57 protein-coding genes and 1 pseudogene (2 of these 58 running past the window's edge) are annotated in these 57,671 nt (G+C 41.7%); 28 read left to right on the forward strand and 30 right to left on the reverse strand.

Annotated elements, in window-relative coordinates; genetic code table 11:
* On the forward strand, positions 1-1,643 hold the 3' portion of the coding sequence (locus tag V7K60_RS11025) for an ATP-binding protein (protein ID WP_334925382.1). 163 nt of this gene lie to the left of the window's left edge; 1,643 of the gene's 1,806 nt are visible here — the last part of the coding sequence; the start codon falls outside the window, past its left edge; the stop codon is at positions 1,641-1,643.
* Here the strand turns inward: V7K60_RS11025 and glsA are convergent.
* Complete coding sequence (gene glsA, locus V7K60_RS11030) at positions 1,620-2,534, reverse strand: glutaminase A (RefSeq protein WP_334925384.1); 915 nt, start codon at positions 2,532-2,534, stop codon at positions 1,620-1,622. The genes V7K60_RS11025 and glsA overlap by 24 nt on opposite strands.
* A gap of 111 nt (positions 2,535-2,645) precedes the next feature.
* On the opposite strand from glsA, the gene V7K60_RS11035 reads away from it, so the two are divergent.
* Positions 2,646-3,233: an RICIN domain-containing protein gene (locus V7K60_RS11035; protein WP_334925385.1), complete on the forward strand. Its 588-nt coding sequence runs from the start codon at positions 2,646-2,648 to the stop codon at positions 3,231-3,233.
* Between the two features lie 270 nt (positions 3,234-3,503).
* Here V7K60_RS11035 and V7K60_RS11040 read toward each other — a convergent pair whose 3' ends face one another.
* Positions 3,504-3,692, reverse strand: a complete 189-nt coding sequence (locus V7K60_RS11040; protein ID WP_334925387.1) for a hypothetical protein — start codon at positions 3,690-3,692, stop codon at positions 3,504-3,506.
* Positions 3,693-3,694: 2 nt separating this feature from the next.
* Positions 3,695-3,823: a hypothetical protein gene (locus V7K60_RS11045; protein WP_334925389.1), complete on the reverse strand. Its 129-nt coding sequence runs from the start codon at positions 3,821-3,823 to the stop codon at positions 3,695-3,697.
* A 219-nt stretch (positions 3,824-4,042) separates the two neighbouring features.
* Between V7K60_RS11045 and V7K60_RS11050 the strand changes: the two genes are divergently transcribed.
* From V7K60_RS11050 to V7K60_RS11070, 5 genes and pseudogenes are all read left to right on the forward strand, one after another.
* Positions 4,043-5,560, forward strand: a complete 1,518-nt coding sequence (locus V7K60_RS11050) for a thioredoxin-like domain-containing protein (protein WP_334925391.1) — start codon at positions 4,043-4,045, stop codon at positions 5,558-5,560.
* Between the two features lie 287 nt (positions 5,561-5,847).
* Positions 5,848-6,291 (forward strand): KGK domain-containing protein, encoded by a 444-nt coding sequence (locus V7K60_RS11055; protein WP_334925393.1) that lies wholly within the window; start codon positions 5,848-5,850, stop codon positions 6,289-6,291.
* Positions 6,292-6,473: 182 nt separating this feature from the next.
* Positions 6,474-7,040, forward strand: a pseudogene (locus tag V7K60_RS11060) (HAD family hydrolase); the annotation flags it as partial.
* Between the two features lie 123 nt (positions 7,041-7,163).
* On the forward strand, positions 7,164-7,514 hold the full coding sequence (locus tag V7K60_RS11065) for a DUF952 domain-containing protein (RefSeq protein ID WP_334925541.1): 351 nt from the start codon (positions 7,164-7,166) through the stop codon (positions 7,512-7,514).
* Positions 7,515-7,768: 254 nt separating this feature from the next.
* Complete coding sequence (locus V7K60_RS11070) at positions 7,769-8,686, forward strand: RluA family pseudouridine synthase (protein ID WP_334925542.1); 918 nt, start codon at positions 7,769-7,771, stop codon at positions 8,684-8,686.
* Positions 8,687-8,957: 271 nt separating this feature from the next.
* Here V7K60_RS11070 and V7K60_RS11075 read toward each other — a convergent pair whose 3' ends face one another.
* The 3 genes from V7K60_RS11075 to V7K60_RS11085 form a co-directional block, all read right to left on the reverse strand.
* Positions 8,958-9,725 carry a phycobilisome rod-core linker polypeptide gene (locus V7K60_RS11075; protein ID WP_334925394.1) on the reverse strand — a complete coding sequence of 256 codons (768 nt, stop codon included), beginning with the start codon at positions 9,723-9,725 and terminating at the stop codon, positions 8,958-8,960.
* 396 nt (positions 9,726-10,121) lie between these two features.
* Positions 10,122-10,667, reverse strand: coding sequence for a hypothetical protein (locus tag V7K60_RS11080; protein ID WP_334925395.1), 546 nt, complete (start codon positions 10,665-10,667; stop codon positions 10,122-10,124).
* Positions 10,664-11,281, reverse strand: coding sequence for a phycobiliprotein lyase (locus tag V7K60_RS11085; protein ID WP_334925544.1), 618 nt, complete (start codon positions 11,279-11,281; stop codon positions 10,664-10,666). Before V7K60_RS11085 ends, V7K60_RS11080 begins: the two co-directional genes overlap by 4 nt.
* A 293-nt stretch (positions 11,282-11,574) precedes the next feature.
* On the opposite strand from V7K60_RS11085, the gene V7K60_RS11090 reads away from it, so the two are divergent.
* The 4 genes from V7K60_RS11090 to V7K60_RS11105 all read left to right on the forward strand — a co-directional run bounded on the left by V7K60_RS11090 (position 11,575) and on the right by V7K60_RS11105 (position 14,336).
* The gene (locus tag V7K60_RS11090) at positions 11,575-11,745 is read left to right on the forward strand and encodes an NblA/ycf18 family protein (protein WP_012410163.1); all 171 of its coding nucleotides are present in this window, start codon (positions 11,575-11,577) and stop codon (positions 11,743-11,745) included.
* A gap of 472 nt (positions 11,746-12,217) precedes the next feature.
* Entirely contained in the window at positions 12,218-12,775 is a 558-nt protein-coding gene (locus V7K60_RS11095; RefSeq protein WP_334925397.1) for a bleomycin hydrolase, read from the forward strand.
* A gap of 78 nt (positions 12,776-12,853) precedes the next feature.
* Positions 12,854-13,348: a bleomycin hydrolase gene (locus V7K60_RS11100; RefSeq protein ID WP_334925399.1), complete on the forward strand. Its 495-nt coding sequence runs from the start codon at positions 12,854-12,856 to the stop codon at positions 13,346-13,348.
* A gap of 379 nt (positions 13,349-13,727) precedes the next feature.
* On the forward strand, positions 13,728-14,336 hold the full coding sequence (locus V7K60_RS11105; RefSeq protein ID WP_334925400.1) for a HEAT repeat domain-containing protein: 609 nt from the start codon (positions 13,728-13,730) through the stop codon (positions 14,334-14,336).
* Between the two features lie 279 nt (positions 14,337-14,615).
* On the opposite strand, the gene V7K60_RS11110 is transcribed toward V7K60_RS11105, so the two are convergent.
* The 4 genes from V7K60_RS11110 to V7K60_RS11125 all read right to left on the reverse strand — a co-directional run bounded on the left by V7K60_RS11110 (position 14,616) and on the right by V7K60_RS11125 (position 16,855).
* Entirely contained in the window at positions 14,616-15,524 is a 909-nt protein-coding gene (locus V7K60_RS11110; protein WP_334925401.1) for a HEAT repeat domain-containing protein, read from the reverse strand.
* A 32-nt stretch (positions 15,525-15,556) separates the two neighbouring features.
* Positions 15,557-15,796, reverse strand: a complete 240-nt coding sequence (locus V7K60_RS11115) for a hypothetical protein (RefSeq protein ID WP_334925402.1) — start codon at positions 15,794-15,796, stop codon at positions 15,557-15,559.
* 403 nt (positions 15,797-16,199) lie between these two features.
* Complete coding sequence (locus V7K60_RS11120; protein ID WP_334925405.1) at positions 16,200-16,463, reverse strand: DUF1838 family protein; 264 nt, start codon at positions 16,461-16,463, stop codon at positions 16,200-16,202.
* A gap of 89 nt (positions 16,464-16,552) precedes the next feature.
* On the reverse strand, positions 16,553-16,855 hold the full coding sequence (locus tag V7K60_RS11125; protein WP_334925407.1) for a hypothetical protein: 303 nt from the start codon (positions 16,853-16,855) through the stop codon (positions 16,553-16,555).
* A 337-nt stretch (positions 16,856-17,192) separates the two neighbouring features.
* Between V7K60_RS11125 and V7K60_RS11130 the strand changes: the two genes are divergently transcribed.
* Positions 17,193-18,464 carry a HEAT repeat domain-containing protein gene (locus tag V7K60_RS11130; protein WP_334925409.1) on the forward strand — a complete coding sequence of 424 codons (1,272 nt, stop codon included), beginning with the start codon at positions 17,193-17,195 and terminating at the stop codon, positions 18,462-18,464.
* A 32-nt stretch (positions 18,465-18,496) separates the two neighbouring features.
* Here the strand turns inward: V7K60_RS11130 and V7K60_RS11135 are convergent, their stop codons facing one another.
* The 4 genes from V7K60_RS11135 to hemC form a co-directional block, all read right to left on the reverse strand.
* Positions 18,497-18,616 (reverse strand): hypothetical protein, encoded by a 120-nt coding sequence (locus tag V7K60_RS11135; protein ID WP_334925411.1) that lies wholly within the window; start codon positions 18,614-18,616, stop codon positions 18,497-18,499.
* Positions 18,613-19,053, reverse strand: coding sequence for a sugar O-acetyltransferase (locus V7K60_RS11140; protein ID WP_334925413.1), 441 nt, complete (start codon positions 19,051-19,053; stop codon positions 18,613-18,615). Before V7K60_RS11140 ends, V7K60_RS11135 begins: the two co-directional genes overlap by 4 nt.
* Before the next feature lie 246 nt (positions 19,054-19,299).
* Complete coding sequence (gene glgA / locus V7K60_RS11145; RefSeq protein ID WP_334925415.1) at positions 19,300-20,739, reverse strand: glycogen synthase GlgA; 1,440 nt, start codon at positions 20,737-20,739, stop codon at positions 19,300-19,302.
* A gap of 134 nt (positions 20,740-20,873) precedes the next feature.
* On the reverse strand, positions 20,874-21,845 hold the full coding sequence (hemC, locus tag V7K60_RS11150) for a hydroxymethylbilane synthase (RefSeq protein WP_334925417.1): 972 nt from the start codon (positions 21,843-21,845) through the stop codon (positions 20,874-20,876).
* A 512-nt stretch (positions 21,846-22,357) separates the two neighbouring features.
* Here hemC and V7K60_RS11155 point away from each other — a divergent pair.
* The 3 genes from V7K60_RS11155 to V7K60_RS11165 all read left to right on the forward strand — a co-directional run bounded on the left by V7K60_RS11155 (position 22,358) and on the right by V7K60_RS11165 (position 25,565).
* On the forward strand, positions 22,358-23,329 hold the full coding sequence (locus V7K60_RS11155; protein WP_334925418.1) for a YegS/Rv2252/BmrU family lipid kinase: 972 nt from the start codon (positions 22,358-22,360) through the stop codon (positions 23,327-23,329).
* A 220-nt stretch (positions 23,330-23,549) separates the two neighbouring features.
* Positions 23,550-25,112: a metallophosphoesterase family protein gene (locus V7K60_RS11160; protein WP_334925420.1), complete on the forward strand. Its 1,563-nt coding sequence runs from the start codon at positions 23,550-23,552 to the stop codon at positions 25,110-25,112.
* 69 nt (positions 25,113-25,181) lie between these two features.
* Positions 25,182-25,565 carry a pentapeptide repeat-containing protein gene (locus V7K60_RS11165; RefSeq protein ID WP_334925422.1) on the forward strand — a complete coding sequence of 128 codons (384 nt, stop codon included), beginning with the start codon at positions 25,182-25,184 and terminating at the stop codon, positions 25,563-25,565.
* Positions 25,566-25,649: 84 nt separating this feature from the next.
* On the opposite strand, the gene V7K60_RS11170 is transcribed toward V7K60_RS11165, so the two are convergent.
* The 4 genes from V7K60_RS11170 to V7K60_RS11185 all read right to left on the reverse strand — a co-directional run bounded on the left by V7K60_RS11170 (position 25,650) and on the right by V7K60_RS11185 (position 28,873).
* Complete coding sequence (locus V7K60_RS11170; protein ID WP_334925424.1) at positions 25,650-26,057, reverse strand: hypothetical protein; 408 nt, start codon at positions 26,055-26,057, stop codon at positions 25,650-25,652.
* A 346-nt stretch (positions 26,058-26,403) separates the two neighbouring features.
* Positions 26,404-26,838, reverse strand: a complete 435-nt coding sequence (locus tag V7K60_RS11175) for a CAAD domain-containing protein (protein ID WP_334925426.1) — start codon at positions 26,836-26,838, stop codon at positions 26,404-26,406.
* A gap of 150 nt (positions 26,839-26,988) precedes the next feature.
* Entirely contained in the window at positions 26,989-27,450 is a 462-nt protein-coding gene (locus V7K60_RS11180; RefSeq protein WP_334925428.1) for a BON domain-containing protein, read from the reverse strand.
* 142 nt (positions 27,451-27,592) lie between these two features.
* Entirely contained in the window at positions 27,593-28,873 is a 1,281-nt protein-coding gene (locus V7K60_RS11185; protein ID WP_334925430.1) for a histidine kinase, read from the reverse strand.
* A gap of 533 nt (positions 28,874-29,406) precedes the next feature.
* On the opposite strand from V7K60_RS11185, the gene V7K60_RS11190 reads away from it, so the two are divergent.
* From V7K60_RS11190 to V7K60_RS11225, 7 genes are all read left to right on the forward strand, one after another.
* Complete coding sequence (locus V7K60_RS11190) at positions 29,407-32,529, forward strand: MFS transporter (RefSeq protein WP_334925432.1); 3,123 nt, start codon at positions 29,407-29,409, stop codon at positions 32,527-32,529.
* Positions 32,530-33,173: 644 nt separating this feature from the next.
* Complete coding sequence (locus V7K60_RS11200; RefSeq protein WP_334925434.1) at positions 33,174-33,437, forward strand: hypothetical protein; 264 nt, start codon at positions 33,174-33,176, stop codon at positions 33,435-33,437.
* 862 nt (positions 33,438-34,299) lie between these two features.
* Positions 34,300-34,479 (forward strand): hypothetical protein, encoded by a 180-nt coding sequence (locus V7K60_RS11205; RefSeq protein ID WP_334925436.1) that lies wholly within the window; start codon positions 34,300-34,302, stop codon positions 34,477-34,479.
* Between the two features lie 849 nt (positions 34,480-35,328).
* On the forward strand, positions 35,329-35,991 hold the full coding sequence (locus tag V7K60_RS11210) for a calcium-binding protein (protein WP_334925438.1): 663 nt from the start codon (positions 35,329-35,331) through the stop codon (positions 35,989-35,991).
* A gap of 497 nt (positions 35,992-36,488) precedes the next feature.
* On the forward strand, positions 36,489-38,174 hold the full coding sequence (gene ilvD, locus V7K60_RS11215) for a dihydroxy-acid dehydratase (protein WP_334925440.1): 1,686 nt from the start codon (positions 36,489-36,491) through the stop codon (positions 38,172-38,174).
* A gap of 213 nt (positions 38,175-38,387) precedes the next feature.
* Complete coding sequence (locus V7K60_RS11220; RefSeq protein ID WP_334925442.1) at positions 38,388-38,765, forward strand: hypothetical protein; 378 nt, start codon at positions 38,388-38,390, stop codon at positions 38,763-38,765.
* 30 nt (positions 38,766-38,795) lie between these two features.
* Positions 38,796-41,294 (forward strand): caspase, EACC1-associated type, encoded by a 2,499-nt coding sequence (locus tag V7K60_RS11225; protein ID WP_334925444.1) that lies wholly within the window; start codon positions 38,796-38,798, stop codon positions 41,292-41,294.
* Between the two features lie 182 nt (positions 41,295-41,476).
* Here V7K60_RS11225 and V7K60_RS35205 read toward each other — a convergent pair whose 3' ends face one another.
* The 4 genes from V7K60_RS35205 to V7K60_RS11235 all read right to left on the reverse strand — a co-directional run bounded on the left by V7K60_RS35205 (position 41,477) and on the right by V7K60_RS11235 (position 43,008).
* Positions 41,477-41,797: a hypothetical protein gene (locus V7K60_RS35205; protein WP_442944370.1), complete on the reverse strand. Its 321-nt coding sequence runs from the start codon at positions 41,795-41,797 to the stop codon at positions 41,477-41,479.
* A gap of 12 nt (positions 41,798-41,809) precedes the next feature.
* Positions 41,810-42,031, reverse strand: coding sequence for a Uma2 family endonuclease (locus tag V7K60_RS35210; RefSeq protein ID WP_442944376.1), 222 nt, complete (start codon positions 42,029-42,031; stop codon positions 41,810-41,812).
* Positions 42,032-42,073: 42 nt separating this feature from the next.
* The gene (locus V7K60_RS35215) at positions 42,074-42,283 is read right to left on the reverse strand and encodes a hypothetical protein (protein WP_442944371.1); all 210 of its coding nucleotides are present in this window, start codon (positions 42,281-42,283) and stop codon (positions 42,074-42,076) included.
* 86 nt (positions 42,284-42,369) lie between these two features.
* On the reverse strand, positions 42,370-43,008 hold the full coding sequence (locus V7K60_RS11235; protein WP_334925446.1) for a Uma2 family endonuclease: 639 nt from the start codon (positions 43,006-43,008) through the stop codon (positions 42,370-42,372).
* Positions 43,009-43,230: 222 nt separating this feature from the next.
* Between V7K60_RS11235 and V7K60_RS11240 the strand changes: the two genes are divergently transcribed.
* Positions 43,231-43,557 (forward strand): hypothetical protein, encoded by a 327-nt coding sequence (locus tag V7K60_RS11240; protein ID WP_334925447.1) that lies wholly within the window; start codon positions 43,231-43,233, stop codon positions 43,555-43,557.
* Here V7K60_RS11240 and V7K60_RS11245 read toward each other — a convergent pair.
* From V7K60_RS11245 to V7K60_RS11265, 5 genes are all read right to left on the reverse strand, one after another.
* A complete protein-coding gene (locus V7K60_RS11245; protein ID WP_334925450.1) occupies positions 43,501-44,025 on the reverse strand; it encodes a sensor histidine kinase in 525 nt (174 codons plus the stop codon). The two genes, V7K60_RS11240 and V7K60_RS11245, sit on opposite strands and share 57 nt — an antisense overlap.
* Positions 43,994-44,380 (reverse strand): hypothetical protein, encoded by a 387-nt coding sequence (locus V7K60_RS11250; RefSeq protein WP_334925452.1) that lies wholly within the window; start codon positions 44,378-44,380, stop codon positions 43,994-43,996. The genes V7K60_RS11245 and V7K60_RS11250 overlap by 32 nt, the downstream gene beginning before the upstream one ends.
* A 16-nt stretch (positions 44,381-44,396) precedes the next feature.
* Entirely contained in the window at positions 44,397-44,675 is a 279-nt protein-coding gene (locus V7K60_RS11255; RefSeq protein ID WP_334925454.1) for a hypothetical protein, read from the reverse strand.
* A gap of 6 nt (positions 44,676-44,681) precedes the next feature.
* Positions 44,682-44,894 (reverse strand): hypothetical protein, encoded by a 213-nt coding sequence (locus V7K60_RS11260; RefSeq protein WP_334925456.1) that lies wholly within the window; start codon positions 44,892-44,894, stop codon positions 44,682-44,684.
* Positions 44,895-45,104: 210 nt separating this feature from the next.
* On the reverse strand, positions 45,105-51,014 hold the full coding sequence (locus tag V7K60_RS11265) for an AAA family ATPase (protein ID WP_334925457.1): 5,910 nt from the start codon (positions 51,012-51,014) through the stop codon (positions 45,105-45,107).
* 255 nt (positions 51,015-51,269) lie between these two features.
* Here V7K60_RS11265 and V7K60_RS11270 point away from each other — a divergent pair, with 255 nt between their 5' ends.
* From V7K60_RS11270 to V7K60_RS11285, 4 genes are all read left to right on the forward strand, one after another.
* Complete coding sequence (locus V7K60_RS11270) at positions 51,270-51,995, forward strand: pyridoxine 5'-phosphate synthase (RefSeq protein WP_334925459.1); 726 nt, start codon at positions 51,270-51,272, stop codon at positions 51,993-51,995.
* Positions 51,996-52,141: 146 nt separating this feature from the next.
* On the forward strand, positions 52,142-52,861 hold the full coding sequence (locus tag V7K60_RS11275; protein ID WP_334925461.1) for a SnoaL-like polyketide cyclase: 720 nt from the start codon (positions 52,142-52,144) through the stop codon (positions 52,859-52,861).
* Between the two features lie 61 nt (positions 52,862-52,922).
* A complete protein-coding gene (locus tag V7K60_RS11280; RefSeq protein WP_334925463.1) occupies positions 52,923-53,252 on the forward strand; it encodes an MgPME-cyclase complex family protein in 330 nt (109 codons plus the stop codon).
* A 243-nt stretch (positions 53,253-53,495) separates the two neighbouring features.
* Positions 53,496-54,149 carry a hypothetical protein gene (locus V7K60_RS11285; RefSeq protein WP_292873921.1) on the forward strand — a complete coding sequence of 218 codons (654 nt, stop codon included), beginning with the start codon at positions 53,496-53,498 and terminating at the stop codon, positions 54,147-54,149.
* 291 nt (positions 54,150-54,440) lie between these two features.
* Here V7K60_RS11285 and V7K60_RS11290 read toward each other — a convergent pair whose 3' ends face one another.
* The 3 genes from V7K60_RS11290 to folD all read right to left on the reverse strand — a co-directional run bounded on the left by V7K60_RS11290 (position 54,441) and on the right by folD (position 57,172).
* Positions 54,441-54,896: a divergent PAP2 family protein gene (locus V7K60_RS11290; RefSeq protein ID WP_334925466.1), complete on the reverse strand. Its 456-nt coding sequence runs from the start codon at positions 54,894-54,896 to the stop codon at positions 54,441-54,443.
* Positions 54,897-55,212: 316 nt separating this feature from the next.
* Positions 55,213-56,145, reverse strand: coding sequence for a geranylgeranyl diphosphate synthase CrtE (gene crtE, locus V7K60_RS11295; RefSeq protein ID WP_334925468.1), 933 nt, complete (start codon positions 56,143-56,145; stop codon positions 55,213-55,215).
* Between the two features lie 139 nt (positions 56,146-56,284).
* Positions 56,285-57,172, reverse strand: a complete 888-nt coding sequence (gene folD / locus V7K60_RS11300) for a bifunctional methylenetetrahydrofolate dehydrogenase/methenyltetrahydrofolate cyclohydrolase FolD (protein ID WP_334925470.1) — start codon at positions 57,170-57,172, stop codon at positions 56,285-56,287.
* A gap of 364 nt (positions 57,173-57,536) precedes the next feature.
* Here folD and V7K60_RS11305 point away from each other — a divergent pair, with 364 nt between their 5' ends.
* On the forward strand, positions 57,537-57,671 hold the beginning of the coding sequence (locus tag V7K60_RS11305; RefSeq protein WP_442944377.1) for a hypothetical protein. 312 nt of this gene lie beyond the right edge of the window; the window shows 135 of its 447 coding nt (coding positions 1-135); its start codon is at positions 57,537-57,539; its stop codon lies beyond the right edge, outside the window.

A 57,671-nucleotide genomic window follows, 5' to 3' on the forward strand; every position in this document is an offset into this window, starting at 1 on the left:
GAACCACAATTGGGTTGGTCTTAGGAGACCACTATCAGCAACAAGCGCTGCAGCAACAACAAAATGTCTTTAAGGAACTCAATTTGCTCTATCGCCTCCAGACAAGTATCCTGCAAACCCGGACGCACCAGCAGCAACTCATTCCCTTAGTGGCAAATCTAAAGCTGTACAAAGAGGAATATGCCCACATTACTAATACACATGCACCTGAAATTAAGCAGGTTTGGTTGGAACTCCAAACATATATAAAAACTGTCGATTATACGAGCCAAAAACACACTGAGAATATTCCCCTGCTTCTAAAAACTTATGAAGGTGTAACACAAACTTATATCCAGCAACTTGAAGAACTATCTCAACAACTTGATTTATCTGCTCTAACTGAGATTAAAATTGCGATCGCTCAACGACGACTGTTGAAGTTTACCAATAGTGAGTTAGCACTTAAGTTTGACAGGATCTCTGATGAACTGGTTACTATCATTAATACCTCTTATGAGGAATTACAAGCAGCAACGACGACGTTCAAGACAGCAGCACAAATACGGATTCAAATTATTGTTGCTAGTATTTTGTTGTCAGTAGTAATTGCTACTTTTTTAGCTTTTTTGACGAGTCGAACCATTACCCATCCAGTCGAAGTGCTGACGAATGTAGCGCAGCGAATCACCAAAGAATCTAATTTTGACCTGCAAGCACCCGTTATAACCACAGATGAAATTGGCATACTTGCTACTGCATTTAACCAAGTTTTGCACAGGGTTAAATGCTTACTGAAAGAACAGCAAGCAGCTGCCTTTCGTCAGCAGCAAATGCAAGAAGTGCAATTGCTTCAAAGTGAAAAAATGTCTAGTTTAGGACGAATGGTAGCTGGCATTGCCCACGAAATTAATAATCCGGTAAATTTTATCTACGGCAATTTAGATCCTGCTATTCAGCACGTAGACGATTTATTAGCATTGTTACAAACCTATCGTCAAGAAATACCTAATCCACCTCTGGCGGTACAAGACCACGCCACCGAAATTGATGCAGAATTTGTGGAAGAAGATTTACCTAAAGTTTTGCAGTCTATGAAGTTCGGCGCCGATCGCGTGCGCCAAATTGTTTTAAGTTTGAAAAACTTCTCTCGTCTAGATGAAGCAGAAACCCATGCAGTCGATTTGCATGAATGTATTGAGAGTACGCTACTCATTCTCAATAACCGGATCAAAAAAGGCATCACGATTGAGCGCTGCTACGGTGATATTCCCACCATTGAAGGTTTTTCTAGCTCGCTTTACCAAGTGTTCATGAACATTATCAACAATGCACTTGATGCTTTGGAGGAACAGCACAATACTCAAGACTACCCACGAATTACGATCGCTACCGAACTTCAAGACAAAAACTGGGTAGTTGTCCGTATTGCTGATAACGGTTCTGGTATTGCCTCTGATACTCAAGAGAAAATTTTTGAGATGTTCTTTACTACCAAACCAACAGGCGTTGGCACTGGTATGGGACTTTCGATTAGTCATCAGATTGTTGTCAAAAAACATGGAGGACGACTAATTTGTAAATCTGAGGTGGGTGGTGGTACAGAATTTATGATTTCTCTCCCCATTCAAAAGCAGGATTTAGCCAAAAATACTCAACTGTAACTCTTGTGCTAGAGCCTCAACAAAAATAAGTCCCGCTACCGGATTTCCTACCCTATCTAAAGCTGGACTATAACAAGCGATCGCTCCCTCACCTGGTACTATTGCTACAAGCCCACCACCAATCCCTGATTTCATTGGTAAACCAATCCTGACTGCAAACTCTGCAGAAGCTTCGTACAGTCCACAAGTTGACATTACAGCATTTACAATGCGACGGTTTTGTAGGGATAAACAGCTATTTTCACAAGCTAGCAGTTTCCCCAACAAAGCTAAATCTTCAACTCGCCCAGAAATACAGCATATTTGCTCATAAGTGTCAAGTGCTGTTTCAATATTTTTTAGATGATCGGCTTCGGTGAGATAATTAGCGATCGCTTCATTAGCTGTTGAACGGGTTAATCGCACTGAAGCCAGCATCTCCTTATCTAAGCTTAGTTGGCAACCTGCTAATTGGTTAAGCCATTGACAAAATAAAAGAGTGCGTTGATTAGCGTCCTTTCCTGGTAATTTATCAGATAGGGTAATTGCCCCACTATTAATCATGGGGTTACGAGGATGCCCGCGATCGCTAATTAATTGTTCTAAAGAATTGAAGGGTGCATCTGATGGTTCAACCCCAACCCACCCAAAAACCGTTTCTGCTCCTAGATATTCTAGCAGATAAAGTAGAGAGAACGTCTTAATAACGCTCATTAGCGGGAAGACACAAGCGGTATCCCCAAAGCTGATATTTTTCCCCGATTCACAGCAGATGTGAACTGCAAACCAACCAGGATCAGCCAAAGCTAATTGCGGAATGCGATCAATAACTTTTCCGTGTTCAGCTTTAGTTTTCGCTTGTTGTACCCAAGCTGACAAATTCGTAGTAGTTAGTTTGTCAAGTCCTTTCAAAATGTAAATTTTCTAAAAGTTCATTTATTTAGATACTAACTAACAGTATATTTTTAAGCTTACCAGGGCTTTTTAATACCGTAGAAACACGAAATTAAGGAGAAAAAATTTGTGAAACCTAATTTAAAAAAGCATACAGCGATCGCAGTTGGCTTGGTCGGGTCACTGTTATGGGGAGCAACTTGCATTCTAGAAAATCAAAATGCTATTGCACAAATAGGAGGAATGTTTATAATAAACGAATTATCAAACAAGTGCATTGATATATCTGGAGATCCTGGGACAGCTAATGGTACGCAATTGATACTTGCTAATTGCGAACTATCTGGATTTAGCGCTTCTGGTAAGATCACAGATCAGAAATGGGAATTTATTCGTGGGGGATTTATCAGAAATAAATTATCCAACAAATGCATTGATGTAGAGGGACAGCCTGGCACAGTTACTGGTGCGCGACTGATACTTTATGATTGCGAACTATCTGGATTTAGCAGTGCTTTTGGAACCACAGATCAGAGGTGGGAATACATTGGTGCAGGATTTCTCAGAAATGGATTATCCGACAAATGCATTGCTGTATCTGGAGATCCTGGCACAGCTAATGGTACGCCATTGGTACTTTCTGATTGTGAAATATCTGGATTTAGCAGTTCTGGTAAAAGCTCAGATCAAAGGTGGCGGTGGCAACCAAGTTTTTAAGAATACTGCTTGAATGAAATCGGATCAATCGTCTACAGCTAAAGTACAGGATTTCGTAAATGCGTAGCGAAAAAGTTGCTACTTATCAAATCTCTGCGTACTTATCGTTTACGTAGCCGCGACCATAGGAAAAATTCCTTTCTAAGAGGATTTAAAAGTATTTTTGGTAACATCAAAGTACAGGTAAAATCAAAAATACCCCAATCAGCGAGAACATTTTATATGTAAACTTAAAAACTGGCACTTCTCAAAGCTAGCCAGTTTTTAACTTTAAACTTGTTGGCGTTTTAACTCTTGTATCAATACTTGGCAGCGCTTGCTAGCTTCTCTTGCCTGTTGCCTAAGCTGTTTGGCTTGCTCTTGGTTAGTTAAATACATTTCAGATGCTTTTTGCCTGAGTTCAACAGCTTGTTTACTGAGTTCCTTAATACGAGTCTTTAATTCTTCAATTGTTTTCATCTTTACTCCTGTTCTGAAATCACAATTTCCAAACTTTCTGTTTCTTCATAAAGTCCATCGGCTCTACTAGCCAGCAAGCTAGGATCATCAAAATCATTGTTTGCTATTGCTCTGTCTTGAGCTTCGTACAACTTATCAATAATTTCTTGTAATTGTGCGTAAGCTTGTAATAAGACATTGCGGGTTTCTAACTTTATATTGACTGGTTAAATATCTAACTCTCCTGCAATTAAACTTAAATTTGGTTTTGTATAAGCCCCTAATAGCAACACACGGTAATATATCATTATTTTTCATCGGCCTATTTCAGAAAATTAGTATAAACATCCTCTCAGAGCAAAGGAAGTTTTATGATTCCCCGTGTTAGAGCGCCAGAATTACCGCAAAATTACTCTTGGCTCAACACCGATAAACCATTGTCTCTTAAACAAATCAAGAGTAGAGTCGTAATTTTAGACTTTTGGACATACTGTTGTATCAATTGTCTGCATATCCTGCCAAATCTGAAATATTTAGAACAAAAATATAAAGATAGTCTTACTATTATCGGCGTTCACTCTGCCAAATTTGATAACGAAAAGGAAACAGAAAATATTCGCCAAGCTATCCTGCGCTATGACATTGAACATCCTGTTGTAGTTGACAGCGGTTTTCGGATTTGGGAAGAGTATGCTGTGCGTGCTTGGCCTACGTTAATAATTATTGATCCAGAAGGTTATGTAATTGGCCAGATTTCTGGTGAAGGAAATCGTGACACTTTAGACGAGTTGATTCAAAAGTTAATTCAACAACATCAAGACAAAGGCACAATTAATTTCCAAGAAATCAGCTTAACTTTAGAAAAACAGCGCCAACCATTAATCACACCTTTAGCTTTTCCTGGTAAAGTTCTGGCTACCCAAGCAGGTTTGTTTATCGCTGACTCTGGACATCACCGCCTAGTTATGAGTAGCTTCGACGGAGAAATTCTACATTTAATTGGTACTGGAAAATCTGGCTTAACGGATGGTGCTTTTAACGAAGCGCAATTTTTTGCACCGCAAGGAATGGCTTATGATGCCGAAAATCAGGTTCTTTACATTGTTGATACAGAAAATCATGTGCTACGGCGAGTTGATTTAAAGCGCCAAGTAGTTGAGACTATTGCGGGAACTGGTGAACAAAGCCGCAATATCCATCCTCATAGCGGTGGTGGTTTAGAAACCGCACTGAATTCCCCTTGGGATTTAGTGAAAGTAAGAAATACCTTATTTATTGCAATGGCTGGGCCGCATCAAATTTGGCAAATGGACTTAGAAACTGGCATCATCAAAACTTTTGCTGGTACTGGTGCAGAAGCGTGTATTGATGGTTCACTGACTGAATCTGCCTTTGCCCAACCTAGCGGTATTACTAATAATGGGCAAGAATTATATATTGCTGACAGTGAAGTTAGTTCAATTCGTGGTGTTGGAATTGTCGAACCGTATCAAGTACGAACTGTTTGCGGTAGTGGCGGTTTATTTGATTTTGGCGATGTAGATGGACAAGATGAAGATGTCCGTTTGCAACACTGTTTAGGAGTGGAATATGCTCAGAATTTTTTGTGGGTGGCAGATACTTATAACCATAAAATTAAATTAGTAAGTCCCAGCACAGGGAATTGTAAAACAGTTTTAGGAGATGGTTCTGCTGGTTTACAAGATGGTCAAGGTAAGAATAGCCGTTTTTTTGAACCTTCGGGATTGAGTGTTTTGAGTTCATGTTTATATATTGCTGATACTAATAACCACGCCATTCGTCGCGTAGATTTGAATACTTTTGAAGTAATAACGCTTCAATTTCCTGATTTATGTGCGCCGGATGTTTGTATTCCGCCGAATTTATAAAAAGATTATCTCACGCAAAGTTGCAAAGTTTTTCTTTGTACCTTTGCGTGAGTGACCTATAACAATCCTATTTAATTTGCCAATAGCAAGAGTTTCAGATCCCCAAATTATTGAAGAAGTTAGGGATCTTTTTGTTCGTAGCTTATTTAGGATTGCTAAACTATCTTTAGAGGTTTTAATACCAGTATTATCACTGAAGTTATGTTAACAATTGCCCATTAAAATAGTTGATTGCTTTAGACTATCATGTTGACAATTCCTAATTTACATTGATTACTAGAATTAATATGAACAAAATATATCAACTATTAGACTTTGATGCTGATGTTTTATTATTTAATAAAGATACATATATCGTTAGCAGATTCAAAGAATTGATATCTGAAAATTTTAACCAGAAATTTCGTACACCATTAAGAGAACATCATGGTGATTTTTCAGTTTCAGGACTTTTTAAAAGACTGTGCATAAACGAAGTGAATTTTCAAGTTGAAGATATCACATGGCAATCTTCTACCGAAGGCATAAACTGTCAAGTTTTCAGAGTTGGCTCTACAGGTTGGCAATCAGGAAAACTCAGAATAAAAGCATATACAGAAATTATTTCTCCATCAATGCAGAGGGAACATGGCAACCTGAATATTACTGTAGTGTTAGAATTTTATCCTGATAATCCTAATGAACCTGAATCGCCGTTAGATGATATTCATAAAATGATCCAAGCAACATGAATACTATCCTCAACATTGCCAAATCCTAACAATAGGAGTAAACAAAAATAATTGGAAGCGATCGCACTGATTAACTTGATTACAAGAGACAATTTATAAAGTAAATATTAAGTAAATTGTGTTACGGATTTAGGGTTTGGGTATAAAATTTTTAAGAATAATATTCTTGAGCGATCGCTTGTATGAAATTAGTCGTTTTTGATATTGATGGTACACTAACCAATACCTACAAAATTGATGAAAATTGTTTTGTACGTGCTTTTGCATTGGAATTTGGAATTTTTGGTATAAATACAAATTGGATTGAATACACATACACCACAGATTCTGGCATTACCCAGCAAATTTTCAAAGAAAAATTAGAACGTCTTCCTTCAGATGAAGAGTTAGTCAGACTTAAAGCACGTTTTATTGGTCTACTCCAGGAAGCATTTATTAATAACCAAGATTTATTCAGCGAAATTCCTGGTTCTGCAAACGTATTAGCTAAATTACAGCTAAACCCTGATTGGTGTGTTGCGATCGCAACTGGTGGTTGGCATGAGTCTGCTAAATTAAAACTTCAAAAAGCTAATTTACAAATAGAAGGCATTCCGTTAGCTTCAGCTAATGATGCATTTTCACGAGAAGATATTATTAAAATAGCTATTATCAAAGCGAAGAATGTTTATCAAGTTGGAAAATTTCAGAAAGTTGTTTTTGTAGGTGATGGTATTTGGGATGTAAAAGCAGCTTATCGTTTGAGTATTGCTTTTCTTGGGATAGGTGATACTAAATTAACAAATGTAGGTGCTACCAAAGTAATTAAAGACTTTACAAATGTAGAAGATTTCCTGAAAATATTAAAATCGGCAGTAATTCCCAAATTTTTTATGAACACTATTCTTCACATTACCAAACGTCAACAATGGGAACAAGCAAAAAATCTTGGTAAATATCGCGCTGATTCGTTAGACAGTGAAGGTTTTATACATTGTTCAAAATCAACGCAAATACTCAAGGTTGCAAAGAGATTTTTTGATAATCAAAAAGAATTGGTACTACTTTTTATTGATTCTGAAAAAGTCCAAGCTGAAATTCGCTATGAACCTGCTGAAATCGGGGAACTATTTCCTCATATTTATGGTGAGTTAAATATTGCTGCTGTGTATCAGGTGATTGATTTTGAAGCTGGGGAAGATGGTTTATTTGAGTTGCCGCAAGAAGTCATAGATTTAGAATAATGAATCGCCTTCCCTGCGAGAGGCTTGTCTGCGACACGCTGCGCGAATGCCAAGGATGCTGAAGAGAAAAGACGAGAAGCCATTTAAAGGATTGCGCGCTTTACTTAAAGAACTGGAATTAATCTAGAGCAATTGTGACCGAATTTAATTTACAAATCCAAGAAAATAGCGATGGCTACGCCAACGCCAAGGGCGAACGCTTGTCAACTCCATATGAGGATGCTACACCTAGCTTGCTTCCCCTTAAGAGTACGATACACTGCGTCAACACCAAAGGCGATCGCCTCGACCGTTACCTTTCCCAAGAATTACCAGACTTATCTCGTTCCCGCATCCAACAGTTAATCGAACAGGGTAACGTCCAACTTAACGATCAAGTTTGCACATCTAAGAAGATCAATGTCAAGGTAGGCGATCGCATCACTCTCGAAATACCAGAAGTTCAACCTTTAGAACTGCAAGCAGAAGATATCCCCTTAGATATCCTTTATGAAGATGACCAGTTACTTATTCTGAATAAACCCGCAGGCTTAGTTGTCCATCCTGCGCCCGGTCATCCAGATGGTACTTTAGTAAATGCCCTGCTGGCTCACTGTCCCAATTTACCAGGAATTGGCGGAGTCCAACGTCCAGGAATCGTCCATCGATTGGATAAGGATACTACGGGGGCGATCGCGATCGCTAAAACAGATATTGCTCATCATCATCTACAAGCACAACTCAAAGCAAAAACTGCACGACGAGAATACTTGGGCATAGTTTACGGTGCGCCAAAAACTGAAAGTGGCACTATCAACTTGCCCATTGGTCGCCATCCCCAAGACCGCAAAAAAATGGCTGTTATGCCTGTTGAACAAGGCGGACGAGTCGCCGTCACTCACTGGAAAGTATTAGAACGCCTTGGTAACTTCACCTTAATTCACTTTCAACTAGAAACTGGACGCACCCATCAAATTCGTGTCCACAGCAGCAAAATAGGTCATCCCATTGTCGGTGACCCAGTTTATAGTTCTGGTCATTCGGTGGGAGTAAATTTGCCTGGTCAAGCACTACATGCTTGGCGACTCAAATTGCAGCATCCCCTATCTGAAGAGTTGATTGAGGTGACAGCTACTCCTCCCGCCCACTTTACAAAACTTTTAGAGATGCTAAAAAGACGAACTACACTTTAAGTTTTTCCCCGCCTGAAAATACCCCCATTTTAAACACATCGAGCATTGAAAGAAACCATACCCAATGACGCCAGTCGTCTCAAGTCGGGAAACCCGCCCACAGCGCTGGCTCCCCAATGCCCAATGCCCATTAACAACTAGCGTGCATTAGACATGGGATAGAGTCTGTTTCACTTAGTTATATCTAAATAAAACTCCTACATAACCCAAGACTTATGCACGCTATAAAATTATCAAATGGATGTACTAGCCAGCCACCGACCAAAAATCGTTATTTAATTCCCGACAGTTGCCGATAAGGTACAGACTTTTCGATATCGATGTTGTATGGCGAGATCCGTTGTGGAGCATTGCCAGTTGCATTGATATTTTGTGCCATACCTAGGAATAGAGATGGATCTCCAGCCTTTACTTTTTGCTCTTGTGGGAGGAATCTGCGTACTTCGACCTGCCAAATGATTTGGGGGAAACCCAGTTTGGCACGGTGATAATCTTCGTATCGCGGAGATTTGATGTTGAATGGTAACTCACCCGCTGATTGGGATGGCAGTATCCGACGGCGCTGATAAGGCACTGTGGAGTATCCAAAATTGCTCAGGTACTCTTCGGTGTTGAGCACTTCATCAATAAAGCCTACAATACCCTTGGTAGCGACTACAATTGACCAGGCGATTTTTTCCCGCTCATTGTAGGGATCGCGTCCTAGAACCCGCTGAATTACTTGCTCAACAAAGCGATAATTATTGTTGAGGTCGTAGAAGCTTTTCTTAAAGGTATTAGAAAGCACCAAACCACGAATAAAGTCCCGTACTGTAATTTGTCCATTACGGAGTTGAGACTCTAAATATGTTTCGCGATCGGCAGCAAAAGCATAAAAGAAAATTTGACGATATGCTGCTTCGATCAAATCACCTAAATCTGACGGAGAAAGTATATTGTCGGTATTAAAAATCCTAGGCTGTTCATCACCCGGTACTTCGTATGCAGCTACACGCTGATTTTGACTTGAAGGGTCATATTCTAACAGAGGAATTGCCACTCTAAAGCCTCCATGTTCTTAATTAAAGTTAACAACTTTTAATCACATATTAAGGGAGTAGTTGTATCATAACTTCAGATTCTGATAAAATTTCACGAAACTTAACTAAGGGAATTTAAGTATTCGTAGGATAAATGATTAGCCTGCTGGATTCAACCCATAGCTAATCAATAAATAGGGAGTTGGGCTTTCAGCTTAATGACTACGTAAATGACTAAAATGACTAAAAAAACTTTATTCACATATTTTAGATTAGGAGATTCAGTTTCACCTTTTTGAACTGAAGCAATAATTTTTAACATTTAGCAAAAGAAATTAATGGGGCATTGGGCATTGGGCATTGCATTAGTTATTCTCCCTCATCTATACCCTCTGCCTCCTGCCTCCCTCAGCGACTCAGCGACCTATCCAAAATTCCAGGGGATCTATGGTTGATTTACAGTGAGGCCAGCTACGCAAAGTTGCTTCCATTTCTGCCTGCCAGTAGGGTGGTTCCAATCCCAGTCCTAAGCATAGATGAGATAGGATGCTAGCAAACTGCTCATTGTGACCAAACTCTCCTAGATGGGCATGGGCGTATTCATGGACGACTACACCAAACCAATCTCTAGGTGCAACTCGACCAACATCTACCAGAATAGTGATTGGGTTTGTGAGAATATTGCACAGCCCATCTATCCCGAAGGATTGAGCTATGGGAACTGCAAAAATTTGGATTTGGCGACGCTCTTGGGGATGAAAGCACTCATGACAAACTTCTAGATAGGCGTTGATCTGAGCGTTTACAGTGTTAATATTCTCGCCGATCCAAGTGCAAATGGGGATGCGATCGCGCAGGTTATCAAATACATCCACCATACCCGGTTCTAGGGCAAGTCCCTGTACCAGACGCAGATAATCTTGCCCACGAGTCAAAGCATCGCTCTGCTTGAGATAATTCACCAGCCCAAAACTGAATAAAACTGTCTCTTTTCCAAAACATCCGCCCCAAGTCTTTCTGTTACTTCTTCTGTGCTGGAAGCCTCACCAGAAGTTTCAATGCGGCTTTCGGTACAAAACGATGCGGTGCTAAAGCCGCCAAACCGTTTGACTGTACTGGTTCGCATTCGCATATTTGGGCTGGCGAACCAGAATCGCTCAATGGAACTCATTGTTTCATATTCGGTTGTCAACACCAGTCCATCTTCATCATCCATGTGAAAAAGACCGACTACTGGGACAATTTCGGCGTAACCTCTTTCGCGGAGTAATTTGCCTTGCCTTGGGTTATCGCCATCAGGCACGATTGCAAATATGGTTTTCCCCTGATGATTCTCCTCATCCTCTCGATCCCAAGCCATTGTCCCTAGCCAACGCACACGCGAACCACCGACTGAAAGGCTGGGATCAATCTCATGATACCGGCACAGTTCAATGATTTCTGGATGATCGGCATCGAGAGTTTCTACCTGTATATCCGATTCTCCCGTCTCTGAGCGCTTGAACGCCAGATGATGAGTTGCACGTTGCGATCGCCACTTACCAGCACTTAGCTGAAAAAATTCCATTGCGTCTATCAATCTTCTGACTCCTACTTATTGCTCCTGCGGATGATGTTTACCTTGTTCTTTGTTTTTAGAGTAGTTGGTATATAAACATTCTAAACATTACAGCGATTAGCGGACAGCTTTAATAAACTCCCTACAACGGGAGAAGTAGAGGTGTTGTTATGTAATTGTAAACTTTTATGAGAGTGATTCATTATGGCTTGACAATATAGACATTTTAATATCCAAGTGCTAAACTAGTAAAAAGTGATCGTCTTCTACTAACAACAAATACCTTTCGATTCAGTCAATCACAGGAGTGAATGATGGACTTTCCAGTCGAATTAACTTTAGAACAACAGTTTCGCTTACAAAATTTGAAAGACCAGGTAAAAAGTTTGAGTCAACAAGAGGCTCAAGAATTTTTACTAGAAGTTTTACGGCAGATGATGGTGAAAGATAATTTGGTTAAACATCTGCTCAAACAAGCTTGACCGAGTGAAAAACAAAATTTTTTCTTTAAGACTTACGCAATGGCAAAGTTCCACAAAAATGCGTAAGTCTTAATTTTTGGGCATTGGGCAGGGCATTTGCTGAACAACTGACCAGCAGATTTGTTGCGTTTGATTAGAGATTGCGGGATTTTGTCGAGCTATTTGCATGACCAAGGAACGGGAATAAGCGTTTTCAGCAATTCGGGATGCAATCGCTACTGGCGTTAGAGATTTTCTAGTTGCTTTTAGGCATGACTGGGCTAAGGTTGGAGGTTAAGTCTCTTTCGGACTCAACACAGAAGCGCCATATCCTCCATACCCAAGATAAATATTACAGATTATTACTTTGTCTCTCATAGTAAAGACTAGGGTACTATTGATCCCCTATGTTTTTCTTTGGCTACTCACAGTTAATCTGCTTGAGAACACGCCAAAAATAATATCCGCCATTTGTGAATATTAAGGAGAACTCATGGTTCTTGATGCTTTTTCCAAAGCTGTAATTACAGCAGATGCCAAAACTGCTCCTATCGGTGGTGCTGATTTAGCAGCCCTCAAGTCTTTCATTTCTGAAGGCAACAAGCGCCTTGATGCTGTAAACGCGATCGCTAGCAACTCTAGCTGTGCTGTTTCTGATGCCATTGCTGGGATTGCCTGTGAAAACCAAGGTTTGATTCAAGCTGGTGGTAACCTGTACCCAACTCGTCGCCATGCTGCTTGTCTACGTGATGCTGAAATCATCCTGCGCTACGTAACCTATGCGCTATTGGCTGGTGATTCTTCTGTATTGGATGATCGTGCTCTCAATGGGCTGAAAGAAACCTACACAGCTTTGGGCGTCCCCACCGGTTCTTCTGTACGTGCTGTACAGCTGCTGAAGGCTATCAGTGTTGCCCACATCACCAACACCAACACTGAAGGTAACGCTGGTAAAAGATTCCGCAAGCAAGAAGTAATTCAAGGCGATTGCTCTGCTCTAGCTGCTGAAGCTGCTAGCTACTTCGATCGCGTTATTTCTGCTCTGAGCTAATAGCTCATGGCTAACGGCTATTAGCCAAACGAACTGAAATTAAAACCCGATCAAATCCCATCTGGAGTATAAAAAGCAATGAAATCAGTTATCACCACAGTTATTACATCTGCTGATGCAGCAGGTCGTTTCCCCAGCACCTCTGATCTAGAATCCGTTCAAGGTAGCATTCAGCGTGCTAATGCTCGTCTAGAAGCTGCTGAAAAGCTAGCTTCTGGTATCGATAACGTAGCTAAAGAAGGTTATGATGCTGCCTTCAAGAAATATCCTTTCTTGAACCAAGAAGGTGAAGCTGGCGACACTCAAGTTAAGAAAGACAAGTGCCTGCGCGACATCAAGCACTACCTACGCTTGATCAATTACAGCTTAGTTGTGGGCGGTACTGGGCCTCTAGATGAGTGGGGTATTGCAGGTGCTCGTGAAGTGTATCGCTCTTTGAATCTGCCCACTGCTCCTTATGTAACTGCGCTGACTTACACTCGTGATCGCGCTTGTGCTCCTCGCGACTTGTCTCCTCAAGCGTTGGTTGAGTTCCGCAATCTCCTCGACTACGTAATCAACTCCCTTTCATAGTCATAGGGATTGACTAGACGTAGACGAGCGATCGTCATACTCTAAAACTCAGGGACTCTCAGTCCGTTGCTTTGCCTGTATCAGGTTGAGTAATTGACCAAGAGTCCCTCTGTTATTACTAATTCGTAATTCGTAATGACGCTCTCTACGAACGCGAGTGCGTGTCGCAGACAGACGCTAAAAGCGAACGAAGACTCGCTCTAAGCGAACGCAAGTGCGTCTCGAAGAGAAGCCATGCCGTTCGGCGTTAGCATCTCTGAAAGAGAAGGCCTTACGCTACGCTAACGTAATTTGTAATACTTCGACTTGGCTCAGTACAAGTTCGTAATTCGTAATTAATGATTGAACTTGGAGGATTTAAACAGGGAAATTTTCTTTTATGACAATAGATTCTCTATTTGAACAGTTGAAACACCCGAACCCCAATCTGCGGGAACGAGCCATGTGGGAACTGGCTGATGTTCGTGATCAAAATACCATTCCTCGGTTGATGAGTATTTTGGATGAAGAAGATGTGACCTACCGTCGAGCTGCGGTAAAGGCGCTAGGGGCTATTGGTATAGATGCAGTACCGCCACTGGTAGAGTCATTAGTAAATAGCGATAATGCGACCATTCGGGGTAGCTGCGCTAAGGCCCTGGCACAGGTTGCTGCCAACCATCCCGATGTTCCTTTCCCTGCTGAGGGCTTACAGGGATTGAAAACAGCGCTCAGTGACCCAAATGGTGTTGTTTATATTGCATCTGTGATGGCTCTGGGTGAGATTGGTTCCCCTGCCTTTGAAATTTTAACTGAAGCTCTGAAAACGACGGATAATGTTGCGGTGGCTGTGGCAATTGTGAATGCACTCGGTTCAATGGGTGATATCCGAGGAGTGGAAGTGCTGACAGCATTGACCAATGATGAATCTGTCGATCCATACGTTCGTGAGTCAGCAGTGAGTGCCTTGCCTCGATTGGATCAGGTAATTAACTATAAAAGAGTGTAGCGATCGCTCTAGCTCTGTCGAGGTGAGATGTAGCTTTAGTTTCATACTTGTTCAACTCTAAACTTCACTTGTTCTTTGAGAATTCCGAAAATTCCGAGTTCTGAACTTGAAGTTTCGAGTAATCATGCTCAAGTGCCGAGTTCTGAACTTGAAGTTTCAAGTAATCATGCTCAAGTGCCGAGTTCTAAGCTAGTAATGAGTAGAAATTGCAGTTTCCTCAAGATTCACCTTGACAGCACTAGCGATTTTTCCATTTACCTTTGTCGTATGCTGATCGCTCTATTCCCAAGCATCTTCCTCTAACTGTTTCTCAATTTGAGAAATCGCCAACTTGATCACCGCCTGAACCCCTGGTTCCCCTTCCTCAGTTAATGCGGTTTGCAGAGGTTCTAAGGCAGCACCATCGCCAATCTTCATCAATGCCAAAGCCGACGCTTTTCGAGTTTCCCAATCGGTATGATGCAGTAACTCGACAAAGTTGGGAATCGCCGGTTGATAGGCGAGGTTGCCCAAAGCAGATGCTGCTTCACACCGCACAATTTCAGATGGATCGGTGAGGGCGTTAACTAAAATATTAAATGCTCCTTCTTCAGTACCTTCTTCAGCAATTTTAGCGATCGCACCTACCACCGCAGCGCGAACCTCAGCCGAGTCTGAGTTCATCTCTTGATATAAATATTCCTTCGCCTCTGCTCCAATAAATCCCAACGCCCATACTGCATATCCTTTGGCACTTTCTGGATACTCACTTGACGCTAAGATTTTTAGTAATGCTGGCACAGCGGGCTTACCTATCTTGGCGAGCGCTCCCACCGACGAGGCTTTGACCACTGTATCTTCATCATTTAACAGAGCCTTGACCAAGGTTGGAATTGCTTGAGGGTCAGCTATGAGTGTCAGGGTTTTGGTGCTGGCTCGCCGCACAACTGGGTTTGGGTGATTTGCCACAGCTTCCATCAATAAAGGGGTCGCTGGTTTACCGATTTTACCCAATGTCTCCGCAAAACTTAACCTAACCATCCCCCGTGAGTCTCCCATACTCTCAATCATCTGCTTTAGTAGCTCTTGGTCATCAGGGTTAAAGGTGTTTAAGCCTAATTGCTCACTCACCGCTGCAAGTAAAGCATCAGTTTTTGCCTGGGACAGATTTAACAAATCCTCCCCGGATTGAGTTTCAGAGTTGAGCATGTGATTTATAGCTAAATTATCAAGATGGATTACTAGTTGCTGACACTCAGGGCAGCTTGCTGATTACGGAGTTCCTGGAGGGCAGAATCAATCTTGGCAAGCTCAGGCTCCAGTTTTGCCATAACATTTACTCTCATCAACTTAGCCCGTTTTGCTGTTTCCATAGTTTCTTGAACTAGACGTTCCCGATATTGCTCAAGTTCTGCAATAACTTCTGCTACATCTTGAGCCTTTACGTTATCGCTTGTTGTGAGTTCTGAGGTTTCATCCATAACTTTTCTTTCCTAAATGCGTGTTTATATAATAATGTGTGGTCAGTGTTCCAAAGAACGTTTGTATTTGGTTACTCGCTAAAGACCAGCACTTAGCTGTTACATAGAACTGAACAATTGGCAAGAGGCAACTAAGTAATAGCTGACAAATGCATATATTTTGATCTTCTCAGATTGAGTTACCACTGGTAAAGCTTTTTGACGTAAATCTTCAAAATTAAAGCCCAACTACAGCCTTCAATCCAAGTTCTAATAAGTCTTTTAGGCTTTTTAGATTGAAAGTGCGTCACCGATAGCCTTCGTGTAGCCTTAGCGAGTCTTGCCTACGGCACGCGCTCTCTACGAGCGTCACAGCCCGTCGTAGACATTGCGATCGCATAGTTTAGCACCGTGCAAAAACTGCTCAAGAGCTTTCCTCTAGTGGAAAAATATCTCCCCGTAAGTAGGACTCAAAGTTTTTCTTAAAGTATTGAATGCTCGTGACATTCGGCTCATCACTTTCCGTCGGCGTAAGTTCATAAATTGGTACTTTTTCCCTCACCAGCTTGACCAAGCTAGGATGAAGCTGCTCAAAAGAATCTACTTTAAATATTGTGGTTTCAAATCTTAATTTAGCTAGATGAGCATATCCTAACTTAATCTCCACCTTCAACTGTTTGCCAAACATCCCATGAATCTGATATTTGTCGAGCGCACCAATGAAGTAAACAAGAAAACGTTTAAACCTGAAATCTTTCTTTATTAAATTACACCCCATTAAGGCGGTGGCAAGGTAATTGAAGGACTAGGCGAATTGTCTTTAATAATACTTGTAACTGCTGAAAAGAAGAGAACGATGAACATTAAAGCAAAGTACAGCATAACAAAAGTACCGATTACTTTCATAATACCTCCAGCTACACCTACCGCTATGTCGCCACTTGTAATCTGTTGTTTATTCTTAATTTCTTCTTTTAATTCGCGTAATTCACACCGTAAAGCTTCTAACTCTGTAACTTCAGAATTAGCTCCTTGAGATTGTTGTTGTTCCAAATCCTGGTCATTTGGATCGTTGTTCATATTGTTATCTCCATCAATTTTAAAAATTATTCTGTTAGCGACGTTATTATGCTAATACAAAAATATTTATATTCTCATTTGAGGCGATCGCACCAGTTTCTAGGTTCTAAATCAATGGTACAAACTGCACATCAAAGTATATAGGGTGTTCAAGCTAGGGGAGAAAGAGGAAACTACAGTACGCAACCTGTTAAATTAAACTTTCATTAAACTGGTTAACTTTTCGTTACATGCTTGTAAATTTTCTTGCCACTTACTGCTATTTTCCAGTCACCACTCCCTAGTACGATAATAAAAGTGACCTCTAAGCAATTATCCAAGAGCAATTTACAGATCAATGGATAAACGTTTTTTTAAAATGTTTGGGCTAACAGAAGAAGAAGCGATCGCAATTATTGATACACCATTAGAACAACTCGAAGACGCTTCTGATAAATATATTGCTGTTTCCCATCTAATTAACTTCCCCACTGAGCAATCGATTACGGCTTTGGTACGGGCGATTGAAACCAGTAACCCTGATGAGTTAGACCACCGCATTGTCCGACGCAAAGCTGTGGAAAGTTTAGGGCGATTGCAGGCACAATCAGCTTTACCTGTAATTCGGCAGTGCCTTAAAGATGATGATATTTATACTGTCGAAAATACCGTGTGGGCAATCGGGGAAATTGGCACTAAAGAGCCAGAAATTCTCGAAGAGGTAGCACAACTGCTTGATAAACCAGGTCAAATCTATCGAGTCATTATTCACACTTTAGCTAACGCTGACTATCAGCCGTCCCTAGAACGTGTACGGAAGTTTACCCAAGTCGAGGATGAACCTACCCGTAGTGCAGCGATCGCTACAGTTTGTCGGTTCACGGGTGACTATTCCGAAATTACTGAGGTGATGGCGCTGCTGCAAAGTTCCAGTGTCAATGCACGGCGTGGTTGTATTCAAGACCTGATTGATTCCCGCTATTACAAAGCCATCCCAGAAATTGCCCGTTGTCCTGTATCTCTGGTGTTTCGGTTGCGAGGATTGCGGATGCTATTGGATGCAGGCGTTCCCAGTGGTGAAATTACCTTTACAGAAATTCAACCTTACTTAGAGCAAGTACTCTACGATCATCCCAACGACCTCGATCTAGTACATGAGTATGATGCTACCCCTGTTCTAGATTTTGTGATTAACGAACTCTACGAAACCGATTTTGGACGCTGTTATTTAGCAACAAAAACCTTACTAGATATCTATCCACAAGAAGCACCAGCAGCGCTTTTAGCAACTTATTCGGACAAGGCATATAACGATTATGGCGCTCATTATCATGTTATGAAACTTTTCGGCTGGCTGAAATATGCTCCCGCCTATGATTTATTAGTGGAAAACCTGCACAACCGCGAACCTCAGTTTCAGAAATCTCGTGCCGCGTGTGCGATCGCTCTTGGTGAATTGGGTGATTCACGAGCGATTCCTGAAATTAAAATTTCCCTGAATACGCCAATTTGGGATTTGAAATACGCTTGTTTATTGGCGCTAGACCGCTTAGGAGATTCCTCTGGTCGGGAAATTTGCACTGGCGATCGTGATTGGTTAATTAGGGCGAAAGCAACAAGTACTCAATAGTTAGAAGTTAGAATTCAGGAGTTATATTAAGCTTAGATATCCGTTAATTCCCGGATAACACGGCAGGGGTTGCCGGCAGCTAACACCCCGGCGGGAATGTCGTGGGTGACTACGCTGCCCGCGCCGATGACGCACCCCGAACCGATTGTCACACCCGGACAAATGACAGCTGCGCCGCCGACCCACCAGAGCCGATCTCTACCGACTTGCCGAACTCTTGCTGGCGGCGCAGCTTTGCGTTAAGCGGGTGGGTGGCAGTATAAATCTGCACCCCTGGGCCAAACAATGTGTAATCTCCGATTTTCACCTGGCAGATATCGAGCACAACGCAGTTGAAGTTGAAGAAGCACTTCTTCCCAAGCAGTATGTTAAACCCGTAGTCGCAGAAGAATGGTGACTGTATCCACACGTCCTCGCCTCCTGCGCCCAACATTTCTTGGAGGATGTGCTGACGCTCCTCGTGTTGGGAAAAGCGCATGGCATTGAGGTCTTGACACAAGTCCCGCGCCCGGTCGCGAGCGCGGACTAGTTCAGGGTCAAGCTTGTTATACAGCTCTCCCGCCAACATCTTCTCGCGTTCACTAAGCACAATAACGCCTCTTTACAGCAGATTGCAGGTTCATGAAGTACAATACCAGATTTCAATTTCAGTAAACCGAAAAGTTTTGCGTTAGCGTACCCTTTTGGGGAAGCAAGCTACGCAAAGCGTCTGGTAGAGAAGCTCACTGTTCGCGTAGCGTCTCGTAGAGAAAGCATCGCCCGAATCCATAACTAGCAACTTGAGTTATTCAAAGTTAGGAGTAGAAACGCACATCTGTACGCTTCTACTGGCAGTTTAGGACTTACCACTGGTGACTGCTTCGTTTAAAACTAACTTTGGTTCTGGTGTCTCTTCTTCTTCTGGCAAACCGAAAATTGATTTGTACAACTTCACGTACTGCTTGGCAGATTGATACCAACTAAAATCTTGACTCATGCCGCGTTGTTGTAGTTCTTGCCATTGCGGTTTGAAACGGAAGCCTTCCCAAGCCCGGATCATAGAGGTGAAAAGGTCTAACGGTTCATAGCGATCGAAGCAATAACCAGTACCAGCAGCATTTTCAGGGTCGTGATGGGTTACGGTGTCAACTAATCCACCTGTGCGGCGGACAATGGGTACAGAACCATAGCGCAAAGCCATCATTTGGCTAATACCGCATGGTTCAAAACGGCTGGGCATCAAGAAGGCATCAGTACCAGCGTAGATCCGGCGAGACAGGGCATCATTATACAGTAAGTAAGTTGCCATGCGTCCGGGAAAACGGGATGCTAATTGCCACATCTGAGTTTCATAGTAGCGATCGCCTGTCCCTAACAGTACAAACTGGGCATCTGTATAAGATAGGAAGCGATCAAGGATTTGCAATATCAAATCAATGCCTTTTTGTTCCACTAATCGGGTAACAATCCCAATAAAAAAGGCTTTGGAGTTGACTTCTAATCCTAATTCTTGTTGCAAAGCAATTTTATTGGCTTTGCGTTTTTCTAAAGTATCAGCAGTAAAGATTTGCTCAATGTATTTGTCATTTTCTGGATTATATACCTCAGTATCAATACCGTTGATAATCCCAGATAATTTACCGCTAATAAAAGACAGCAAACCTTCTAATGTTTCACCGTAAGTAGGTGTCTTGATTTGCTCGGCATAGGTAGGCGAAACTGTATTTACCTTGTTGGCAAATTGCACCGCTGCCGCCATGACATTGTGTCCTTGCATATACCAGGGACACCAAGTAATTTTCTCTAAATACCAACGCCACGGCCCTTGATAAGCTAGGTTATGGATGGTAAACACTGTGGTGATATCAGGATCTTGGTGCATCCACACCGGAATCATCCCTGTATGCCAATCGTGACAATGGATAACATCTGGCTTCCAGTAATTCCAGGCAAACTCAGCTGCACCATTAGCAAACAATGTGAACCGCCAATCTTCATCATCTCCAGAATAGATGCGGCGCGGCATGAAGGACGGATGTCCAAATAAGTACAAGGGAACATCAGTACCAGGCAGAACACTTTCGTATACTGCAAAGTGCTGGAACATGGCATCTCCCCACCAGATGGGTTCTTGGGGAATTTCCATTTTGTCTGGCAGGAAGCCGTAGTAAGGCAAGAATATCCGCACATCATGCCCCATTTCTCTCAGGACTTTGGGTAATGCCCCGACAACATCACCCATTCCTCCTACTTTCGCAACGGGTGCTGCCTCTGCTGCAACAAATAGAATCCGCATGGTAATTTTTGCTTCCCTGAGTCTATATTGTCAAATTAACTTTCTGAAATCCCGACCAACGCGACAAGTCGCGTCTGGCACATCAGTGCAACGACGATCAATTCTTATCTAATCACATCGGCTTGCCCAATTGCTTAAGAACCACGCTGAATCACTGCAAAAATTTCTGATAAAATTTCTTGCGCTCCCTGTTGTCGCAACAGTTCTGCTAGTTCTATGCCTAGTGCTTCGGCGTTGTTGGCAATTCCGGTGACGGTATCTTTGACGAACTTTTGACCATCTACACTGGCGACTATCCCGGTTAAGGTCAAATTCTCCCCAGATATTTCTGTATTTACACCGATAGGTACTTGACAGCCGCCCTCTAAAGAGCGAAGGAAAGATCGTTCGGCGAGACAGCGATCGCGTGTTTCGGTATGTTCAATTGCTTTGAGTAGAGATAGCACTTCACTATCATCAGCACGGCATTCTATCCCCAAAGCTCCTTGTCCAACAGCGTGGAGGGAAATTTCTTTGGGTAGGACTTGATGAATGCGATCGCCCATTCCCAATCTTTCTAATCCTGCTGCTGCCAAAATCAAAGCATCGTATTCACCTGCATCCAGTTTTGCCAACCGTGTAATTAAGTTTCCCCGCACATCCTTAAAAGTGAAGTGGGGGAAATGGTGGCGTAACTGTGCTAACCGCCGTAGAGAAGATGTACCAATTACCGCACCTTCAGGCAATGTATCGATTTGTTTATCTTTGTGCTTTTCATGCACCACTAATGCATCTGCTGGGTTTTCTCGTTCAGTAATTGCTGCTAACGTTAATCCTTCTGGTAAGTGAGTCGGCAAATCCTTAAGAGAATGAACGGCAAAGTCAATCTCTTGATTGAGCATTCCGAGTTCAAGTTCTTTAGTAAAAAGTCCTTTATCGCCAATCTTAGCTAATGCTACATCCAAGATTTTATCGCCTTGGGTAGACATGGTGTGGACTTCAAAAGTGATATCAGGAAAGCTTTTCTGGAGCTGCTCTTGTACCCAGTAGGTCTGAACCAGAGCAAGTTGGCTTTTGCGCGAACCAATCCGAATAGTGCGTGGGGGACTAGAAACAACTGAAGTCATAAAACAATATAATATCGCAGGCGATAAATTCACTCTCATCTAGACTACCGTAGTCAGTGACTCATACGAATTTTGGGTTTTGGATTTGGGATTTTGGATTACAATTCTTTACCAAAAACTTGTTTGAGGAATCTCAAATAATAGAGAAGAATGGGGAGTAGGTATGTTTTTCGCGTTGATTATAAACCTCGCGACCCAAAGCGTTGTGTACATATCTGCACAAAGCGATAGTTGTGCTTTCGGAATTAAGTCGGCGAAATGCATCAGATATTGCTAAGTATCGAATGAAATCTTAACTGTAATTTGACTGATTCTCAATATTCAACTTAATTGCCCGATAACGAGGTCAAATGCTAAAAAATCAGGAACGATACAACTCAAACTCCCACATCGCGCTCAACTTGGTCAATATATCTAAAAAACTCAGCCCCAAAAGGGAAGTTGAAAATTTACAGGAATGCTAAAAATAATTTGCTATCTTCATTAGTTATCCAAGCCTAGTTATTTACCTTATGAATCGTTCCGCCTGTCTCATCTTCAATCCTGTTGCGGGTCAGGGCGACCCAGATACAGAGCTAGCAGAAATTCGGGCAATATTAGAGCCAGATATCGATCTAGATATTTATTTTACAACTGAAGAAATCGATGCTGACCAACTGGCATATCAAGCGGTAGAGCGCGGAGTAGATGCAATCATTGCTTCCGGTGGAGATGGTACTCTCTCAATAGCGGCGGCGGCTATAGTGGGAACTGATATCCCATTTGGCATCATTTCCAGAGGAACAGCAAATGCTTTTGCCACAGCATTAGGAATTCCTGACACGATCGCAGGCGCGTGTCAGGCAATTTTGCAGGGAGCAACCACCCATGTAGACGTAGCCTATTGCAACGATCGGCCAATGGTACTCTTGGCAGGTATTGGCTTTGAAGCTGAAACTGTAGAATTGGCAGACCGAGACGCCAAGAATCGCTTTGGGATGATGGCCTATGTTTTGGCAGGAATCCAGCAATTAAGAAGCTTACATAACTTTGATGTTGAAATTGAAACTGAAGACAGGATAATTAAAACTAGTGCCTGTGCAGTAACGGTAGCAAATGCCGCACCTCCCACTTCAGTTTTGGCTCAAGGCCCAGCAGGTTTGATTTATGATGATGGGTTACTAGATTTAACGATTGTAGCTCCAGCTAACAAGGCAGGAGCGATCGCAGCCACATTTCATTTATTTCAAACGGCTTCTACAGGTAACGCTGTAGACCGTGATGATATTGGCTTCCTGCGAGCTAAACAATTTAAAATTACGACTAACCCACCACAAAAAGTTGTTCTAGATGGTGAAATAGTAGGCACAACACCTGTAGAAATTAAGTGTGTACCAGCAGGCTTAAGAATTTTTGTGCCATTAGTAGAAGAAGTTGAGCCTACCGAAAAACTAGAGGGACTTCCTAATCTGACTATTGAGATGAAAGACACAGCAGGAGAATGAGGGCAGGGAGCATGGGGGAGGCAGTGCGGTCTTGGGGTTTCCCCAAGTCGAGCAACTGCCGTCATTGGGCATGGGGGAGGCAGTGCAGTCTTGCGGTTTCCCCAAGTGGAGCAACTGCCGTCATTGGGCACAAGAGGCAGAGGTGCAAAGGGGTAAAGGGTAAAAATTTACTGCAACTACCCCTGCTCCCCTTCAATTGAAAACTCAGGAGTAGGTTGCATTGAAACTTGTATCTGATCCAACGATCGCTAACAAAATTCGTAAAATGAATCAGCGGGTACGGTGGCAAGATCCGTTAATTGTGGAACGGGATATTGACCAAACTCGGCTGGTTTTGGAAGATGGTCAAACAGACAATTCTGAGTTCTCATTTTTAGTTGTTGGTGATAGTGGTTCCGGCAGTCACCGGGGACACAATCCCCAGCGACAGGTGGCTGAACTTATGCTGCCCCATCACAACGAATCCCGTTTTATGCTGCATACGGGGGATGTGATCTATTTAGTGGGATCGAGTGAATACTACCAGCAAAACTTCATCCAGCCTTACCGAGAGTTTCTCTTAGGCACAGAGCATTGCAAACAGATTGCTTACGACCAGATGGTTTTTAAGCTGCCCATTTTACCTGTGCCGGGAAATCACGATTACTATAACTTGCCGATTTTATTGACTCTGGCATCCCTAACAACATTACCCATTCGTCACCTGTTGCGATCGCGGTTAGACCTAGATGTGGGCTTACATGGCTCAGGATGCGGTGACGCTTACGCAAAGGCATTTCTCGACTATCTTCAGGCGTTTCAGCTTCCAGGAGAGTTAGCTAGTCACTTAGATCGGCACTACACAGCCAAGACAGATACAGGTGGTTGTCTTTCTTATCAACCTGGGCACTTTACCCGCCTTCCCAATCGCTATTACACTTTTCGTTATGGCGGTATTGATTTCTTTGCTTTGGATTCTAATACATTTAACGATCCACCACCGCTACCGAAAACAAAAAAAGGTGATGCCGATCGCAAACTCTTAGAAAAACGCCGTGAGGATTTAGAGCAAGAAAAGCTGCAAATTATTGAAACTTCAGCCAAACTTCGCCCGGAAAACCCCAGTGAAGCCGATCAATTAGACGACTTCCATGCCAAGCTGTCACAAATTGAAGAAATTATTGTTGATATTGATAAGCAACTAGCTACTAATAAAACAACCCTGACTGACACTGAACAACTGGATTGGCTCAAGCAAAGATTAATTGAATCTTGGAATAATTCTGAAGTTCGGGGAAGGATAATTTATTTCCATCATCCACCCTATGTAACTGAGGCGACGAAGTGGCAACAAGCACAAACTCTAATCGTTCGCGATCGCCTGCGTAGTGTGCTGGATGCAGTAGCTAAAGAAATCGGTTCCTTAACTCAGGGTCGTCCTTTGGTCGATTTGGTATTAAACGGTCACGCACACTGCTTGGAACACCTGGAAACAATGGATACGGGACACGCTGATTCTCATATTCACTGGATTGTTTGTGGCGGTAGCGGGTTTAGTTTGCGACGCCAACGGATTGAGGGAGCAGATTTGATGGAGACTTTTGGGAATGAAAATAGATTAGTGGCGCGATCGCATCTGTTCATCGGTCGCAACGGTCAAGGTTTTCAAAAGCGACGACCTTATTCAGGTTTACGTATTGACGTTAAAGGCGATGGACAGCCCAAGTTTATTGTCCGTCCTTTAGTTACCGAATGGTATCAGCGGCAATGGCATAATCGCGAACTTGAGCCGCTGATTATTTAACGATTCACCTACCCCATCGCCACATCAATACTTAACTTACCAAAATGAATTGTATGTAGTACTTGAGTTATGGATGTTGAAGAATTGCTCCAGCGCTATGCTGCTGGTGAGCGGGATTTTAGAGGTGTTATTTTGATTGGGGTTAACTTGAGTGGTCTCGACCTGAGTGAGATTAACTTGACTAATGCCGATCTAAGCCAATCGGATTTGGTCGGGATCAAGCTCCGAAAAGCAAATTTGCGAGGGGTTAATTTCTATCAATCTGGTTTGCTTGATGCCGATCTTAGTGAAGCCGATCTTAGAGATACTATCTTGGAAAATACTGACTTCCAAGCTGCTAATCTTAGAGGAGCTATTGTGGATGATGCTATCAAGGATGCTGTCTTGGAAGATACTATTATGCCGGACGGCGAAATTGTAACTTATTCCTCTTGGGAAATGCCACCCATATAAGTAGAGACGCAATTATTGCGTCTCTAGAAACCACCTATTTAGCCTTCTTACGTGTAATTGCACCCAACAAAAAGAAGTTGTTAATTAAATTATTCCTGGACCCCTACCTCGGCTGTCCCCTTTTTCTGTCAACTTGCCTTCCTCATCCTGATTAACTTCTCCAAGTTCTTCGATACGTTGTTGCCTATCTTCTGCCGCTTGCTGGCGTGCATCACCCGGTTCTTCGTAATACATTTCCGGTTCAATTGCATAGTTATTAGACAAACCTTCATTATCCACGGTATAGCCGTCAGTGGTACGTATACTTTCTGAATCGGTTTGATCGTCAGTGGGTGCATCTGCTTCCCGTTCTTCCGTGGGACTTGTTTTGAACTTATCTCCTTCTCTTTCCATTCGAGCAGCGGTTTCAGCGGGGATAATGCCGCGATCGTAATTACTGACTTCCGCTCTATCAGATGAATCTGTATCTCTCTTAACTGCTTCATTAGCCATAATTTATGTCCTCTGTTAAAGAATGTATTAAATAACTTCAAAAACTAGATTAGACTGTTTCTGATCTCTGAGCTACTATCTTGAGAAGTGACTTAAATTTAAAAATAATGTTATGTTCTCTATCTTTTGATGTATCCAAAAGACTAAAATGGAATCCGGTTAAATACTGTTGATTTACATTTATTCGGTAGAACAAGGGTTTTAGTTGAGGTCAACTTAACATTAAAAGGGCAATTAGAAACTGCAAATATACAAGGCTTTACCCAATTCCGTAGAGACGGACGAGAGTTTGTGTAGCTGCAAGTTCTATTTGCCCGTGTAAATCCTAGTTTAATAGTGAGTAAATTTACTCGCCCACGAATTGGTTTTTCAGTAATTGAATTTCATCCACTAATTCTTGCCGAGTTGAAGCCTTCAGTAGATAACGGAAAATAAACCAACTGGTGTAACTAATTCCAACTAACTCAAAAAGTAGTGCTAGTAGTGGAATATCATGGATTGCAGCTATCACGGCTAGTACTAGCCTAGCTGTAATAATTGCCGCCAAAATTAAAGCAACAGTTATTAGAGGCTGCTTGTAGTCCTGAAAAAAGTCACTTAGATATTGGGGCAGTTGCTCTAAAAATTGAGAAATTTGTCTACTAATTTGCTGCCATTGAGATTCAGGTTCACGGGCTGGCGGTAACTTGGGCAAGTTTGCCGTATCAGTACCTTCAAGTGCTAGCGTACCTTGTGATAAGGAAGCATTGATGGATTCACGTTGCTGTTGTTCGGTTTCCATAGTTTTTATGTTTGGTAACTACAAGACTTTGTATAACTGAGCTGAGCATCAATAAATATAGTTATTAAGGTCTTCAGTTGTCAATTACTAGTGGTCAGTTAAACTTATTACTGACCACTGAAAGTTAGCAGGGATTTATTGTTAGTTGCCTTAGTTAGTTACCTTGGCAACAGTTGCTTTCACAACTACACTTTTGACACCTTTAATTTCCTTAGCTAATTTTTCAATTTTAGCCAACTCTTGCTGATTGGTGACAGTTCCAGCGACAGTAACAACACCACCGTCTGCGGCATTAACTGTTAGTTGACCTTTGGGGATATTAGCCTCCAATTTTGAGCGAACTTCACTTTCTAAGTCAGCTTTAGCTCTTTTTGTATCGCCACCAGTGGTATTATTACGCTGTTCGCGGGCGCGAATATCCTCATTTAGTTGTCTTCTACGAACTTCACTTTGCGCATCTTTTTGAGAAGCTTCTGTTGTTTGTGCAGTCGGTGTTTGGGGAGCCGCATTAGGATTATTGGGTGCAGATTCACTTGTTTTAGAAGCGTTATCACAAGCAGCAACACCAAACAATAAAAGGCAACTAATTACGAAGGGGGTTAGCTTTTTCATTGGTTTAATTCTGAATCAGAAAGTGAAATCTATTGATATTTACGGCAAAAGTGAGGAGCAAGTTTTTTTAGTCAGGAGCAAAGTTTTCAAATTATTGCTCCTACAATTTTGTCTAATTAGTGTGAGTGAAAACTACTTTAAATTAAAGTACTTCATCACGACGATCGACAATAACTACAGAAGGATCGTTTCTATTAGTCTCTGTTGAGTAATTGGGACGAATAGGATCGACTACTGCTGCATCACGATCGCTTACTCGGTTGGAGCCTGGGCGATATTCACTAATTTCAGTGGCATCATAGATTGCAAATTCTTCAATACCTCGATGTCTAAGAATCGCTTCGGCTTGGTGGATTTCAGCTTCCGTACCATCGATAATTACTAAGTAGTCACCTCTTTGAAAGCGATCGCTATATACTCGCGCCTTGTCTTCAGGAATTCCCAAGCCAGCGAGTGCGCCTACAATACTCCCAGCTGCTGCACCGATCGCACCACCAGTTAATGTTGTCGCTAAAGCTGTTGCAACTGCGCCACCTGCAATTACTGGTCCGATTCCAGGAATTGCTAGAGTTCCAAGTCCAACTAATAAGCCAGTCAAGCCGCCTAGAACACCGCCTGTAGCAGCTCCTGCTTTTGCACCATCGTCTGCTTTATTACCAGTACCAACATTTCTGTCTACATCTACACCAGCGATCCCTTGACCATCTGTGTTTTTGGCAATGATCGAGACTTGATTCAACGAAAAACCTGCATCTCGCAATTCTGTAATTGCTACTTCTGCATCTCGACGATGAGAAAATACCCCGATCGCACGTTTGGCAACACCACTATAACCCGCAGCCGGAGTTGGAGTCACATAACCAGTGGTTGCATTTGTCGCATCTGGGTGGTCGTAAATGCCAAACTCTTCCACACCCTGATTATTTAAAATTGCTTCTGCTCTAAGTATTTCTGAATCTGTACCATCAATAATGACTAAATAGTGTCCTCGTCTAACACGTTCGTCGTAAACTCTAGCTCGTTCTTCAGGAATTCCTAAACCAATTAATGCACCAAGCAAACTACCAGCCACTGCACCAATACCAGCGCCAGCCAGAGTTGTAGCTAGGGTAGTTGCTGCGGCTCCAGCCAACATAATTGGCCCGATTCCAGGAATTGCTAAAGTACCAAGACCGACTAATAAGCCAGCCAATCCGCCCAAAGCACCGCCTGTAGCTGCTCCGACTTTGGCACCTTCGTCAGATTGATCGCCAACGCGATCGCTCACACCTGCGCCAGCAATATCATCTCTGTCTCCATCTTGGGTAATGACAGAAACTCTGTCCATGTCAAAGCCAACTTTTTTTAATTCATGTAGGGCATTTTCAACATCTCGACGACGAGAAAATACACCTACAGCACGTTTATTTACACCTACTACCATTATTCTTTCTCCTCAGCAAAAATCAATTATTTACTAATTCATAGCTTATAACAACCCTTATTAATACATGTTTCTATTTATTTGTCATCAATCGCTTGGGAGAATTTTATCTCTATCATTAGACAGAGGTAGCTTTATCTAAAGTTAGTAATTAAATCTCAATTAGAAAATATATTTTATTTTCTAAAGTTTCTATAAAAATTATTCCAATTTTTTCATAAAAATTGATATTAACAAACATTATTTTATACCGTTTGCTAATATAACTCACCCGCTTGGAACCTGCTATATCGGTAGATACAGTTTGATAATATTTACTTTATAAATTTTCTTTGAGGAAATATTAAATAAATCCTAAATAATACATTACTTTCTTTGATAAGAGATAAGAGAAATGTTTGTTTTGTTAAATACAACTTTTGGTAAAATAACCTATTACCTAAGAAAGTGCCAGCTTACATAAATGATAATTAAGCTGATAAATAAGCTATTTTATAAATGGGTATTTAATTGAGTAGAAGTGAGAAAATCCTATGTTTCAAGGTGTTTTAACTATTTTGGAAGGGAATCGCCTAACTTTTGGATTAGCGCCGATAACTTTAGCTCAAGAAGTACTAACTCCAGAAGAAGCGTCAGTTGTTTTTTCTGGGCCTAAATTGTTGGTGGCACTGCTAGCTGGGGTTTTGATGGCATTTGCCTTTCAATTGTTATTGACAAACTTTTCAGTTGCTGTCGGAATTTCATCTTGGGAAATTGACTCAGATTCTGATGATGAGTCGGAAAGTTTGGGCAAGACAATTCGTAAAGGTCAAGCAAAAGTTGGTGCTTGGGCGTTAATAACTGTTAGCATCGCATTATTTATTGCTTGTTTTTTAGCAGTAAAACTCAGCCTAATCGAAAGTGCATTTTTAGGAGCAATTATTGGTGTAGTCATTTGGTCTACCTATTTTTCACTAGTAATTTGGTTGGGTTCATCGGCAGTAGGTTCTTTAATTGGTTCTATATCTAATACTGTAACTTCTGGTTTTCAAACTCTGATGGGTACAGCAACTGCTGGCATCGGTGCTAATACTGCGAAAAAACAGTTAGTTTCTACTGCTGAAGATATTACAGCCGCAGTCCGGCGGGAATTAACTTCAGGTTTTGATTCTGAAGGTATTAAAAATACCCTCCAAAGTTCTTTAGGTTCTCTACAATTACCAAAGCTGGATATTAAAGAAATTCGGAGTCAATTTGAGCAGCTTCTTAAAGATACAGATTTACAATCTGTTGCTAACAGCGACCTTTTGCAAAACATCGATCGCCAAACATTTGTTGATTTAATTAGCAGCCGTGGCGATTTATCTAAAGAAGATATCAATAGCATTACTGACCAATTTGAAGGTGCATGGCAACAAGCTTTAAATCGCAAAAATCCTACAGAACAAGTAATTAATTTACTCAAGTCTGCTACTCCTGAAGAACTTAATTCTGATCAATTGGGTGAACGGCTTCAAGAACTGGTTACAATCGGAGGCGGTAATGGCAGTGGTGTAATCAAGCAAGCTATTCGATATGGCTTAAGTGCGGCTGCACCAGCAGTTCTGGAACGGGTAAACCTTTCTAATATCGATGTGAACAAAATTACAACTCAGTTGCAAAAGCTGAAAGAAAAAGTTCAAGATGTCGATGTCGATCAAATAACAGAACAATTTCAAAAGTTTAGAGAGCAAGCAACTGAGCAAGTATCTGCAAAATTATCAATATCACTGGAAAATGCGATTAAGGCAGATGTAGAAGACTATATATTGCATTCGTTCCCTTGGCACTTCAATCGAATTACCCTAGTAGATGAATTTAAAGAAGTCATCTATGACGTAAATGCAGATCCGACAACTGTGAGACGAGAGTTGGAAGAAATCAATCAAGAATATTTCACCAACTTACTAAAGCAGCGGGGTGATATTAGCGAAGCTAGGGTGAAAGAAATTTCCGAACAAATGGAAAGCGATCGCCTGGAAGTTTTAGAAACTGTCAAACAGGCTCAAGCACGAGAAAAAGGGCAAGATTTCCGCAGCCGCATCGAAGATTATCTGCGTTCAACGGGTAAAGATGAACTTAATCCTGAAGGTATTGAACGGGACTTTGGCAAGTTGCTGGACGATCCACAAGCTGGTTTTGAAGATTTAAGTAGCCGCTTCGGACAATTTGACCGTGATACTTTTGTACAATTGCTCCAACAGCGTCAAGATATCAGCGAAGAGGAAGCTAATAATATTGTTAGTCAACTTGAACGCAACCGCGACAATCTCTTGAATCGTGCTAGAGAATTGCAAGAACAAGCAAAAGCAAAAGCTGATGAACTGCGCCAAAGAGTTGAAGAATATCTGCGGAATACTAATAAAGATGAACTCAATCCCGAAGCTATCAAACGCGAGTTTAAAGTTTTATTAAACGATCCCCAAGCTGGAATTAGCCAATTGACTTCGCGCCTATCGCAATTTGACCGCGATACCCTAGTACAATTGCTCAGTCAGCGTCAAGATTTGAGTGAAGAACAGGTAAACGAAACTCTCGATCAACTTGAAGCAGTCCGAGATAGTATTTTGCAAATACCGCAACAAGCGAAAGAACAATACGAAAAAACTACAAAAGCGATCGCTGAATATCTCCGCAATACCAACTTGGAAGAACTCGATCCAGAAGGTATCAGAGGCGATTTGGAAAAATTACTCGACGATCCCAAAGCCGGAGCCTTAGCACTGCGCGATCGCTTGTCTAATGTCGATCGAGAAACCTTGGTTAAACTCGTGAGTCAAGGCGGAGACTTGAGCCAAGAGCAAGTTAATCAGCTCATTGATCGCGCTCAAGATGCCATTGGTGATATCCTGAGAGCGCCACGACGTTTAGCCAAGCGTACCACTCAACAAGCTTTAGATTTTGAAGCCAATCTCGAAGAATATCTGCGTAATACCAACAAAGAAGAACTCAACCCTGAAGGAATCAAACGCGATTTACAATTGCTGCTGTCTTCTCCCCGCGCTGGAATTGGGAATCTAAGCGATCGCGCTGCGAAATTTGATCGTTCGACAATTGTGGCGCTATTATCCCAACGTCAGGATATCTCAGAAGAGGAAGCTAACCGAATTGTGGATCAAATTGATTCGGTTCGCAGCTCGATTGTTGAACAATTCCAACAGATTCAGCAAAGAGTACAATCAGTACTAGATGGAGTTTTTGCCAAAGTTCGCAACTATCTCAACTCCCTGGATCGTTCCGAACTTAACTATGAAGGGATTAAGCAAGATTTTGCGAAAGTGTTTGACGATCCCCAAGCCGGATTTGAAGCATTGCGCGATCGCCTTAGTGAATTCGATCGTGACACCTTAGTTGCTGTATTGAGTTCTCGTGAAGATATTTCCGAGGCGGATGCTAACCGCATCATTAACCAAATAGAATCAGCGCGGGATGGCGTATTGCAACGAGCCGAACGCATCCAGAAAGAAACTCAAAAACGCTTGAAAGCGATTCAACAGCAAACTAAAAAGCAAGCTGAAGAAACCAAGAAAACCGTTGCAAATGCTGCGTGGTGGATATTTGGGACAGCGATTACTTCCCTTTGCGCCAGTGCGATCGCAGGTGCGATCGCTGTGACTGGAATAACTTTACCTGGCTAAAATATCTTCGTCATCAGGAATTGTGAGAAATACAAAGTGGCATTCAGTCTTTATAAATGAATGCCACTTTTTTTATTTATAAAAACAAGTACGATTGTCTGTACTAAGTAGGTCAACCTAATTAAACATAAAACGCTCAACTTGATACTGTCCGTGGTTAGCTCGATTATTTATACCATCAATAATAGCGATGCCTGCGGCGGGCTACACCTACGCTAATTCATATTCATCCTCAAAATACTTGACCAGCAAGCTCGTCACGCTTGAGATGCAACTATTCATCTTCAATCCGATTCATTTAGGGACTATAAGGAGGAAGAAAAAAGACGTACAAATCTTGTTGCTGCCAACGTTGGTGCTGCTGGCGAGCCAAAGAGCTTTTATGGACAGAGGCATTATCATCAATGATCACGGTGATTTGTCCAGTTTCAAGTAAGCGAGTAGCAGCAGTTTGAGCAAGACACTCCATCAGCGTTGGTGGATTTGGCAACGATAAGATTGACGGCGGATCTGGCAATGATACGATTAGCGGTGATTTTGGTAACGGTGGTATCCTCACTGGTGCTGGTGGAACTGATGTTCTCACTGGAGGATCGGGTAACGATGTTTTCGATTTCAACTTCGTTTCCGAGAGTCAACCTGGTTTGTTACAGGATGCGATCGCTGATTTTGTTGGAAACGGTATCCTTGCAGGCGATCAAATCGATCTATCTACCATCGACGCCAACTCCATTAAAGAGGGCAACCAAGCCTTCACTTTTATCAGGAGTCGTGCATTCTCTGCAATCGGTCAAATCCGTTATTCAGGAGGTATTCTCCAAGGTAGCACTGATGGGGATCTGTCGGCTGAGTTTGAAATTCGGCTTGCAGGAGCGCCACAATTAGTAGCAAGCGACATTATCCTTTAATTTAATATTATCTGCCTTGAAAATAAGGCAGAATGCAGAATTTTGATAATTGAATAGTCGCAAATAGAGATAAGTTTACCTTGCCTATGTTATAGTTTATAGCTATTAAATTGCGCTGCGTATACATCAGAAAATCAGGTAATACAATTACAACTGTTGCGATGATGCCACTTAATGAAAAAGATGTCAGAGAATTTGAGAAGGCAAGTTTTGACGCAAGGGATCTAGTGATCGCACTGATTAACAAGGCTTTTAAGTTATTGGCAATTACTTCCTTATACATAACTAGATAAATCACCAAATAAATCTCAAAAAGCAAAACCAACCCTATCTGAACAAAGGTTTCAGATTTTGTTTTAGCGAGAGGAATAAAAGAGAGTTAATTACTCTTTCTTATAGATAGAAAAAAGTAGGCTTGAAAGTAATACTATAGTCTTGTGATCGTGAATAAAATCAAAATGTTCTAAAAGCTATGCGCTTCTGTAAAACGAAGTTTGCCTATTTCATAGCAGCCTACTACTGCAACCAGTAAAGACATTAAGGATATCACATAAATTTGGCATAATTTTAATGCCAATATCATCAATACATCTAGTACTTCTCAAATCTTCAAACTTAACAGCAAAGACCTGTTCCAATCAGGTGTGGTTCAGTTATCTTTTCCCACTCGTTATTACTTTGCGTTGCTTTCTCGGCGTTGCTGAATGACAGTGTGAAGTTTAAAAATTAATTCAATATTTGAAACTGTTTCCTTTACACCTTTGGGGGAAACCAAATTCATACTCTTAATCAGCAACACCGTTTTCTGATGGGAAAGTGACGAGGTTATTTTTTACCCTCTAAGTTCAGGAGAAACTTACTAATGGCAATTATCAACGGTACCATTTTTAATGACAACAATACCATCAACGGTTTCCCACTAATCTTCCGCCCTGCCTTAAATGGGGGTACTGGCAGCGATATCCTTAACGGCAATGCCGACGATGATACCCTAAATGGGGGTGCTGGCAGCGATATCCTTAACGTGCTGGCGACGATATAGCCAAATTATAACGCCCAGGGTGTAGCGATCGCACTGGTCTAATAAGGGAATGGCACTAAGCTTAAAATACAGCCCCGATCCTGGGAGGCTCCGTCTCCAGTGCCTTTACCATAGGCAGCAGCCCTCTCAAAATATATTTCCAGTCTAAAGACTGGGAACGAATTCAAGTTACACAAATCTTTAGGCTTTTCTTAGTGTCATGCGTCTAACAAAGCTTTTAACTTATTGGCAATTATTTGTTATATATAACTACAGCAACTAATAAGCAAATATCAATATGCAAAACTAACCCCATCTGAACAAAGGTTTCCGATTTTATTATGACCAGAGGATAAAAGAAAGTTAATTATTCTTTTTTATAAATAGAAAAAAGTTAGCTGGAGGGTAATACTATAGTAATGTTATTATGAATACAGTAGTATTACACTTAAATATATATAATTACGTAGGAAAAATCTAGTTATTTCTTAATATTTTCCAACTTAAACGACTAAAAATATAAGGTACAAGGACATCAGATTATTTTTGATACAACTTTGATGTAAACATCATATAATACATTTAGTACTTCTTAAATATTCTCAAAAATTCTCAAATATTTAGACTTAATGGTAAAGACCTGTTCCAATCAGGTTTGGTTCAAGAATATATTCCCACTCTTGATCTTTTCGCCTTGTTTTGTCGGCATTGCTGAATGAAAGCATGAAATTCCCAAATTCCATGTTTGAAATTGTTTGCTTTATGCCTTTGAAGGAAACCAAATTTATACTCTTAATCAGCAATGCCGTTTTATAATGGAGAAGTAAAGACGTAATTTTTTTCCCCTCTAAGTTTAGGAGAAACTCATCAATGGCAAGTTCAATATCAATTTCCTTCGGTAGCGGCAATGTTAGTGCCAGCTCTAGTAGTAGTAGCAGTAGTAGCAATAATGGTCAGAGCGATACCGTTAACGTTACTAGTGGCAACGGTACCCTTATAGGTGGTAATGGCATCAGTATCATTAACGCTGGTAATGGCAATGATAGCCTCTTTGGTAATGGTGGCAACGATGTTCTTAACGGTGGTGGTGGCAACGATAGGGTTGATGGCGGTACTGGCAAAGATGTTCTCAGTGGAGGATCAGGTAATGATACTGTTATCGGCGGTGATGGGGATGATACCCTGGCTGGCGGTACTGGCAAAGATATTCTCACTGGAGGATCAGGTAATGATACTTTCGACTACAACTCAACTTCTGATAGTCCACTTTCGTCACGTGACTTAATCACTGACTTTCGTGGAAACGGTAACTCACTAGGCGATCGAATCGATGTATCTACTATCGATGCCAACTCCACTATTGGGGGCAACCAAGCTTTCACTTTCATTGGAAGTGGTCAATTCTCCGCACCCGGTCAAATCCGTTATTCTGGAGGTATTCTGCAAGGTAACACTGATGGGAATCTATCGGCTAATTTTGAAATTCGGCTTATAGGAGCACCACAAGTAGTGTCAAGTGACCTCATCCTTTAATTTAATATTCCTGCCTTGAAAATAAGGCAGGAGGCAGATCGCTTTTAGCGTCTCCCCTTGGGAGAAGGCAAAAGGCACTAGAGAATGAAAATATCTCTTTCTAGTCCTCAGTCCCTAGTCACTATTTTCAAGGCAGATATAATTTTGAAGAAAAACTCTGGTGCAAAGTTAGAGTGTCTCCAGCTTTGCACCGGAATCAATATCAATATACTGAGCTATAAACGTAGAAAGTCAGAGCCTCAACTTGCGGCAATGGCTTTTTTTCATATTTAAATTCGTATTGCTATCCCTAGTATTTCCGGCACTCTAGATGCCTAATACACAAGAATCATCCCTATTTTATATAAACGCTTAGATGAAGATTTATTCTAATTAGGGCTGACCAAAAGACATGGTGAAACATAGAGAATTACTCATATTTGATCGCACTGCCCAGGCATGAGAAAATCAGGTAATACAATCGCAACTTTTGCGATGATGGCACGGAAGGAAAAAAGATGTCGGAGAATTTGATCAGCCAAATTGTAACGCAAGGGGTGCAGCGATCGCCTAATCGAGCTATGCTGCGTGCAGTTGGTTTTAAAGATGAAGATTTCAATAAAGCCATTGTAGGCATTGCCAATGGCTACAGCACGATTACTCCCTGTAATATGGGGATAAATCAACTGGCACAAAGGGCAGAGATTGGGATTAAAACCGCCGGAGCGATGCCGCAAGTGTTCGGCACAATTACTATTAGCGATGGGATTTCGATGGGAACTGAAGGGATGAAATATTCCCTAGTGTCGCGGGAAGTAATTGCCGATTCCATTGAAACCGCCTGTACTGGACAAAGTATGGATGGTGTGCTAGCCATTGGCGGTTGTGATAAAAATATGCCAGGGGCAATGCTGGCGATCGCCCGGATGAATATCCCTGCAATATTCGTTTACGGTGGCACAATTAAACCCGGTCACTACAACGGACGCGATTTAACTGTTGTCAGTTCTTTTGAAGCTGTTGGTCAATACAGTGCTGGAAAAATTGACGAAAAGGAATTATTAGAAGTTGAAAATCGCGCTTGTCCTGGTGCTGGTTCCTGTGGTGGAATGTTCACAGCTAACACCATGTCTTCAGCATTTGAAGCGCTGGGGATGAGTTTACCCTATTCCTCGACAATGGCGGCAGAAGATGCCGAAAAAGCCGACAACACCGAAAAATCAGCATTTGTGTTAGTCGAAGCTATCCGCAAACAAATCTTACCCCGCCAAATTATCACCCGCAAATCGATAGAGAATGCCATCTCTGTGATTATGGCAGTCGGTGGTTCGACCAATGCAGTACTGCATTTCTTAGCGATCGCCCGCGCTGCTGATGTAGAGTTAACTATAGACGACTTTGAAACAATCCGCGCCCGCGTTCCCGTTTTGTGTGATTTGAAACCAAGTGGTAAATATGTTGCTACAGATTTGCACAAAGCTGGTGGTATTCCGCAAGTAATGAAGATGTTACTTGTGCATGATTTATTACATGGTGATAGCCTCACCATTAGTGGTCAAACCATTGCAGAGATATTAGCAGACATACCAGAAGAACCATCTGCCAATCAAGATGTGATTCGGACTTGGAATAACCCGATGTATCCTCAAGGACACTTAGCCATCCTCAGAGGTAATCTGGCAACGGAAGGGGCTGTCGCTAAAATTACCGGCGTGAAAAAACCAGTAATTACTGGGCCTGCAAGGGTATTTGAATCGGAAGAAGCTTCTTTAGATGCAATTTTGGCGGGTAAAATTCAAGCAGGTGATATTCTCGTCATCCGCTACGAAGGGCCTAAAGGCGGCCCTGGAATGCGAGAAATGTTAGCTCCCACCTCAGCAATTATCGGTGCTGGTTTGGGTGATGCAGTGGCATTAATTACCGACGGGCGTTTTTCTGGCGGTACTTACGGTATGGTGGTTGGTCATGTTGCTCCAGAAGCAGCAGTTGGTGGTGCGATCGCTCTTGTAGAAGAAGGCGATAGTATTACTATTGATGCACCGGCTCGTTTATTGCAATTGAATATATCGGAAGAAGAATTGGCTCGTCGTCATGCCAACTGGCAACCCCCCACTCCGCGTTACACTAAAGGCGTGTTGGCGAAATATGCCTTTTTGGTATCTTCTAGCAGTATTGGTGCTGTGACAGATTTGGACTTGTTTTAGTTAACCTGACGTAATAGACATCTCCAAAAAAGAATGTAGAGACGTAGCAGTGCTACGTCTTTTTAATTTCTAGTAATTTTTACCTAAATTTTATGAGTTTTTGTAAAAATCTTGAAGAAATTTCCGGAAATTTACATAGCAGCTATGATGTCAATAGAGAAATCACGGAAATATATTTGACTGTCAACTGCTTAAAACTGAAAAGGGTACAAAATGAGTTCTGAATCTAACGTCAAGTTAACGATCGCTCTTTCTAATCCAGACTTAGATGCAGATGAGCAAGAACGCGAAACACGGAATCTGCTGCGAGAAATCAAAGACTTAGATGTAGAAAGTGCTGAACTTGTAGCAGTTACAGAAATACCTGAAGGAGCCAAGTCTGTTGGCGGTTTTCTAGTAGGAGTGTTGCAGGCAGGGGTGAGCCTTGCCAATTTTAAGAAATTGTTGGGATTTTTGGGCGATCGCTTGGGTAACAAAACTATTGAGTTGGAAGTTGAGGCTAACGGTAAAAAACTCAAGGTTAAAGCCAGCAGTCCAGAAGAATTAACCGCCGCCATTGAACAAGCGCAAAAATTTGTTGCAGGTAACTAGGAAATTCCAGTAGTAAGGAAGAATAGTGAGATGGCGAAAGTAGCACTCCTAATTGGAGTCAGTGAGTATGAGCCTGGTCTTACTCCATTGCCAGCAGCGATAAATGATGTTGAAGCAATGGAGCAAGTTTTGTTGCACCCAGAGATTGGCGGTTTTGATAATGTAAAAGTACTGAAAAATCCTCAACGACAAGCAATGGATGAGGAAATCGAGAGACTATTTAGCGATCGTCAAAGAGATGACCTCTTACTCATGTTTTTCTCTGGACATGGAATTAAAGATGAGAATGGCAAACTTTACTTTGCTGCTTGCAACACTAAAAAAAGTGACAAAGGAGAACTACTTAAGTCCACAACAGTACCAGCTAACTCTGTACATTCGGTCATGAGCAATAGCCGTTGCAAACGCGAGGTAGTAATTCTTGATTGTTGCTTTAGTGGCGCATTTGCTGAGGGGATGTCAGCGAAAGATGATGGTTTTGTTGATATCAAAAACCAATTAGGTGGAGAAGGGCGAGCTGTTCTGACATCTAGTACCTCAACCCAATATTCTTTTGAACAGCAAGGAGCAGATACTTCAACTTACACGCGCTATATAGTTGAGGGGCTGAAGACTGGTGCAGCAGATAAGAATGAAGATGGTTGGATTTCCATTGATGAATTGCATGAATATGCTACTAAGGCAGTACAAGAAGCTACTCCTGCAATGAAACCGGAGATATATGCTATCAAAGAAGGCTATAAAATAAACCTTGCTAAAGCACCTATTGATCATCCCAAGCTCATATATCGTCGAGATGTTAATTATTGGGTAAGAGACGGTGAGATTATTAATATGGGTCGTATTCCTTTAACTAAGCGACAAAAAGAGTTAGGACTTCAACCTGATGAAGCTTCTGCTATCGAGGCTGAAGTTTTAAAACCTTATCAAGACTACAAAGAAAATTTACAGGAATATCAAAAGGCGTTCATCGAAGCAACTAAAGGTAAATTATCTGTTAGTGACAATACTCATGCTGATTTGAAACGTCTTCAGCAAGCGTTAGGACTTAGAGATGAAGATATAGCACTAATCGAAGCTCCAATAATTGCCGAAAACTCACCTAGCTTACCTCCTCCACGCTCCCAAAATAGCAATTTTAAATATTATATAGGAGTTTGCATTATCGGAATAATCGGAGTACTTATTGGTGGTACTGTTGTATATTTATTTCGACCTACGCCTCAAAGCTGTGCTAATAAAGAGCAGTATAGTTTGAATGACAGAATCAGCTTGGGTGAAGAAATTTTATTAAAACAAGATACAAACCCAGATAAAGAAGCTGGAGTTAAAGCATTTGCTCAAGGTGATTGTCTGACTACTATTAGGAAATTGCAGGCATATCGAGCAGCAAATTTTAGTGATCCAGAAGCATTGATTTATTTGAATAATGCTAAGGCTCGTCAACAAGAAAATCGGCTCAAAATTGCCGTGAGCGTACCCATTGGCGAAAGTCCAAATATAGCAAAAGAGATATTACGCGGTGTGGCTCAAGTTCAAAATCAAGTAAATAGCAGTAATGGCATTAATGGCAAAGCTTTGGAAGTGGCGATCGCAAACGATGATAATGATCCAAACACTGCCTCAAACATTGCCACTGTGTTTGTCAAAGATATGAGCATTTTAGCCGTAGTAGGACATAATGCTAGTCGTGCTTCAATCCCCGCAGCTTCTGTATATCAAAACGCTGGGTTAGTAATGATATCGCCTACTAGTTATGCCCGGAACATAACCTCTATTAGTAATATTGGTAACTATATTTTCCTTACTGCTCCCAGTGTTAGTTCCATAGTAGATAGTATTTCTCGTTATGCCATCAATCAGAGGAGAAAGACTAACTTTCTCATCTGTGTCGATAAAAATCCAGATAATGGGTCGGTTAAGGATAGTTTTATCGAAGCGATCAGAAGGGCTAGCGGCACTATGAATCCTATAGATTGTAATCTTGATGACTCTAAATTTAACCCACAAGTAGTCCTTTCTCAAGCTATAAAGAAAGGTGCTAATGCCTTAGTATTAGCTTTCTACATTGACAAATCAAGGGACAAAACTGGGCGAGGTGGTGCGTTAATAAGAGCTAATCAAGGTCAGTTAGCTTTATTTGGTACTCCGTCAATGTATACGAAAGAAACCTTAGAACAAGGGCAAAATATCAACAACATTATTATGTCTGTACCTTGGCATCCCACAGCATTTCCTAATAATCCTTTTGCATCAAATGCTATGGAACTTTGGAAAGTGCCTGTAACTTGGCGAACAGCGACATCTTATGATGCAACTCTAGCGATAGTTAAAGGTTTGCAGCAAAGCAAGACCCGTGAAGACCTACAAAAAGCCCTACACAGTCCAGGTTTCTCAGTCAATGGTGCAACAGGAAAGATTCAGTTTTTTACACGATTAGGCGATCGCAAAGATAATGCCGTCTTTTTAGTCAAAGTTCAACAAATACCTGGCACTGATAAATATGAGTTTGCGCCGATTCAACCTTAGTTTTGCAGCTTTACTTAATAGTGATCGCACTTATTCATTCTTCTATTTCAAAATAGCGATCGCACCCAGTCTTTCACTTACAGCAACTTGATTAGAATGCGCTGATGAATATGAGTTTGTGCGAATTCAATCTTAAAGTACAACTCAAAACTGTAGTCCAAACAAATCAAAAAAGCCAAAATTCACAACATATCTGGATTTTCCCCCAGTTCTCTTAATCTAGCCGCTAAACGAGCCACCTGTGCAGCAGCCGCTTCTTCTCGTACACCAGCAACTTCTGCTTGTGCAACTGCTGCTTGTGCTTGTGCAACAGCAATTTCCGCCTGCGTGACTGCGACTTCTGCTTGTGCAACTGCTGCCTCCTCTGGTAATAAAACCAGATTGCCAGCCACATCGTAAAACCGCAACCATACCGCCGTTTCTCTGTCTATTGTTCTCTCACTCGTCCCCAACCAGAAACCTAAACGCTTACACCATAGCCACCCATTCTCATTTGGGGTCAAAGGCTGATACTACTAATTATCATCTAAATGCCATCCCTGTAAAGAATTAGGATTAAAGGGATCATAGACAAAATAATCTGAGGTACGGAAAGTTTGTTCGTAAAGATTTTTCTTAATACCCTTATCTATTGCTGCCGTAGATGGTGACATTAATTCCACGATTACATCAGGATAGCGACCGTTTTCTTCCCAGATTACCCAACCTTGTCTAGAGTTACTGCTGTCAACATTCAGTACTGCAAAGAAATCTGGATCTCGGAAATCACGGTTACGAACCTAGGTGCTGCTGTAGTAAATAAACATATTGCCCCCAGTGAAGAAATCATTGCAGTCAGCCCAAGCTTGTTGCAATGACCGAATCAACACATTCATGGCAATGCGGTGGCGATTTGATTCCAAGGGTTCGCCATCATCAAAAATTAAATCTGTAGGTGGCATGGGGGGTTCCCAGTCCACAATGGCTGCTGGATTTGTCTCAGTAGTCATGAGCGATCGCCTTTCTCAAAAAGCCTTAGATTTATATCATAATCTGCCGAGAGCTTGCTGGATTAAAGTGTATAAATTAGAAATGGTTATAAATTATTATTAACCCAATCTCTAAAATTACGCATAGCTTGACTTCTGCCAATTGTTAAACACTGCTGAACATATTTATTAACTAATTCAACAATTGGGATACCAGGAAAATTAGGGCTAGATTCAGATTTTATATATTTCCCTTCTTGTAGCAAGAAAATTTCTAAACCTTGTTGTGTATGTCGCCAAAGTTCAGGAACTCCCAAAATTTCATAATTCTGAAATCGAGTGCGAGAAGTAATATCAATTTCGATTGCTAAATCTGGTGGTGGGTCTATATTTAAATCTATACGATTTTTCCCAATTACAGCAGCTTGATTTTGAATATAAAAACTGGTATCTGGTTCTACTGCTTGCCGCATTCGCTCATTTTTAAGTGTTGTGGAACCAAAAGGCTCAAAATCAATTTGGAGTATTTCTAACAAGATTTTGACTAAATCACCAATAAGTTCTTTATCTTTTTCGTGTTCTGGTAGGGGAACCATAATTTCTAACCAACCATGACTAAAAGAAATACGTGCAGCACGCCTTTCTCCCATTTCTTCTAAAATATTTTCTAACTGCTGCCAACTAATATCTTTGAGCAACATTTGTTGACCAGGTTTAACGATAATTTGTTGCAGTTTTAAAAGCATATTACCTCAGAGAGTTGATGTAGTAATTTATGTAGCTGATAGAAGTTACAAATTAACTTTCTTAAAGTATATCGCCTCTGAGTATGAGTGTAGATATTACAGCAGAATTTAGGAGAAAAACACGCTTTATAACTGGGTAACAGACTTAGCTTGTGTATCTCACCAACTTGAAATTTGCTGTATGTAAAAATATCAACGTAATAGAATATACAAATAATCCAAATGCAACTGACTATTCGTAAAGCTTCTTGTGAGGATATTCCGGCTTTAAAAAATTTGATTCAAGACTCGGTGAAAAATCTCCAAGCTACCTATTACAGTCTTAAACAAATGAATGGCACTCTTGGCACTGTTTTCGGTGTTGATAGCCAACTCGTCAAAAATGGCACATATTTCATTGCTGAGGTTGAGTCTAAAATTGTTGGTTGTGGTGGTTGGAGTCAACGCAAAACTCTTTTCGGAAGCGACAAAGCTCAGAATAAAGAAAATGACTTACTCGATCCATTTCATGAGCCAGCGCGAATTCGTGCTTTCTTTGTGTTTGTCTAATCCTTCATTGATGTCTACAAATTTCATTTCTGCTTCATCAAGGCGTGAAAAATTACGCAGCGACAGCACAATTTGACGAATGCGCTTGGTTCCCACTTGCATTGAAGCCATTAATTTGGGTAAATCTTTTGCCAAAAACTCAATATCAAGGTCTTGGACGCGATCGCTAATTTCTGGGGTAGGATTTGGGTAGGTTTGTTGATAAAGCTTGAGCAAATCGAGGATGTCTTGGCTGTAAACGCTTGCATGGTTGAGATTGGCATGGATAAAATTGGCGGGATTATTGATTTCATGTGCCACTCCAGCCACTAGTTGTCCCAGGCTAGACATTTTTTCGGTGTGGATGAGTTGAGCTTGGGTATTTTGCAATTCTTTCAGGGTTTTGCTGAGTTGTTGCGCCTGCTGGCCAGAAATCAAGGCGCGATCGCGAATCTGTTCATATAGTTGCTTGCACCTGTCGCCATGCACTAATCAACCCAACCAATAGCAATCCTCCCAAAACTGTAGCCAACAGGTTCAACGCCTGTAATGGCGATTCAATATTTTCTTTTGGCACAATTAACGCTACTGACCAATTTGCTTCTCTCAAGGGAGTGTAAGCAACATAGCTCCACTTACCATCCAGTTGAGCCAATTCAATGTTTCTACGTTTAGCTACCATTTTTTGAGTAATTTCAACTAATCTGGGATTGCGCGAGTTGAGGAAACTCTCGGCAGCTTTTTCGGGTGTACCAATTAGTTCCGTATTGGGATGGGCGATGGGAACTCCTTGAGAATTCAGCGCAAAGGCATAGCTGCCCTTCCCTTGATGTAAATTGCTCATAACCTCAACTACCCGGTTAATTGGATGGAATTCCTCCCATTAAAACACCTGCTGGTTTTATGCCTGTTTCAGCAGAAATCGGCGAACTAATCTGAATCTGTAACTGTTTGGTTGTACGTCCAATAATTGGATCAGCTGCTACCGTTTCACCCGCCATACTCCGCTGAAAAAATTCTCGGTCTTTAACATTGAGATGATCTCCGTGAGTATTGATTAATGCACTATCTGATGTAGCCAATGCCATGAGTAAAAATGTTTGTAGCCGCTTGACCTCAGATTGTAGGTAAGGTTCCATTACAGATCAATCTAGCGATCGTACCACAACAGAATTTGCCAAAGTTTTAATTTCTGTCTTCCGAATGGTTAACCAGTTCTCGATATCATCCTGACCTTGGTGTGTTCTTAACAGTGCTTCTTCCTTGATACTATCGAGCAGCAATCCCTTAACAATATTGTAACTAGTGATAGCTGTGGCACTAATGCTAATGGAAAGAATTACCACAATTGATAACAATAGTAAATTTTGCGATCGCTATTTCAATGAGTAATAATTTTTGTTGGTTAGCACATATTGTAGAGGGTTAAGTTTTAACCAGCTTTTGCGTAATTTAAGTATCATCGTTGCTTTACTACCAAGTTAAAATTTAAAAATCGAAAATTAAAAGTGCTGAGTAATTTATACTTTACTCAGCACGGGTTAAACCCTCGCTACTGCTAACAGCACTCATTCTTGTTGTTGAGTAGAGATTTGAATGACAAACTCTGTGCCTTTTCCAACTTCGGAAGTACAATAGAGTGAACCACCATGTGCTTTTACCACAATTTGATGAGCGATCGCTAATCCTAATCCAGTGCCTTTTCCGACAGGCTTGGTGGTAAATAAATGGTCAAATACTTTTTGTTTAACCTCCAGTAACATACCCACGCCATTATCAGCAATCTTAATCAAAACATGCTGACCTGAGTCTGCTACACGTGTTTGAATGGTGATGCGATTGGGGTTGGCAAGAATCACTTCCAAACTGCGTTCTGTATTGTATTGTTCAAGCGCATCAATAGCATTTGCTAACAAGTTCATAAACACCTGATTAAGTTGTCCAGCAAAGCATTCTACTAGGGGTAGTTTGCCATAATTCTTCACTATCTCAATTGCTGGACGGTTTTCATTAGCTTTTAAACGGTGTCTGAGAATCAGAATAGTGCTATCAATACCTTCATGAATATCAAAGGGAACTTTATAATCCTTATCTGCTCTGGAGAATGTTCGCAAACTGGTACTGATACTGCGGATACGGCTAACACCCAATTTCATCGAGTCCAGCAATTTAGGTAAATCTTCGCGTAAATAATTCAGGTCAATGGCATCAATTTCATCTTGAATATCTGAGCCGGGATTGGGAAACTTTTCCTGATAAAGATTAATTAATCCAAACAAGTCTTTAACATAATCTTTGGCTGGTTCAATGTTACCGGCAATAAAGCCCACAGGATTATTAATTTCATGAGCAACACCTGCTACCAAGTTACCAAGAGCAGACATTTTTTCACCCTGGACTAATTGCAATTGCATCGTTTGGAGTTCTTGCAACGCTTGTTCTAATTGTTGTTTTTGCTGTTGCAGCAATTGTTGTGCTTGGTGGTATTTGGTAATGTCTTCAGACGTGCCAAGGATGCCAAAAACATTTCCTTCTTTATCTCGTAACGGAATTTTATTTGTATTTGACCAGATTTGTTTTCCATCTACTTGCTGGATGGTTTCGATAATATTGAGTTCAGCTTGTCCAGACTCCATAATGCCGCGATCGCACTCTACATAACAATCTGATTCCTCACGAGTCCAGGGAAGACCGTAGTCTGTTTTACCAATAATATTTTCTGGCACTCCTACACCCGAAGTTTGAGCAAACTTATGATTACAGCCTAAATAAACACTATTGCGGTCTTTCCAGAAAACAGACTGAGGAATATTGTCGATAATTAACCGCAAGAATTGTTCAGTCTGTCCAAGGTTTTCTAGAGTATTTTGTGCTTGCTGATAAAGTCGGGCATTTTCTAGGGAGATTGCAGCTTGAGTACATAATAGATTCAGAATTTCGATGCGATCGCTAGTAAACGCTCCAGTAATCAGATTGTTTTCTAAATACAAAATCCCTAACAGTTTCCCTTGATAGAGAATCGGCGTACACAGCAAGCTTTTGGGTTGCTGACTACTGATGTAAGGGTCAGCTATCAACACCGGATGTAATGTTGTATCAAGGATAACGGTAGGTTGCAGGCTGCGTTTGACGGTGTAAATTAGGCTATGGGAAACGTCTGCACTATCTTCTACAAAAATGGACTGTAACACCTTTGATTGCTGCCCAACTTGAGCAGTCGCCTCAACTACCAATCTATCTTCTTTGAGCAGTAGTAACGCACACTTATCTGCTCCAGCATTTTCAATCACCACTTGCAGCAGCTTCGTAAGTAATTTATCTAGTTCAATTTCACTCGAAAGAGTCTGAGAGGCTTTTAAAACTGTTGCCAAATCTAGCATTACTGATGTATTGCTACTAGATGTTACTGATCTATTAATACTTGGGTGGAAGGTAGTAACGCTGTCAATATTTGTAACCGTCTCATTGGGCGTGAGTAGCGATGGCGTCTGTTGTAAAATGGGAGCTAGCAGTTGTGGATAACGCTGTTCTAAATCATCGACTTTGGCTTTAGCGCCCCAGCGTGTGTAGCAATAGTAAGCATTAATCAAATACTCTTGAGCAATGCGTTCTTTGCCCCATTCTAAATAAAACTTGGCTGCAAGTTCGTTAGCGAGAGCTTCTTCGTTGACATATTCGTTTTCTTTAGCTTTAGCAATGGCGCGATCATAATACTCAATTGCCTCTGCTTTCGTCCCCAAGATTCGACATTTTTCTGCAACAACTAAAGCATAGCGGTGAGCCTGATTGCTTGGTGCATGATCTGCCCAGATGCTGAGTTTTTCTTGATGGGCTGTCACCCGCTCTATAATACTGATTTGGTCTGTCTCCCTGGCATCTGGATAAACTGCTAATCGAACCAATGCATCGTAGAAGTAAAACAGAGGAAGCAGCACTAGTCCTGTGACTGCACCCAAATATGGTTCTGCCAGTTTGGCGTTTTGTAGAGCTTGTTCATAGTGTTGGAACAGATAGGAGAGGAACAGTTTCTCAAAATAAACCTGATATAGTCCTGCTCCGTGATTCGTTTTGAGGTAAAGCTGAATTATTTCATCCTCATGACAGTATTCGCCAAGCAACCGCTCAGGTTCAGCCGCAACCTCCAACAGATTGACTACAACCTGATGATAAATACTTTGTGTGTAGAGACAACTATCCTGGCGCAATTGCTGAATGACCTGGCGATGAGCTTCTATCGTTTGTCTTAAGGCAGATAGTTCCTGACCACTCCAGTAAGCTGTGTAGCAATAACACATCAGGCTGAGAGCGACATACTCAATGTCACCGGTTTCTAGCCCAGTGGAATAGGCTTGCAAATATCCTTCCAGGGTATATTTTGCAGGTTCTTGCCAATGTCTAAGGAAGCAGTTAAAGGCAAAAATGGTTTTAGCGTTTAACTTGGGGGCATGGATGCGTTGCAGGAGATTCACCCCCAATTGCCCAAACCGATAGCCTGCCTCAATATCTCCCAATATGGCAACCAAGGTCAACCCATACATTACATAGCCATGAGTCGATTCTGGAGCATTGCCGTATTCTACTGATAAATTGAACTCGGCAAAGATCACTAGAGGCAAAAGGTCAGGGGCAGCTTGATAGGCAGCAGAAATAATGCTGGATAAAATAACCATTGCCGCTTTTTTCTCAGGTGCGGACATTGACGGTAATTCCAGTAAAGATTCAATTGACCTGCCATTGAGTGAGGTCTGAGTATGCCTCAGTGCCTGTTCAATGTCTGCTGGGGTGGGTCGTTCTGGCAAATGCACTCCTAGATACTTGAGGATTTTTCGCGCTAATTGCAAGGCTTCTAGCTGCTGATGTTGTGCCATGCAAGCCTGGATTTTAATACTGTAGATATTTACCCGATCGAGCCAGGATTGGGCATGATTCAGTACTATCTCAGCTAACTGTTCCATCTGTTCAAAATCAGTGCAGAGGTAAGCTGATTCTGTTGCTCCTTCATACAAGATAAGGGCGAGATTGTATTGTCTATGCCAGCAATTACTCGTTAGCATGGCAATACCTGTGTTGAAATAGTCTAAAGCTGCTGCGTAAGCTGTTGCACCCTTAGCTTTATGCCCAGCTGCTAAGTTTAACTGCACAAGTTCCTGTTGCTCCTGGTCATCATTAATCAAAGCGACCCCTTGATTGAGGTGATTGACGATCGCAAAAATTTTCTCATCTCGTTCATTTGCAGTCGTTGCTTGTTGCAGCAAACGCCCAATGTGCAGGTGAGTAACTTGCTTTTGGTTATCAGGAATTAGTGAATAGGCAGCTTGCTGAATGCGATCGTGAAGAAATTTGTAGCTGATGGTTATTTGTCCATAGTCATTGTGGCTATTTACCAATGAATGCTGTTGATAAAACTTATAAACATCACTGGTAGGAATGATCAATCCTTCTTGGAGTGCTTTCCATAATTCATCTGCTGTTGTGGCCTCAGACTGTTCACGGACGATCGCTAATGTCGCTAAATCAAATTGGTTTCCCACACAAGCCGCTAATTTCAAAACTTCTTGAGTTTCGGCTGACAACTTTTGCAGTTGAATTGCCATAAACTCTACTACATCATCAGTAAGAGCGATCGCTCGCACCTGAGCAATATCACATTCCCACCCTCCTTGTACCCCCTTAGTAAGGGGGGTGGGGGACTGAGGGCAGTTAAATGTAATTAGTTGATCTTGGTGTAGCGCCTTAAGAAACTGGGTACTGAAGAAAGGATTACCTTTAGTTTTGCTCAATACCAACTCTGTTAACGGTGCGGCTAACGCTTGAGAACAACTCAATGTATCTGCAACCAAATGATTGACGGATATTTGATCAAGTGAAGCTAAGGTAATTGTATTAACTGTAGCGCCTAAGTTTTGAATCTCTTCCAAAGTCAGCATCAGTGGATGTACTGGATTGACTTCGTTATCTCGATAAGCACCAATTAATAGTAGATAGCCAATGTCAAGTTCACTCATTAACAAGTGCATTAACTTGAGAGAAGCAGAATCTGCCCATTGCAGATCGTCAATAAAAATTACCAATGGATGTTGTAGTGCAGCGAAGACTTGAGTGAATTTCAAAAACAGCAAATTGAAGCGATTTTGTGCCGCACTCCCAGAAAGTTCTGGTGCAGGAGGCTGTTTACCAATAATTCTTTCGAGTTCTGGAATCACCTCAATCATCACTTGTCTGTTCTCACCCAAAGCAGAGAGAATTTTACACTTCCATTGCTCAAATTGGGCATCGGTTTCACTCAGGAGTTGCCCGATTAAGTCTCGAAAGGCTTGCACAAAGGCAGAGAAAGGGATGTTGCGCTGGAACTGGTCAAATTTACCTTTAATGAAATAACCCCGTTGTCGGACAATTGGCTTGTGGACTTCATTAACCACAGCAGTTTTGCCAATCCCGGAGAAGCCTGCTACCAAAATAATTTCAGTGCTTCCCTGACTGACTCTCTCAAAGGCATCCAGTAAACTTTCAACTTCGCCTTGGCGACCATAGAGCTTTTCTGGGATAATGAAGCGATCGCAAATATCCCGTTCACCTAATTGAAAAGATTTAATCGAGCCAATTTCCTGCAATTGAGACAAACATTTTTCTAAATCCAATTTCAGCCCTAATGCACTCTGATAGCGTTCTTCAGCATTTTTCGCCATCAATTTCATCACAATCTCACAAAGAACTTGGGGAATAGGTTCTTCATTTTTGAATTTTGAATTTTGAATTTTGAATTGATTTGGTTGCTTGGCAATATGACAGTGAACCAACTCCATCGGATCGTTAGACTGGAAGGGTAGGTGTCCAGCCAGCAATTCATAGAAGGTAACGCCGAGGGAATAGTAATCACTGCGATAGTCTATTCCGCGATTCATCCGCCCGGTTTGTTCGGGGGAAAGGTAAGCGAGAGTACCTTCTAAAACATTAGGACTGTGAATTTTCTGGGTTTCTCTGGGTAAAAGAGAGGCAATACTAAAGTCAATCAACTTGACTTGCTTAGTTTCCGGGTTGATGAGGATGTTGGCAGGCTTGATATCTTTGTGGATAACTCGATGGCGATAGAGTCCGTCAAGAGTATTGCTCAGAGCGATCGCAATATCCAAGAACTCTGTCAGAGTATATTGATTGTTCGCCATTTTTTGGTTGAGCCAATCTCTGAGGGAAATGCCACCAAAATCCTCCATCACTAAAGCATAGCTGTTGCGGTAAGGTTCCAGGCTGTAGGGACGAACAATACCGGGTAGGTCAAGATTTTTAGCAATAGTGTACTGATTACGGAACAGCAGCAGTTCATTGAAGGTGGGATACTCCAGCAGGAGCAGTTTGATCGCAACCGGAAGTTGATCAGCCTCTCGAATAGCACGATAAACTAGGGTTCTAGAGCCTGCATAAAGTTGTTCGCTAATTCGATAATTCAAAAGCTTGCCCATCGGCTCAACTGCTGTATTCATACTTCATCAACTCTTGTTAAATCAGCTACTTATTTAAAGTAGTTTGCCCAAAAATCAGCTTTTGCTAACTCAGTTTTCTTTTGAGCGTAGGCCTAGCCCGCACTTCTCTACGAGACGCTGCGCGAACGACAAGCTCAGTGACCATCGTAGAAATCGCATTTAACCTGTGTGATGTGTCTTGAGCTTCTCAAGCAAAACTGCCCTTATTTCCGGTAAAATCAGTTCTGAGGACTGTGGATTTGGGAGAAATTTGGGGTGCCTACACTTGGCGTTAATATTGACCACATTGCCACTATCCGGCAAGCGCGGCGGACGGTGGAACCAGACCCCGTAGCGGCAGCGGTACTGGCAGAATTAGCAGGTGCAGATGGAATTACAGTACATCTGCGCGAAGATCGGCGGCATATCCAAGATCGGGATGTATTACTGTTGCGGCAAACAGTGCGATCGCATCTGAATTTAGAAATGGCCGCTACAGATGAAATGCTAGCGATCGCTCTCAATATCAAACCAGATTACGTGACTTTAGTCCCCGAAAAGCGCGAAGAAGTGACAACAGAAGGCGGACTAAATATTGTTGGGCAAATTGCTAGAATAGGTGAGATAGTCGATAAATTGCAAAGCGCTAGCATTCCAGTTAGTTTATTTATCGATGCCGAAGTAGCACAAATTGAAGCATCTGTCAAGATAGAGGCGCAGTTTATTGAATTGCACACCGGACAATATGCTGAGGTTAAAGATGAAACAAATCGCCACCGAGAATTAGCCATATTAGCTAAAGGTTGTGAACAAGCGATTAAAGCCGGATTACGAGTTAACGCTGGTCATGGACTCACTTACTGGAACGTCTATCCGGTGGCTGCGCTTCCAGGCATGGAAGAACTGAACATTGGTCATACCATCATCAGTCGGGCAGCATTAGTAGGTATGGAAAGGGCAGTCCGTGAGATGAAACAAGCTATAAGGGGCAATGGGGCATAGGGCATAGGGCATGGAGCAGAAAGAGGGGAAACTACTTACTAAAACTTCCCCTCTGCTCCCCCTGTCTCTCCCCACTCCCGTGTATTAAAAGAGGGTTGTCACTGCGAAATCTAGAAATTGGGATCAAATCTTCAGCAAAAACTTCTATGAGCGCAACACAATCTAACAATCTGCCACTTTGGGTACAGGATCGAGATAAGGTGATAGCAGAAAGCACTGATGTCGAGTGGCGCTATCAGACACCGCCTGATTATTCCCGTTCAAAAGAGAATCTTGCTAAAGAAAGTATCTACAATCATCTTGAAGGAACACTGGAAGCGATCGTGCAAAACTTAGTGAGAACCTTCGAGATGGAGGTATCCTTCAAAGCTAACCCGCAAGAGTGGTTATCTATTGTGAATGACAACTTTCGCGTCAGTACCAATGGCGGAGTAGAGTATACCGCAGCAGATGTATCAGCCCAAGGTACTTACAATTTATTTATGGCTGATTCAGAACATTACAAGGCTTCAGAAGAAAGCTTTGAATCATCCGCAAAAGTCTTCCACACAACATTTCCCCAAGGATTTCCTTGGGAAGTGCTGGAAGTTTTCTCAGGGCCACCGAATGTAACATTTAAATGGCGGCATTGGGGACATTTTAACGGAGAATACAAAGACCATGCACCTACTGGAGAGACGCTAGAAATTATCGGCATGAGCATTGCAAAAGTTACCGATGACTTGAAGATTATTTCTTTAGAACACTATTTTGACAATAATCTGTTCTTGGAAAAGCTAACATCTGGTGGCAAACAGACAAAATCTGAAAACCAGAAAAGTGCTTGTCCATTCAGTTCTTGGTTCAAGAAATCCCACAAAAGTTAGTTTGTAAGGGTACAGAGTCACTGTGCCCTGAATTTATTCACATAGCAACCAAAGGATGAAAATGCAAACATACCATTACGTTTTGGCAAGTCAGCGCTTTCTTCTCCAAGAAGAACCGATACACGAAGTTCTCAAAGAACGCATTCGTAACTACCACGAACAAGAAAAACAAATAGATTTTTGGTTGGTTGAGCAACCAGCTTTCTTGGAAACACCGCAGTTTAAAGAGTTAAAGGCAAAGTGTCCCCAACCAGCAGTAGCAATTATTTCTACAAATCCCCAATTTATTACTTGGTTAAAACTGCGTTTAGAGTACGTCATCACTGGAGAATTTCAGGCTCCTTCTGAGGCAATACCAGATGCTTTGGCATCGCTTACTACTGTATCTTAGGCATAGCGCATTGGGCATGGGATATAGGGTATGAACACAAGAGGCAGAGGTGCAGAGGGGAAAAACTTACTACAACTTCTCCCCTGCTCCCCCTGCTCCCCACTCCCCATTCCCTAATTTTATTTTTGAGTAACACAATGTATATGTTAATACATATTTTATCACCATACTGAAGTAGCTAGGTTTTCAGCTTTTTTCTTATAAAATCTTCTAGGACACCTTAATTTACATAATCTAACTTTTGTGCATAGATTTCAGAATTTACCAAGTGTTTTAGGATTAGCGATTGCAGGGTTGATTGGTGGCATGAGTTCTGTACTTGCTCAAAAAACCATTCCCTCTTGTCAACCACCAAATGCGGGTGAGTATCTTTTATTAGTAGTCAGTCCCACAGCAAATAATCAAAAGCAGTTACGTAGTGCCTTACCACCTGAACTTAAAACTATCACCTGCAAATATCTCAACGAAACTGTGACACGAGTCGGGGGCTTTAACAAAATTGACGATGCCAATCGTTGGGCAAGATATGTCAGCAATATTGTTGGCTTGTCTGCCATAATTACCACTCGACCAACAACAACGGCAGATGTGCAGCCACAGTCACAGCCAAAACCACCTCAGCAGACAGTCAGCTATAATCCTCAAGCATTAGGAGAAGGTTATGCAGTACTGGTAGATTATTACAACCGTCCAGAATTAGTAAATAGCGTGCAGCAAGTGGTTGGAGGTAACGTCGGCTTTGTTTCTTATGGACAACGCCCTTACTTGCTAGCAGTTTATACGACGAATCAAAGTGAAGCGTATAATACATTGCAAAAGCTAAACAATGGCGGTTTCGTTGCCAGCCTAGTAGATAGTCGTAAGGTGATTTTGCTGCGCTCGACTGTGCGGTTTTAGTGATATTAAGTTTACTGGCATCCTAATGCAAGCTACCAGATTGGTAATTTGTCAATTGACCGAATTTTAGATTTTAAATTTTGGATTTTAAATTCAAAATTTAAAAAGGTTTTAAGCGAATGTATTCATATTCGCTCTGTAAGAAACAAGTTATTTGAAACAAATCTTTCTATCCTTAATCCCCTGAATTTATTCACGGGGCAAATCTAAAATCCAAAATTCAAATTTGATTGACAAATTACCAGTTACTAATTATCAATAGCCCCTCAAACAAAGATTTATTGCCTTAGTTCAATAAGCAGACCTAGCTAACCAATAGATGGTTATACCCAAAGCCGATCCAGCGATTACCTGAACTGGTGTATGTCCGAGTAATTCTTTCAAACGGTCTTGGCTAAAATCTGGTTTTTCATGAAATAATTCATCAATCATTTGATTGAGAATACGAGCTTGCTTACCAGCTGCTTGACGAACTCCGGCTGCATCATACATGACAATGATGGCAAAAACGATCGCAACGGCAAAATCAGGAGATGCCCAACCCAGTGTTTGCCCTACACCTGCGGCTAAAGCCGTAACCAGAGCCGAATGGGCACTGGGCATACCTCCGGTTGTTACCAAAACACGCACATTCAGTTTGCGATTTTTGACGATCTCGACTACGAGCTTTAATGCTTGAGCAATTAAACAAGCTAGCAGAGCAACCAGCAGCACGCGGTTGTCTAAAATGTTGCCTATGTCCTGCATGGTATTTTGGTTAGGTTAGTAAATATTAGCAGCAGTTGTTGGTTGAGGAAACATTTAGATTCAACCCAAAATTCCCAAATTAATCTATTACGTTGGAAAAAGACCAACGATTCAAAATAACCTAAAAGCTTACTTGATAAGCTTTTGTAATTTTGAATCAGTGAATTTTTAATTTCGCTGGGTAGTAGTACAGTATGGTGTAAATAAACTACCCATTCCCAATCAATGAAACGCTTGCGGTATAGGAATTACGAATTACGTAGCTTGCTTCTCGCCTTGGGCGAGTATTACGAATTACGAATTACCCAAAGCGTTACTAGTTATTACGGCTAGTAATAAAATGAGCGATCGCTTGGAGTGGTTTGGCTCTGTCTCTAAATGGTTCTAATTCCACACAAGCAGCTTGAACTAGCTCTTGGGCTTTTGAGCGCGATTCCTCAAGTCCCCAAAGGCTAGGATAGGTAACTTTCTTAGCTCTTTGGTCTTTGCCAGCTGTTTTACCTAATTGCTCTTGGGTAGAAGTGATATCCAGAATATCATCGATGATTTGGAATGCTAGCCCAATATTTTGAGCATAACGGGTTAGTCGCTGCACATCTTCAGGTGATGCATTACTTATCAGCCCGCCACAAACTACGCACGCTTCCAAAAGGGCAGCTGTTTTGTGTTTATGAATGAAATTTAGGGTTTCTAGGGAAATATCAGATTTACCTTCCGACTCTAAATCGACAACTTGACCGCCAACCAAACCACCTGCCCCCAATGCCCGACCAAGACGGGCAATGACCTGCAAGACTACCTCTCTCTTAACGCTTTGGGGGGTTTGAATGGCAACAAACTCAAAGGCGAGAGCCAACAAGCCATCTCCAGCCAAAATCGCCACATCTTCGCCATAGACCTTATGATTCGTCAGCTTCCCACGACGGTAATCGTCATTATCCATCGCTGGGAGGTCATCATGAATCAACGACATTGTGTGGATCATCTCTACAGCACAAGCCGTTGGCATGGCCATCTCGATGGTTCCACCCATCATTTCACAGGTAGCAAGGCAAAGAAGGGGACGTATACGCTTGCCTCCAGCTAATAACGAGTAGCGCATCGACTCATAAATCTTTTCTGGATAAACGATCGGGATAGCCTGATCCAAAGCATTATCACAAAGCTTTTGTCGCTCTTTTAAATAGGCTGCTAAGTTAAATGTGGCTTCCTCTGGTGGTGTCTTTTGAACGTTATCAGTTGCTACCATTCTTTAATTCCTGACATTTTGGGATTTTTGCCTTATACGTCACAATTTTAAGGTGCTGTGGGGCTAAAAAAAATGAAGAGTTAGGAGTTAAGAGTTAAGAGTTAGCAATAAGAATTCTTAACTTTTAACTCATCACTCCTCACTCTCTTCTTTCTCTTACCGCCCTGGAATAGCTGGTAAATGTATTTTCCAACAATATGGCAACAGTCATTGGGCCAACACCACCAGGAACTGGGGTGATAAATCCTGCTACATCAGCGGTTGATTGAAAATGGACATCGCCAATGAGGCGACTTTTGCCATTAGTATCGCTGACGCGATTCATTCCCACATCTACCACAACAGCACCCGGTTTCACCATATCAGCAGTAATAAGTCCAGGACGACCTACTGCTGCAATTAGAATATCAGCATTTTGGGTGATGGTTTTGAGGTCATGCGATCGCGAGTGAGCGATCGTAACTGTAGCATCAGCTTCTAATAGCATTAGCGCCATCGGTTTACCCACCAAAATACTGCGCCCCACGACTACTGCCTGTTTTCCCTGCAAAGGAATTTCATATTCTTCTAAAAGCCGCATCACACCAGCCGGAGTACAGCTACGTAAACCGCTTTCTCCCCGTACTAGTCGCCCCAAGTTAACTGGGTGCAGTCCATCAGCATCTTTATCGGGATCGATTTGATGTAGAAGAGTTACAGCATCCAGGTGGTTAGGTAAGGGCAACTGTACAAGAATGCCATCAACTCTTTCATCGTGGTTGAGTGCAGCAATTACCTCTTCTAACTCTCCAAGGGTAGTTTGAACAGGAAAATGCTTACCAAAAGAAGCGATCCCAACTTTAGTGCAGGCTTTTTCTTTATTGCGTACATAAGCGGCTGATGCTGGGTTATCACCAACCATCAACACTGCTAAACCAGGTGGTCGTCCAATTTTTGGTTGTAATTGTGTAATCGCAACAGAAAGTTCTTGCTGAATTTTTGCTGCTATTGCTTTCCCATCAAGGATTTTGGCAGTTTTTGTTTCCATGAAAATTCCCAGCTATGTTCGCTTGTTGTCCAAAGTCCAAAATGAAAATATTGACTCTTGACTCTTGACTTTCGACTATTATTGTGTTGCTGTTTAATGTCGTAGCGTTTCTCTCACAGTAAATCCATAATGTTTATTTTCTCAGATCAACGGCATCATCTGAAGAATAAAGAACTAGGGAATGAGGAGTGGGGAGTGTAAAACGGGAGACAAGGGGACAAGGAGAGCAGGGGAGAAGTTGCAAGTTTTTCCCTGTGCCCGTCTGCCTCTCGTACCCAATGCCCCATAACAGCAGTTGCTCCACTTGGGGAAACCCCATCGCCCTTGGCGTCTCCCCTTGGGAGAAGACCGCACTGCCTCCCCCATGCCCAAAATAAATAAATCGGTGGCTTTTATGCAACAAATGAGAAATTTTTCCCTTTCGTTCTTGTACGGGCACAGTATTGTTCCTTACCGCTTGGGGTTGACTTTTTTCCTGATAGCAGGACTCTGTAGTTGT

The sequence above is a fragment of the Nostoc sp. genome (assembly GCF_036917555.1).
Lineage (GTDB): Bacteria > Cyanobacteriota > Cyanobacteriia > Cyanobacteriales > Nostocaceae > Nostoc.

Excerpts from the sequence above, each read along its gene's own strand:
- ilvD (WP_334925440.1), top strand. The coding sequence starts at position 36,489 with ATGTCGGAGAATTTGATCAGCCAAATTGTAACGCAAGGGGTGCAGCGA.
- V7K60_RS11235 (WP_334925446.1), bottom strand. The coding sequence starts at position 43,008 with ATGCTTTTAAAACTGCAACAAATTATCGTTAAACCTGGTCAACAAATG.
- V7K60_RS11190 (WP_334925432.1), top strand. The coding sequence starts at position 29,407 with ATGTTTCAAGGTGTTTTAACTATTTTGGAAGGGAATCGCCTAACTTTT.
- V7K60_RS11155 (WP_334925418.1), top strand. The coding sequence starts at position 22,358 with ATGAATCGTTCCGCCTGTCTCATCTTCAATCCTGTTGCGGGTCAGGGC.
- V7K60_RS11225 (WP_334925444.1), top strand. The coding sequence starts at position 38,796 with ATGGCGAAAGTAGCACTCCTAATTGGAGTCAGTGAGTATGAGCCTGGT.
- V7K60_RS11065 (WP_334925541.1), top strand. The coding sequence starts at position 7,164 with ATGAACACTATTCTTCACATTACCAAACGTCAACAATGGGAACAAGCA.
- V7K60_RS11240 (WP_334925447.1), top strand. The coding sequence starts at position 43,231 with ATGCAACTGACTATTCGTAAAGCTTCTTGTGAGGATATTCCGGCTTTA.
- V7K60_RS11175 (WP_334925426.1), bottom strand. The coding sequence starts at position 26,838 with ATGGAAACCGAACAACAGCAACGTGAATCCATCAATGCTTCCTTATCA.
- V7K60_RS11055 (WP_334925393.1), top strand. The coding sequence starts at position 5,848 with ATGAACAAAATATATCAACTATTAGACTTTGATGCTGATGTTTTATTA.
- V7K60_RS11040 (WP_334925387.1), bottom strand. The coding sequence starts at position 3,692 with ATGAAAACAATTGAAGAATTAAAGACTCGTATTAAGGAACTCAGTAAA.
- V7K60_RS11110 (WP_334925401.1), bottom strand. The coding sequence starts at position 15,524 with ATGCTCAACTCTGAAACTCAATCCGGGGAGGATTTGTTAAATCTGTCC.
- V7K60_RS11050 (WP_334925391.1), top strand. The coding sequence starts at position 4,043 with ATGATTCCCCGTGTTAGAGCGCCAGAATTACCGCAAAATTACTCTTGG.
- V7K60_RS11115 (WP_334925402.1), bottom strand. The coding sequence starts at position 15,796 with ATGGATGAAACCTCAGAACTCACAACAAGCGATAACGTAAAGGCTCAA.
- V7K60_RS11205 (WP_334925436.1), top strand. The coding sequence starts at position 34,300 with ATGGCAATTATCAACGGTACCATTTTTAATGACAACAATACCATCAAC.
- V7K60_RS11130 (WP_334925409.1), top strand. The coding sequence starts at position 17,193 with ATGGATAAACGTTTTTTTAAAATGTTTGGGCTAACAGAAGAAGAAGCG.
- V7K60_RS11105 (WP_334925400.1), top strand. The coding sequence starts at position 13,728 with ATGACAATAGATTCTCTATTTGAACAGTTGAAACACCCGAACCCCAAT.
- V7K60_RS35215 (WP_442944371.1), bottom strand. The coding sequence starts at position 42,283 with ATGACTACTGAGACAAATCCAGCAGCCATTGTGGACTGGGAACCCCCC.
- V7K60_RS11280 (WP_334925463.1), top strand. The coding sequence starts at position 52,923 with ATGCAAACATACCATTACGTTTTGGCAAGTCAGCGCTTTCTTCTCCAA.
- hemC (WP_334925417.1), bottom strand. The coding sequence starts at position 21,845 with ATGACTTCAGTTGTTTCTAGTCCCCCACGCACTATTCGGATTGGTTCG.
- V7K60_RS11090 (WP_012410163.1), top strand. The coding sequence starts at position 11,575 with ATGATGGACTTTCCAGTCGAATTAACTTTAGAACAACAGTTTCGCTTA.
- V7K60_RS11255 (WP_334925454.1), bottom strand. The coding sequence starts at position 44,675 with ATGGAACCTTACCTACAATCTGAGGTCAAGCGGCTACAAACATTTTTA.
- crtE (WP_334925468.1), bottom strand. The coding sequence starts at position 56,145 with ATGGTAGCAACTGATAACGTTCAAAAGACACCACCAGAGGAAGCCACA.
- V7K60_RS11170 (WP_334925424.1), bottom strand. The coding sequence starts at position 26,057 with ATGGCTAATGAAGCAGTTAAGAGAGATACAGATTCATCTGATAGAGCG.
- V7K60_RS11165 (WP_334925422.1), top strand. The coding sequence starts at position 25,182 with ATGGATGTTGAAGAATTGCTCCAGCGCTATGCTGCTGGTGAGCGGGAT.
- V7K60_RS11220 (WP_334925442.1), top strand. The coding sequence starts at position 38,388 with ATGAGTTCTGAATCTAACGTCAAGTTAACGATCGCTCTTTCTAATCCA.
- V7K60_RS11125 (WP_334925407.1), bottom strand. The coding sequence starts at position 16,855 with ATGAACAACGATCCAAATGACCAGGATTTGGAACAACAACAATCTCAA.
- V7K60_RS11290 (WP_334925466.1), bottom strand. The coding sequence starts at position 54,896 with ATGCAGGACATAGGCAACATTTTAGACAACCGCGTGCTGCTGGTTGCT.
- glgA (WP_334925415.1), bottom strand. The coding sequence starts at position 20,739 with ATGCGGATTCTATTTGTTGCAGCAGAGGCAGCACCCGTTGCGAAAGTA.
- V7K60_RS11120 (WP_334925405.1), bottom strand. The coding sequence starts at position 16,463 with ATGTTTGGCAAACAGTTGAAGGTGGAGATTAAGTTAGGATATGCTCAT.
- V7K60_RS11095 (WP_334925397.1), top strand. The coding sequence starts at position 12,218 with ATGGTTCTTGATGCTTTTTCCAAAGCTGTAATTACAGCAGATGCCAAA.
- V7K60_RS11210 (WP_334925438.1), top strand. The coding sequence starts at position 35,329 with ATGGCAAGTTCAATATCAATTTCCTTCGGTAGCGGCAATGTTAGTGCC.
- V7K60_RS11180 (WP_334925428.1), bottom strand. The coding sequence starts at position 27,450 with ATGAAAAAGCTAACCCCCTTCGTAATTAGTTGCCTTTTATTGTTTGGT.
- V7K60_RS11275 (WP_334925461.1), top strand. The coding sequence starts at position 52,142 with ATGAGCGCAACACAATCTAACAATCTGCCACTTTGGGTACAGGATCGA.
- V7K60_RS11185 (WP_334925430.1), bottom strand. The coding sequence starts at position 28,873 with ATGGTAGTAGGTGTAAATAAACGTGCTGTAGGTGTATTTTCTCGTCGT.
- V7K60_RS11250 (WP_334925452.1), bottom strand. The coding sequence starts at position 44,380 with ATGAGCAATTTACATCAAGGGAAGGGCAGCTATGCCTTTGCGCTGAAT.
- V7K60_RS11100 (WP_334925399.1), top strand. The coding sequence starts at position 12,854 with ATGAAATCAGTTATCACCACAGTTATTACATCTGCTGATGCAGCAGGT.
- V7K60_RS11265 (WP_334925457.1), bottom strand. The coding sequence starts at position 51,014 with ATGAATACAGCAGTTGAGCCGATGGGCAAGCTTTTGAATTATCGAATT.
- folD (WP_334925470.1), bottom strand. The coding sequence starts at position 57,172 with ATGGAAACAAAAACTGCCAAAATCCTTGATGGGAAAGCAATAGCAGCA.